Source organism: Halarchaeum rubridurum, assembly GCF_014647115.1.
GTDB lineage: Archaea > Halobacteriota > Halobacteria > Halobacteriales > Halobacteriaceae > Halarchaeum > Halarchaeum rubridurum.
In genome coordinates, this window is the sequence record NZ_BMOO01000004.1 from 221,114 (window position 1) to 278,784 (window position 57,671).

46 protein-coding genes, 2 tRNA genes and 1 pseudogene (1 of these 49 cut by a window edge) are annotated in these 57,671 nt (G+C 67.3%); 12 read left to right on the forward strand and 37 right to left on the reverse strand.

Annotated elements, in window-relative coordinates:
• Positions 1-221: 221 nt before the first annotated feature.
• From IEX84_RS09970 to IEX84_RS09980, 3 genes are all read right to left on the reverse strand, one after another.
• Positions 222-617: a Cdc6/Cdc18 family protein gene (locus tag IEX84_RS09970; protein WP_188872423.1), complete on the reverse strand. Its 396-nt coding sequence runs from the start codon at positions 615-617 to the stop codon at positions 222-224.
• A 180-nt stretch (positions 618-797) separates the two neighbouring features.
• Positions 798-1,769: an ROK family protein gene (locus IEX84_RS09975; RefSeq protein WP_188872425.1), complete on the reverse strand. Its 972-nt coding sequence runs from the start codon at positions 1,767-1,769 to the stop codon at positions 798-800.
• 137 nt (positions 1,770-1,906) lie between these two features.
• Positions 1,907-2,356, reverse strand: coding sequence for a universal stress protein (locus IEX84_RS09980; RefSeq protein WP_188872427.1), 450 nt, complete (start codon positions 2,354-2,356; stop codon positions 1,907-1,909).
• Between the two features lie 60 nt (positions 2,357-2,416).
• Between IEX84_RS09980 and IEX84_RS09985 the strand changes: the two genes are divergently transcribed.
• The 5 genes from IEX84_RS09985 (at position 2,417) to IEX84_RS10005 (ending at position 9,444) form a co-directional block, all read left to right on the forward strand.
• Entirely contained in the window at positions 2,417-3,157 is a 741-nt protein-coding gene (locus IEX84_RS09985; RefSeq protein ID WP_188872429.1) for an SDR family NAD(P)-dependent oxidoreductase, read from the forward strand.
• 207 nt (positions 3,158-3,364) lie between these two features.
• Complete coding sequence (gene uvrA / locus IEX84_RS09990) at positions 3,365-6,319, forward strand: excinuclease ABC subunit UvrA (protein WP_188872430.1); 2,955 nt, start codon at positions 3,365-3,367, stop codon at positions 6,317-6,319.
• 251 nt (positions 6,320-6,570) lie between these two features.
• Positions 6,571-7,257: an HNH endonuclease gene (locus IEX84_RS09995; protein ID WP_188872431.1), complete on the forward strand. Its 687-nt coding sequence runs from the start codon at positions 6,571-6,573 to the stop codon at positions 7,255-7,257.
• 140 nt (positions 7,258-7,397) lie between these two features.
• Complete coding sequence (locus IEX84_RS10000) at positions 7,398-8,057, forward strand: lactate utilization protein (protein WP_188872432.1); 660 nt, start codon at positions 7,398-7,400, stop codon at positions 8,055-8,057.
• 289 nt (positions 8,058-8,346) lie between these two features.
• Entirely contained in the window at positions 8,347-9,444 is a 1,098-nt protein-coding gene (locus tag IEX84_RS10005; RefSeq protein WP_188872433.1) for a geranylgeranyl reductase family protein, read from the forward strand.
• 34 nt (positions 9,445-9,478) lie between these two features.
• Here the strand turns inward: IEX84_RS10005 and ygfZ are convergent, their stop codons facing one another.
• A complete protein-coding gene (ygfZ, locus tag IEX84_RS10010) occupies positions 9,479-10,582 on the reverse strand; it encodes a CAF17-like 4Fe-4S cluster assembly/insertion protein YgfZ (RefSeq protein ID WP_188872434.1) in 1,104 nt (367 codons plus the stop codon).
• Positions 10,583-10,628: 46 nt separating this feature from the next.
• Positions 10,629-10,931: a DUF6432 family protein gene (locus IEX84_RS10015; RefSeq protein WP_188872435.1), complete on the reverse strand. Its 303-nt coding sequence runs from the start codon at positions 10,929-10,931 to the stop codon at positions 10,629-10,631.
• An 81-nt stretch (positions 10,932-11,012) separates the two neighbouring features.
• Between IEX84_RS10015 and IEX84_RS10020 the strand changes: the two genes are divergently transcribed.
• Positions 11,013-12,005, forward strand: coding sequence for a DUF7093 family protein (locus IEX84_RS10020; protein WP_188872436.1), 993 nt, complete (start codon positions 11,013-11,015; stop codon positions 12,003-12,005).
• 40 nt (positions 12,006-12,045) lie between these two features.
• Entirely contained in the window at positions 12,046-12,444 is a 399-nt protein-coding gene (locus tag IEX84_RS10025; protein ID WP_188872437.1) for a DUF5611 family protein, read from the forward strand.
• Positions 12,445-12,498: 54 nt separating this feature from the next.
• On the opposite strand, the gene IEX84_RS10030 is transcribed toward IEX84_RS10025, so the two are convergent.
• Positions 12,499-12,852, reverse strand: a complete 354-nt coding sequence (locus tag IEX84_RS10030; RefSeq protein ID WP_188872438.1) for a cell division protein SepF — start codon at positions 12,850-12,852, stop codon at positions 12,499-12,501.
• A 92-nt stretch (positions 12,853-12,944) separates the two neighbouring features.
• Here IEX84_RS10030 and IEX84_RS10035 point away from each other — a divergent pair, with 92 nt between their 5' ends.
• On the forward strand, positions 12,945-13,628 hold the full coding sequence (locus IEX84_RS10035; RefSeq protein ID WP_188872439.1) for a DUF1028 domain-containing protein: 684 nt from the start codon (positions 12,945-12,947) through the stop codon (positions 13,626-13,628).
• A 93-nt stretch (positions 13,629-13,721) separates the two neighbouring features.
• Here the strand turns inward: IEX84_RS10035 and IEX84_RS10040 are convergent, their stop codons facing one another.
• A complete protein-coding gene (locus tag IEX84_RS10040) occupies positions 13,722-14,201 on the reverse strand; it encodes an RNA-binding protein (protein ID WP_188872440.1) in 480 nt (159 codons plus the stop codon).
• Positions 14,202-14,294: 93 nt separating this feature from the next.
• Here IEX84_RS10040 and IEX84_RS10045 point away from each other — a divergent pair, with 93 nt between their 5' ends.
• The gene (locus IEX84_RS10045) at positions 14,295-15,590 is read left to right on the forward strand and encodes an RNB domain-containing ribonuclease (RefSeq protein WP_188872441.1); all 1,296 of its coding nucleotides are present in this window, start codon (positions 14,295-14,297) and stop codon (positions 15,588-15,590) included.
• Positions 15,591-15,623: 33 nt separating this feature from the next.
• Here the strand turns inward: IEX84_RS10045 and IEX84_RS10050 are convergent, their stop codons facing one another.
• The 7 genes from IEX84_RS10050 to IEX84_RS10080 form a co-directional block, all read right to left on the reverse strand.
• Positions 15,624-15,854, reverse strand: coding sequence for a DUF7385 family protein (locus IEX84_RS10050; protein ID WP_188872442.1), 231 nt, complete (start codon positions 15,852-15,854; stop codon positions 15,624-15,626).
• Positions 15,855-15,964: 110 nt separating this feature from the next.
• A tRNA-Ala gene (locus tag IEX84_RS10055) sits at positions 15,965-16,036 on the reverse strand.
• A gap of 224 nt (positions 16,037-16,260) precedes the next feature.
• Positions 16,261-16,569 (reverse strand): 30S ribosomal protein S10, encoded by a 309-nt coding sequence (gene rpsJ / locus IEX84_RS10060; protein ID WP_123074339.1) that lies wholly within the window; start codon positions 16,567-16,569, stop codon positions 16,261-16,263.
• 3 nt (positions 16,570-16,572) lie between these two features.
• Positions 16,573-17,838: a translation elongation factor EF-1 subunit alpha gene (tuf, locus tag IEX84_RS10065; RefSeq protein ID WP_188872443.1), complete on the reverse strand. Its 1,266-nt coding sequence runs from the start codon at positions 17,836-17,838 to the stop codon at positions 16,573-16,575.
• Positions 17,839-17,982: 144 nt separating this feature from the next.
• Positions 17,983-18,933: a homoserine dehydrogenase gene (locus tag IEX84_RS10070; protein WP_188872444.1), complete on the reverse strand. Its 951-nt coding sequence runs from the start codon at positions 18,931-18,933 to the stop codon at positions 17,983-17,985.
• Entirely contained in the window at positions 18,930-19,484 is a 555-nt protein-coding gene (locus IEX84_RS10075; protein ID WP_407647605.1) for an amino acid-binding protein, read from the reverse strand. Before IEX84_RS10075 ends, IEX84_RS10070 begins: the two co-directional genes overlap by 4 nt.
• A gap of 260 nt (positions 19,485-19,744) precedes the next feature.
• Entirely contained in the window at positions 19,745-21,931 is a 2,187-nt protein-coding gene (locus tag IEX84_RS10080; protein WP_188872446.1) for an elongation factor EF-2, read from the reverse strand.
• A gap of 166 nt (positions 21,932-22,097) precedes the next feature.
• Between IEX84_RS10080 and IEX84_RS10085 the strand changes: the two genes are divergently transcribed.
• Positions 22,098-22,868, forward strand: a complete 771-nt coding sequence (locus IEX84_RS10085; protein ID WP_188872447.1) for a DUF5781 family protein — start codon at positions 22,098-22,100, stop codon at positions 22,866-22,868.
• Between the two features lie 78 nt (positions 22,869-22,946).
• Here IEX84_RS10085 and IEX84_RS10090 read toward each other — a convergent pair whose 3' ends face one another.
• The 9 genes from IEX84_RS10090 to IEX84_RS10130 all read right to left on the reverse strand — a co-directional run bounded on the left by IEX84_RS10090 (position 22,947) and on the right by IEX84_RS10130 (position 33,184).
• On the reverse strand, positions 22,947-23,558 hold the full coding sequence (locus IEX84_RS10090) for a 30S ribosomal protein S7 (protein ID WP_188872448.1): 612 nt from the start codon (positions 23,556-23,558) through the stop codon (positions 22,947-22,949).
• A complete protein-coding gene (locus tag IEX84_RS10095; RefSeq protein ID WP_188872449.1) occupies positions 23,558-23,986 on the reverse strand; it encodes a 30S ribosomal protein S12 in 429 nt (142 codons plus the stop codon). The genes IEX84_RS10090 and IEX84_RS10095 overlap by 1 nt, the downstream gene beginning before the upstream one ends.
• Before the next feature lie 57 nt (positions 23,987-24,043).
• Positions 24,044-24,928, reverse strand: coding sequence for a mechanosensitive ion channel family protein (locus IEX84_RS10100; protein WP_188872450.1), 885 nt, complete (start codon positions 24,926-24,928; stop codon positions 24,044-24,046).
• 82 nt (positions 24,929-25,010) lie between these two features.
• On the reverse strand, positions 25,011-25,436 hold the full coding sequence (locus IEX84_RS10105) for a NusA-like transcription termination signal-binding factor (protein WP_188872451.1): 426 nt from the start codon (positions 25,434-25,436) through the stop codon (positions 25,011-25,013).
• 3 nt (positions 25,437-25,439) lie between these two features.
• Positions 25,440-26,624, reverse strand: a complete 1,185-nt coding sequence (gene rpoA2, locus IEX84_RS10110) for a DNA-directed RNA polymerase subunit A'' (RefSeq protein ID WP_188872452.1) — start codon at positions 26,622-26,624, stop codon at positions 25,440-25,442.
• On the reverse strand, positions 26,625-29,558 hold the full coding sequence (locus IEX84_RS10115; RefSeq protein ID WP_188872453.1) for a DNA-directed RNA polymerase subunit A': 2,934 nt from the start codon (positions 29,556-29,558) through the stop codon (positions 26,625-26,627). It abuts the gene before it with no gap.
• Positions 29,559-29,561: 3 nt separating this feature from the next.
• Positions 29,562-31,388, reverse strand: a complete 1,827-nt coding sequence (gene rpoB / locus IEX84_RS10120; protein ID WP_188872454.1) for a DNA-directed RNA polymerase subunit B — start codon at positions 31,386-31,388, stop codon at positions 29,562-29,564.
• A gap of 3 nt (positions 31,389-31,391) precedes the next feature.
• A complete protein-coding gene (locus IEX84_RS10125) occupies positions 31,392-32,957 on the reverse strand; it encodes a DNA-directed RNA polymerase subunit B'' (RefSeq protein WP_188872455.1) in 1,566 nt (521 codons plus the stop codon).
• Positions 32,957-33,184, reverse strand: coding sequence for a DNA-directed RNA polymerase subunit H (locus IEX84_RS10130; protein WP_188872456.1), 228 nt, complete (start codon positions 33,182-33,184; stop codon positions 32,957-32,959). The genes IEX84_RS10125 and IEX84_RS10130 overlap by 1 nt, the downstream gene beginning before the upstream one ends.
• A gap of 212 nt (positions 33,185-33,396) precedes the next feature.
• On the opposite strand from IEX84_RS10130, the gene IEX84_RS10135 reads away from it, so the two are divergent.
• A tRNA-Asp gene (locus IEX84_RS10135) sits at positions 33,397-33,469 on the forward strand.
• 248 nt (positions 33,470-33,717) lie between these two features.
• Here IEX84_RS10135 and artA read toward each other — a convergent pair.
• The 13 genes and pseudogenes from artA to IEX84_RS10200 form a co-directional block, all read right to left on the reverse strand.
• On the reverse strand, positions 33,718-34,620 hold the full coding sequence (artA, locus tag IEX84_RS10140; protein WP_188872457.1) for an archaeosortase A: 903 nt from the start codon (positions 34,618-34,620) through the stop codon (positions 33,718-33,720).
• A 102-nt stretch (positions 34,621-34,722) separates the two neighbouring features.
• The gene (locus IEX84_RS10145; RefSeq protein ID WP_188872458.1) at positions 34,723-36,408 is read right to left on the reverse strand and encodes a COG1361 S-layer family protein; all 1,686 of its coding nucleotides are present in this window, start codon (positions 36,406-36,408) and stop codon (positions 34,723-34,725) included.
• A gap of 24 nt (positions 36,409-36,432) precedes the next feature.
• On the reverse strand, positions 36,433-37,977 hold the full coding sequence (locus IEX84_RS10150) for an MDR family MFS transporter (protein ID WP_188872459.1): 1,545 nt from the start codon (positions 37,975-37,977) through the stop codon (positions 36,433-36,435).
• A 180-nt stretch (positions 37,978-38,157) separates the two neighbouring features.
• On the reverse strand, positions 38,158-39,363 hold the full coding sequence (locus IEX84_RS10155) for a DUF7094 domain-containing protein (protein ID WP_425342207.1): 1,206 nt from the start codon (positions 39,361-39,363) through the stop codon (positions 38,158-38,160).
• Positions 39,364-39,515: 152 nt separating this feature from the next.
• Positions 39,516-42,380 (reverse strand): HVO_2072 family ArtA-dependent S-layer glycoprotein, encoded by a 2,865-nt coding sequence (gene csg, locus IEX84_RS10160; protein ID WP_188872578.1) that lies wholly within the window; start codon positions 42,378-42,380, stop codon positions 39,516-39,518.
• Between the two features lie 6 nt (positions 42,381-42,386).
• On the reverse strand, positions 42,387-46,103 hold the full coding sequence (locus IEX84_RS10165) for a beta strand repeat-containing protein (RefSeq protein WP_209590374.1): 3,717 nt from the start codon (positions 46,101-46,103) through the stop codon (positions 42,387-42,389).
• Between the two features lie 564 nt (positions 46,104-46,667).
• A complete protein-coding gene (gene csg / locus IEX84_RS10170; RefSeq protein ID WP_188872584.1) occupies positions 46,668-49,232 on the reverse strand; it encodes an HVO_2072 family ArtA-dependent S-layer glycoprotein in 2,565 nt (854 codons plus the stop codon).
• Positions 49,233-49,586: 354 nt separating this feature from the next.
• A pseudogene (locus tag IEX84_RS14890) lies at positions 49,587-49,679 on the reverse strand (surface glycoprotein); the annotation flags it as partial.
• 227 nt (positions 49,680-49,906) lie between these two features.
• A complete protein-coding gene (locus tag IEX84_RS10180; RefSeq protein ID WP_188872462.1) occupies positions 49,907-52,165 on the reverse strand; it encodes an efflux RND transporter permease subunit in 2,259 nt (752 codons plus the stop codon).
• Between the two features lie 27 nt (positions 52,166-52,192).
• Complete coding sequence (locus tag IEX84_RS10185; protein WP_188872463.1) at positions 52,193-53,812, reverse strand: COG1361 S-layer family protein; 1,620 nt, start codon at positions 53,810-53,812, stop codon at positions 52,193-52,195.
• A gap of 143 nt (positions 53,813-53,955) precedes the next feature.
• Positions 53,956-55,158 carry a CARDB domain-containing protein gene (locus tag IEX84_RS10190; protein ID WP_188872464.1) on the reverse strand — a complete coding sequence of 401 codons (1,203 nt, stop codon included), beginning with the start codon at positions 55,156-55,158 and terminating at the stop codon, positions 53,956-53,958.
• Positions 55,159-55,342: 184 nt separating this feature from the next.
• The gene (locus IEX84_RS10195) at positions 55,343-56,533 is read right to left on the reverse strand and encodes a CARDB domain-containing protein (RefSeq protein WP_188872465.1); all 1,191 of its coding nucleotides are present in this window, start codon (positions 56,531-56,533) and stop codon (positions 55,343-55,345) included.
• Between the two features lie 114 nt (positions 56,534-56,647).
• Positions 56,648-56,824: a hypothetical protein gene (locus IEX84_RS10200; RefSeq protein WP_188872466.1), complete on the reverse strand. Its 177-nt coding sequence runs from the start codon at positions 56,822-56,824 to the stop codon at positions 56,648-56,650.
• Between the two features lie 75 nt (positions 56,825-56,899).
• Here IEX84_RS10200 and IEX84_RS10205 point away from each other — a divergent pair, with 75 nt between their 5' ends.
• Entirely contained in the window at positions 56,900-57,349 is a 450-nt protein-coding gene (locus tag IEX84_RS10205) for a DUF7382 domain-containing protein (protein ID WP_229732356.1), read from the forward strand.
• On the opposite strand, the gene IEX84_RS10210 is transcribed toward IEX84_RS10205, so the two are convergent.
• Positions 57,346-57,671 carry the 3' portion of a protein-L-isoaspartate O-methyltransferase family protein gene (locus IEX84_RS10210; protein WP_188872468.1) on the reverse strand. 406 nt of this gene lie beyond the right edge of the window, so the window shows 326 of its 732 coding nt (coding positions 407-732); the start codon falls outside the window, past its right edge; the stop codon is at positions 57,346-57,348. The genes IEX84_RS10205 and IEX84_RS10210 overlap by 4 nt on opposite strands.

A 57,671-nucleotide genomic window follows, 5' to 3' on the forward strand; every position in this document is an offset into this window, starting at 1 on the left:
GCGGACCTACCCACACCTCGCGTCGTCTGTTCTCGGCGCGAGAGCGGCGTAGGTGAGGCAGGGGTGAGGCGAGGGTGGGGCGAGGGTGAGGCGAGGGTGAGGTGAGGGTGAGGCAGGGGTGAGCGGCGTGGGCGAGACGCGAGAAAGGAGGACGAGGCGCAAGAAAGGCGCGAGGGAAGGGAATGAGGCGTGGACGACGGGCCCGAGGGGTCGCCCTCGACTCAGTGAGACGTCGACGGCGGGAGGTCGAGGTCCGCGTCGGACGTGAGGATGTCGACGACGGGGTCGGCGGCGACGGTCGCCCGGTACTCGTTGTACCGGCCGCCCTGTCGGCCCTCGTTGGCCTGCGTCTTCGAGGCGAAGCCGAGCATGGCGAGTTCGTCGAGCTGATCGCGGAAGCGGTCGAGCGAGAGCGAATCCGATCCGTTGTGGGAGACGACACGCTCGTACGTCCGATAGACGTCCTTCGTTCGGACCGCGGCTTCGGTGCGCTCGGTGAGGCGAACGAGCGCGAGGAGGCTGTACTGGGCGTGGACGGTCTGGTCGCGGATGCGGTCCTCGATCCGGCCGCGTTCGAGTTCGTCCAGACGACGCGAGGTGTGTCTCGCGTTGCACACCGGCTCGCGTGCTCCGCCTCGGCACCCGCACCGTCGGGACCGGAGAACAGACGACGTGAGGTGTGGGGGTGTTGACGACGCGGGTAACGCGGCGCGCCCCGACCGGCCCGTCCGTCCCGCATCCACCACTCTCCCGCACCGGAACAGACGACGCGAGGTGTGTGGGGGAAGCGAGCCGTCCTAGTGGGCCTGCGAGCGGTCGCCGGTACCGCCGGTAATCGCGGAGGCAATCGCGCCGTCGAGGACGACGTCGTCGCCGAGGTTCGTGAGGCGGAGGTCCGGGACGTTGTTGAACACCGTCTCGTCGAGGCGCTCGCGGACGGGGTCGAGGACGAGGTCGGGGTTGTTGAGCGCGACGGCGCCGCCGACGTAGACGACGAGGGGCGCGTACGCCTGCGCGAGGTTCGTGATACCGAGCGTGTTCCAGTCGGCGATTCGGCCGACGACGTGAGAAGCGAACTCGTCGGTCGCGGCGTGCTCGAAGACGTCCTTCGCGGAGAACGAGTCGGAATCGACCGGCATCGCGGTGTCGGCGTCGCGTTCGTCGGCGAGTTGTTTCGCGTAGCGCGGGATGTTGTTCCCGGAGCAGTAGGCCTCCCAGTGGCCGTCACGTCCGCAGCCGCAGGTGCGGCGTCCGTCGGGGTCGACGGCCATGTGACCGACCTCGCCGGCGTTGCCGTCCCAGCCGGTGAGGACGTTGCCGTCGACGGCGACGCCCGCGCCGATTCCAGAGGAAATCGTGAGGTAGACCATGTCGTCGGGGTTGCGGTCGCTGTGGAAGCGCTCGCCGATGACGCCGGCGATGGTGTCGTTGTGGAGGTAGACGCGCTCGGAGCTGACGAGCTCGCGGACGGGACCGACGAGCGGGATGCGGCCGATTCCCTCGGGGAGGTTCGCCGGGTTGTCGATTGCGCCGTCGGCGAGGTCGAGCGGCCCGATGCTCCCGATTCCGGCCGCGGCCACCTCTGTCGGGTCGACGCCGGCGTTCGCGCACGCGGTCCGGACCGCGGCGAGGACGGCCTCGGTGACGGCGATGCCGGACGGGCCGCGCGGGGTCCCGCGGCGGTCGGTGCCGAGCACGACTGCCTCCTCGTCCGCGACCGCGGCGCGGAGGTTCGTCGCGCCGAGATCGACGCCCACGTAGTACGCCATCTGCCCGGTAGTGGCCGCCCCGGCGACTTAACTGCACAGATTTCACTACGGAGCGACGAACGATTTCGACGCGTCGCGCGAAAGGCGGGAGTATCGGGCCGGCGAGCGCGCTCGCCGTTCGGGGCGGATTCGCGTCGTTACTCGCCGCGGACGAACGTCACGGGGCAGGGCGCGGAGAGCATGACCTCCTGCGCCGTCGACCCGAAGACGGCCTTCCCGGTCGGCGAGCGCTTCCGACCGCCGACGATGACGAGGTCCGCGTCCTCGCTCTCGGCAAGGTCGACGATGCGCTGGCCGTGGTTCCCGATTTCGCCGCGGACGGTGTAGTCTATCTCCGCCTCGTCGAGGGCGGACGAGAGCTGGCGGATCGTCGCGTGACGCCGCGAGACCTCGTCGGCGGAGACATCGCCGCCGGCCTCGACGCCGAGGTTGTCGAGCGTCGACTCGTACTCCTCCTCGGTGAAGACGTGCGCCAGCACGACCTCGGCGTCGGTCGGGACGGCGATGTCAGTGAGCGTTTCGGCGAGGGCCTCGACCCGGTCGGCGTCACCGGGTCCGACCGCGAGCAGAATCTTCTCGATGGCCATGTCCGGCACAAGTCACGGCGAGCCCTTAAATATATACTCGCGGGAGGCGACCCACGGCGTATGTCGGCACTCGATCTGAGCGGGCGGACCGCGCTCGTCACGGGGAGCGCGGCGGGCGTCGGTCGCGGAATCGCGCTCTCGCTCGCCGAGGCGGGCGCGGCCGTCGCCGTCCACTACCACAGCAGCGAGGCGGAGGCGACGGCGACCGCGGCGGAAGCGACGGAGCGCGGCGCGCCCGAGGCGACGACCGTGCAGGCGGACGTCACCGACCCCGACGACGTCGACGCGGCCTTCGACGCCGTCGAGGCCGACCTCGGGACGGTCGACGTCCTCGTGAACAACGTGGGCGACTTCGAGCCGACCCACTGGGCGGAGCAGTCGGTCGCGGACTGGCGGCGCGTTCACGAGACGAACCTCGTCGGGACGATGGCGTGCGCGCGCCGCGCGCTCTCCGGGATGCGCGCGAACGAGTGGGGCCGCATCGTCAACGTCGGCTACTCGTCGTCAGAGAAGGGGCTCGTCGCCGCGAAGAACTTCCCCTATTTCGCCGCGAAGGCGGGCGTCCTGATGTTCACGCGGATGCTCGCCGCCGAGACGCAGGACGACGGCGTCACGGTGAACGCCGTCTCGCCCTACGTCGTCGAGACCTCCGACGAGTTCCCCGACGATGCCCCGCGCGGCCGGTGGGCGACCGTCGATGACCTCGCCAACGTCGTCCGGTTCTTCTGTGCCGAGGAGAGCGAGTACGTCTCCGGGGAGAACGTCGAAGTGGACGGCGGGTGGCTCCCCGAGGACGTCTGAGTGGCTCCTTCGCGGACCGAGCGGACGGGGAAGGGCGCACGGGCACGGCGGGGGAGTACATCGGACCCCCGGCCGGCACGAGAGAGGCTGAGTCGGGCGTTCCTCGGAGGGAGTGATTCGGTTAAGTGCGTTCGGCGCTAGGGTCCTCGCAACGAATGACGGCGAGTCACCACGCGGAACGCGGCGACGAGACGGCGGGTGAGCGCGATGAGTGAGGACTACATCACGGTCCGGGGCGCGGAGGAACACAACCTGAAGGACCTCGACGTCGAGATTCCGCGCGAGGAGTTCACGGTCGTCACGGGGCTCTCGGGGTCCGGGAAGTCCTCGCTCGCGTTCGAGACGATTTACGCCGAGGGGCAGCGACGATACATCGAGTCGCTCTCCGCGTACGCCCGGAACTTCCTCGGGCAGATGGACAAACCGCAGGTCGAGTCCGTCGAGGGGCTCTCGCCCGCCATCAGCATCGACCAGAAGAACGCGGCGAACAACCCGCGCTCGACGGTCGGGACGGTCACGGAACTCCACGACTACCTCCGCCTGCTCTACGCGCGCGTCGGGACGCCGCACTGTCCCGAGTGCGGGCGCGAGGTCGGCGAGCAGTCCGCCCAGCAGATGGTGCGCCGGATCATGGAGCTCCCCGAGGGGACGCGGGCGAAGATCGCCGCGCCCGTCGTGCGCGACCAGAAGGGGGCCTTCGAGGAGCGATTCGACGAGCTGCTCTCCGAGGGGTACGCCCGCGTCGAGGTCGACGGCGAGGCGTACGACCTGGCGACGGAACAGCCCGAGTTGGACGAGAACTTCGATCACACCATCGACGTCGTCGTCGACCGCGTGAAAGTGAGCGAGGACGCGCGCTCGCGCATCACGGACTCCGTCGAGACCGCCCTGGAGGAGGCCGACGGCGTGCTGAAGGTCGTCGTCCCGAACCCCGACGAGGGCGTCGAACTCGGCGGCGCGACGGCGCGTTCGACCGGTGACCTCGCGGACGACGCCGAGGACGACCGCCTCGTCGTCGAGTTCTCCGAGGAGCTCGCGTGTACGCACTGCGGAATCGACATCTCGGAGATCGAGACGCGGAGCTTCTCGTTCAACAGCCCGCACGGCGCGTGCCCGGAGTGTGAGGGCATCGGCGAGACGAAGGAGGTCTCGGCGGACCTCGTCGTGCAGGACCCCTCGAAACCCATCAAGCACGTCTTCGAGCCGTGGAGCTACAACCGCTCGTACTACCGGAACATGCTCGACAACGTCGCCGAGCACTTCGGCCTCGACGTCGAGACGCCGTTCGAGGAACTCGACGACGAGGTGCAAGAGGCCTTCGTCTGGGGGACCGAGGAGGAGGTCGTCTTCGAGAAGCAGACGAAGAACGGCGTGCGGCGAAAAACCGAGCAGTTCGAGGGCGTGGTGCCGAACCTCGAACGGCGGTACGTCGAGACGGACTCGGACCGCGTGCGCGAGCACATCGAGGACTTCATGAGCGTCACGGCGTGCCCGGCCTGCGAGGGCACGCGCCTGAAGCCCTCCTCGCGGGCCGTGCTGGTCGATGGCACCTCGATCACCGAGGTGAACCGCATGAGCATCGCCGACGCCCTCGCGCACTTCGAGGACGTCGAGGGGAGCTTCTCGGAGCGCGAGCGGAAGATCGCCGAGGAAATCCTGAAGGAAATCCGCGCGCGCCTCGGCTTCATGACCGAGGTCGGCCTCGATTACCTGACGCTCGACCGCGAGGCCTCGACGCTCTCGGGCGGCGAGTCCCAGCGGATTCGCCTCGCGACGCAGATCGGGTCGGGGCTCGTCGGCGTCCTCTACGTGCTCGACGAGCCGAGCATCGGCCTGCACCAGCGCGACAACGACCGACTCCTGAACACCTTAGAGGAACTGCGCGACCTCGGGAACACCCTGCTCGTCGTCGAGCACGACGAGGAGACGATGCGCCGCGCGGACGAGATCGTCGACATGGGCCCCGGTCCCGGTCGCCACGGCGGCGAAGTCGTCGCGCAGGGCCCCTACGAGGAAATCCTCCAGAGCGAGGAGTCCATCACCGCGGACTACCTCGCGGGGCGCAAGCGGATTCCGGTGCCGGAGGAGCGCCGCGACTGGGACGCGTCGCTGACGGTTCGGGGCGCGCGCCAACACAACCTCAAGGACCTCGACGTCGACATCCCCGTGGGCGCGTTCACGGCGATTACGGGCGTCTCGGGCTCCGGGAAGTCCACGCTGATGCACGACGTCCTCTACGAGGGGCTCGCGCGGGCGATGAACGACAACAGCTCGGTGAACCCCGGCGAGCACGACGGCATCGAGGGCACCGAGCACGTCGAGACCGTCCGGCTCATCGACCAGTCGCCCATCGGGCGCACGCCCAGGAGCAACCCCGCGACGTACACGGGCGTCTTCGACTACGTCCGCGAGAAGTTCGCGGAGACGAAGCTCGCCACGCAGCGCGGCTACGACAAGGGCCGCTTCAGCTTCAACGTGAAGGGCGGGCGCTGCGAGGAGTGCGGCGGGCAGGGCACCGTCAAAATCGAGATGAACTTCCTCTCGGACGTTCACGTCCCCTGCGAGGAGTGCGGCGGGGCGCGCTACAACGACGAGACGCTCGACGTGACGTACAAGGGCGCGACCATCGCGGACGTCCTCGACATGAGCGTCGAGGAGGCCCTCGACTTCTTCGAGGCGGACAGCCGCCTCGCGCGTCGCCTCCAGCTGCTGAGCGACGTCGGCCTCGACTACATGCGACTCGGGCAGCCCTCGACGACGCTCTCGGGGGGTGAGGCCCAGCGCGTGAAGCTCGCCGAGGAGCTCGGGAAGAAGGCGACCGGCGACACGCTCTACCTCCTCGACGAACCCACCACAGGCCTCCACTCGGAGGACGAGCGCAAGCTCGTGGACGTCCTCCAGCGGCTCACGGAGAGGGGAAACTCGGTGGTCGTCATCGAGCACGAACTCGACCTCGTGAAGAACGCGGACCACGTCATCGACCTCGGGCCGGAGGGCGGCGAGGCGGGCGGCGACATCGTCGCCACCGGGACCCCCGAGGAGCTCGCCGAGGTCGAGGCGAGCTACACCGGACGGTACCTCCGCGACAAGCTCCCGGCCGTCGACGTCGAGGGCCCGCGGAGCGACCGCGAGAAACCGGACGCGCCGACGACGGACGACTAACGTCGTTCCGCAGGAACGACGAGAACGCGAGCGGGGAGGAACGACCCGCGAGCGGCGTCGCGCGGTCGAACACGCGAACGGGGAGCGCGGCGACCCGTGAGCAGACGTCGTTCCGCAGGAACGACGAGAACGCGAACGGGGAGGAACGACCCGCGAGCGGCGTCGCGCGGTCGAACACGCGAGCGGGGGCGCGACGCCGAACGGTGCGGCCGGTCGAAACGTTTTGATCCGGGGGTCGCGTACCCCGCGGCATGTCACGGTGGCGGCGCGTCGTCCGGCGCGAGCTCGCGCGGTACCGAGCGCAGGCGGAAACGGACGTGCTGACGCTCGATGCCTTCCTCGACACGTCGCGTGCGGTGTTCGCGCGCGAGTTCCCCGAGAACGACCACGTCGACGCGAAAGTCCGGCAGGTCCTCCAGCAGCTCCGCGAGCGGGGCGAGGTCGTCTTCGTCGACGAACAGGGGACGTATCGCGTCGTCGGGCCGGAGTCGAGCGAGACCGCCGGGGACGCGGACGGTATCGAGGGCGACACGACACCGCGGTACACGGCGGGGGAGTACGTGACGACGGCGACCGGCCGGTCGATACCGGCGGCGTTCCGGGACGGCGTTCTGAACCGCTACGACCACCGATGTCCCGTCTCGGGCGTCGACCACGACGCCCTGCTCGACGTCGCGCACGTCCTCCCGTGGAGCGACTATCCCGACCACAGAACCGACCCGACGAACGTCCTCCCGCTGAGTCGGACGCATCACGCCGCCTTCGACGCCGGGTTGTTCACCCTCGACGCCGACCGTCGACTCCGCCTCGACCCCGACTTCGAGACGGAGAGCGACATCCTCCGGCGGACGCTCCACGAGCGCGCCGGCGAGCGCGTGGACGTCGACGTCGAGCCGTCGTATCTCACGCGGCACAACGGGACGCTGGGCTGGTGGTGAGCCGACGTCGTATGGCGACGAGCCGCCGCGGCCGCGCGATGCGCGTGGGTCACGCTCGCCCACTGACACGCGTGTTACCCGCTCGGGCACGCACCGCCGCTGTCCCCACGTTCTTTGTGCAGGCGCGCCACTCCACACCTATGTCCGACCAACGGAAGGCCGACTACATCGACGACGTGGACGTCGACGAGGAGTGGGACGCACACCCGAGCGACGCCGAACTCGACGAGGCCGTCGAGAACCTAGAGGCGAGCGGCTTCGACGTCGAGGTCGTCGCGGACGCCGAGGAGGCCCTCGCCTACGTCACGGACGCGATTCCCGAGGGAGCGTCGGTGATGAACGGCCACTCGACGACCCTGGAGGAGATCGGCTTCATGGCGCACCTGAGCGAGGGCGACCACGGCTGGGAGAACCGCTACGGCGAGGTCTTCTCCATCGACGACGACGAGGCCCGCGCGGCGGCGCGCCGCGAGGCGCAGGCGGCCGACTACTTCCTCGGGAGCGCGAACGCCATCGGGCGCGACGGCACGCTCGTCGCCGCGGACCTCTCCGGGAGCCGGATGGGCGCGTACCCGTTCGCCGCGAAGCACCTGCTCGTCGTCGCCGGCGTCAACAAAATCGTCGCGGACGAGGAGGCGGCGCGCGAGCGCCTCCACGAGTACGCCTACGCCTTCGAGAACGAGCGCGCACAGGAGGCCTACGGCGTCGAGAGCTACCCCTCGAAGGAGCTCGTCTACCGACAGGAGGGGACCGAGGGGCGCACGACGGTCGTCCTCGTCGAGGAGACGCTCGGCTACTGAGGAGGCGCGTCTCGACCGGCGAGCGCACTCGGGCGTCGAACGCGACGGGAGACGGAGAAGAGCGGGTCCGAACGACGCACTTTTCGACTACGTGAGCGGTTCGCCGCAGGCCGGACAGGAGCCCCCATCCCCCTGCTCGTCGAGGTCGGTTCTCGTCCCGGTCCACCCGCAGACGGCGCACTGCTCGTACCGCGTCACACGGGGTGGTGGACGGCGGAGGTTCAAAAAGGCCGTGCCGCGAGGGGGGAGTGACCGGGAAGCCTATACCCGACTGTGCGATAGGGCGGGTATGTACGACTTCGCGGTCGTCGGCGTCGGGCCGCCGGGCGCGCGCTTCGCCCGTCGGGCGGCCGAGCGCGGCCACGACGTCGTCGCGTTCGAGCGCGGCGAAATCGGCAAGCCGCTCGCGTGTTCCGGCCACGTCTCCCTCGACGTCTGGGCGTACGTCCCCGAGGCGGCGCGCGAGCGCCTCCACGAGAACGACGTCTACGGCGCGCGCTTCCACACGGATGGCCCCGGGAGCGACGCACACGAGTTCTACTACACGGACCGGCCGGTGTCGAACGCCATCGACCGCGTCGAGCTCGACAAGACGCTCGCCCGCGCGGCGGCGGACGCGGGCGCGGACGTCCGCGACGGCCACACCGTCACCGCGGTCCGCGAAGGGGCGGAGAGCGTCGAACTCGACGTGCGGAGCGCGGACGGCGACGAGACGGTCACGGCACGGATGGTCGCGGGGTGCGACGGGCCGCGCTCGCGCGTCCGCGACCAGTTGGCCCTCCCGGAGCCGGAGGAGTTCCTCCACGGCGTCCTCGCCTTCGACCCCGAACCCGACCACGACGACTACGTGGACGTCCACCTCACCGTCCCGGGGTTCTTCGCGTGGCGCATCCCGCGGGGCGAGGCGGGCGTCGAGTACGGCCTCGCGGCCACGCCGACGGAGTCCGGCGACGTCGCGGCGCGCTTCGACGACTTCGTCGCCGATTACGGCGTCGCCGAGCGCATCGAGCGGCGCTGCTCGGGGCTCATCCCCATCGGTCCGCCGGAGCGCGTGACGGCGACGCGCGGCTTCCTCCTCGGGGACGCCGCCGGGATGACGAAGCCGTTCACGGGCGGGGGCATCCTCTACGGGATGACGGCCGCCGACGTCGCCGCCGAGACGGTCGACCCGACCGACCCGGCGACCCTCGACGCCTTCGAGGACGCGTGGCGCGACGAGCTCGGGCGCGACATCGCGCTCGGCAAGCTCGTGCGCAAGGGGTACGACGCACCCGAACTCGTTCAGAAGACGGGCATGAAGCTCTTCGCGGGCGAGATCGGCGTCCACATGGACCGCCCGAGCACGCTCTTCTCGCGCGAGCAGCTGAGCGCGCTGTTCCGGCGCTGACGGCGCCGAGGGCGAGTTCCGAGGCCGGGAGTCGCTACTCGTATCTGGGGGCCCGCGCCGAGCGGTCGCTCCCGACGACGAACGGGAGGTCGACGACGTCGGCGTCGCGCTCGCCCGCGTCGGTGACGAGCGTCGCGCTCGCGGCGTCGCTGTCGTAGGGGACGAGCGCGAGGGCGACCGGAGCGTCGACCGCGCCGCCCCACGCGGCGCGGGTCGCCTCGCCGACGTCGTCGCCGTCGACGCGGACGTCGAGCGGGTCGTCGATTGCGGGGACGTCCTCGGCGTCGCCGTCGAGGCGGAGGCCGACGAGGCGCTTCGAGGGCCGCCCGCGGTTCTCGACCTTCGAGACGATCTCCTGACCGACGTAACACCCCTTCTCGAAGTCGAGGGCGTTGCGCAGCCCGAGGACGTTCGGGATACGTCCGGCCATGTCGTGCGGGTAGAGCGGCGTCCCGGCCTCAAGGGTGAGCGCTTCCCAGACTTGCGTACCGAACGGCGGGGCGTTCAGCCCGCGCGTGATGAGCGTTTCGAGGACGTCGCTCGCGCCGTCCGCGCCGACGACGACCTCGTAGCCCTCCTCGCCGACCGTGGCGTCCGTCCGGATGACGGTGACGCCGTGGTCGTATATCTCGCCGCGAGTGAAGGAGAGCGGGGCGTCGGGCGCGCCGGCGCCGTGGAGGACGGACGCGACCTTCTCGGTCGCCTCGGGGCCGTGGACGCCGAAGACCGCGAAGTCGTCCGTCGCCTCGGCGATTTCGACGTCCGCGAGGAAGATGCTGTCGCGCCACTCCTCGGCGATCTCGCCGACGGTCTCGGGCGGGAGGAAACAGAGGAGACGGTCACCGGCCGCGTAGACGTACATGTCGGTGCGGATGCCGCCCTCCGGTTCGAGGAGGAGGGCGTAGACGCCCTCGCCGTCCGTCTCGGGGACGGCGTTCGTGACGACGTTGTCGACGAAGCCGTGGCGGTCCTCGCCCGTGACGACCAGGACGCCGTACGCGTGTTCGGTGACGCCGACGGCGTTCCGGACGGCGCGCTGGGTACGCGCGGGCCGGCCGAAGTGTCGCGGGAGCGCGCGCTCGCCGCGTTCCTCGAAGACGGCACCGTAGTCCTCGTGGAGGTCCCTGACGACGGTCATACCCGTTTTCCGTGTGGCGTGCGGTTAAAGCGTCCGCTCCCGGACGTCAGAGCCCGACGCGCTCGCGGAGCCACGCGAGGAAGGACTGCTCGTCCTCGGCGGCGGCGGTCTCCGGGTCGGGGACGACGCGGTCGGCGGGCTTGATGAGCGTGCGGTCCTGGCGCGACTCGGCGTCGATGAGCCCGTCGCGCTTCAGGTCGGCGAGGGCCGCCTCCAACCCGTCGATGTCGGTGTCGACGCGCGAGCGGAGCTCGAAGACGGTCATCCCCTCGTCGCGCCGGTCGACCAGCGCGTCCAACACCGCGACCTCGGTGTCGTCCCGCGAGCGGAACTCGCGCTTCGCCTGCATGCACGGCCGTACGGACCGCTGTCGTATAGCGATGTCCCCGAGCGGTACGCTTTTCCCGGTGGGTGGGGTATCACGCGTCTAATGGGTCTAACGTGCTCCCTGCTCGGTCACGAGTACGGCGAGCCCGAGACGGAACGCGAGCGGGAGGAGCGCGGCGACGAGGTCGTCGAGTACGTCCGCACGGTCGAGTACTGCGAGCGCTGCGGGCGCGAGCGCATCGTCAGCGAGAGCACCGAAGTCCGCTCGGTCCGTCAAGCGCCACCGTCCGTCGCCGGCGACGCCGACGACGCGGCGGGCGAGCGCGGCAGCGAGAACCGGAGCCGGGACGAGGACGGGGGGCTCGCCGCCGCCTTCGAGCGCGTCGAGAACGAGGCCACGACGAACAGCGAACCCGCGCGGGTGTCCGAGCCCGCGGAGTTCGTCGACGCCGCCGCGAACGCGGTCGCCGGGACGTCCACGGCCGACGAGACCGGGAGTACCGGGGGCGACGAGCGCGACGCCGGGGCGGACGAATACGACGCGCCAGCGGACGACGACGCCGAACTCATCACCGACGACGGCGACAGCGACGAGTCGGCCGGAGCGGCGACGGCCGCCGAGACGGAGACGGGTGAGGGCGATGACACGGCGGCGAGCGCGACGCCCGACGAAACGGCGGAGGACGCCGGAGCGTGGCCGACGACGGACGACGACGACGCGACGGACGAGGTGGACGAACCGCCGACCGACGACGCCGTGATACTCACCGACGACGGCACCGAGCAGGAACGCGAGCGCGAACGGGAGCGCGGCGCGTGGCCGTCCAGCGACGACACGCGCGAGACGGAGCGGACCACGAAAGCGGCCGCCACGGCCGCAGCCGAGGGCGAAAGCGACGACGCCGAACACGCCGCCCGCGCGGGCATCGCGAGCGCGGGCCCGATCGAGGCCACGCCCGACCGGGAGGGCGGCGGCGAACTCGTCTGCCCGGAGTGTGGGAAGCGAACGAGCACGACCGGGTCGTCGCTGCGCGCGGGCGACATCTGCCCGGACTGCCACCGGGGCTACCTCGCGGAGTCGCCGGAGAGCGCGTGACGCGAAGGGGTTATACGAGTTCACCCCATTCCCGTGGCGTATGAAGGAGTACAAGATGCGTCGCGGGGAGTACCTCGAAGAGCGAATCCCGGACATGGAAGCGACCGTCGAGGAGTACTTCGGCGACATCTCCGGCACCGAGGAGTACAAGGGGAGCGACCTCTACGTCGTCGCGGACCCCGAGAACCCGGTCTTCGAGCGCATCGTCGCCGGCGCGGTCTCCTACTCGGGCAAGAAGGACAAACTTGCCGTCGAGTTCGAGGAGCGCCCCGCCGCGGAGGTCATCGCCGACGGGCACGCCGACGCCGCCGAGGACGCCGTCTCCGCGAAGAACGACTTCCTCCTCGAAGCCACGGGTCGGGACGCGAAGTCCCGCCGTGACTCCCTCAAGCGGACGGTCGAGGACGACGCCGAGACGCCGGACGGCGTCTCCGAGTAACGCACTTTCGACGCCGCTTTTGCCGCGCCGCTCGGCGAGTCGCGGGCGGGCGACCTACCGGTTGAGCTTCTGTCGGCTGATGGCGATACCGGAGGGCGTGAGGATGAGCTGGTCGTCACCCTTCTGGATGATGTCGCCGTCGACCTCGCGGGCGACCTGCCGGAGTTCCTCCGTGAAGTGCTCCGTCATCGAGTCCTCGGTGCGCAGACGCGTGATGTCCGCGACGACGATGTCGCCGTCGTAGACGGCGTCCTTGATTGCGATGACGTCCTCCTGATTGTCTATCTCCGCGATGTGGACGGTGGTGCGAGCGTCACCGGCGCTGGTGTCGAAGTCGCCGAGGTCGAGTTCGACGTAGTCCTCGGTGCTGTTGCCGGAGCCACCGAGAATCTTCTGCATGAATCCCATGGAGGAATAGAGTCACCGGCGACCGCATAGTTCTTGCGTCCACGGACGCGCTACCCGGACGTTTAGGGGAGGTGGGCACCTCGACGGGGACGATGACGTTCAGCATCTGCGTCCACGAGACGTACGCGGACGCGGCGGGCGAGCGCACCGAGCGCTTCGGCGTGGCGGTGACGACGCGGCTCCCCGCGGTCGGGTCGCTCTGCCCCTACGTCTCCGAGCACGGCGCGATTGCGACGCAGTCGATGGTCAACGAACGCCTCGGGGAGAAGGGACTCGACTACGTCGCGGACGGCGTCGCGGTCGGCGACGCCCTGGAGGCGCTGTTGAACGCGGACGACGGGAGACCCGAGCGCCAAGTCCACGGCGTCGACGCCGAGGGGACGTTCGCCTTCTCCGGGGCGGAGTGTCACGGCTGGTACGGCGCGCGCGAGGGCGAGAACTACACGGTCGCGGGGAACCTGCTCGCGGGCGCGTCCGTCGTCGACGCCGTCGCGGACGCCTACGCGTCGAGCGACCACACGGAGGCGCTCGCGCCGCGACTGATCGACGCGCTCGCGGCCGGCCAAGCGGAGGGCGGCGACAAACGCGACGCGCTGACGGTGCAGTCGGCGGCCCTCCGGGTCGTGACGACGGCGGACGACGAGGAAGCCGGCGGGTACGGGAACGACCTGCGGGTGGACGCGAGCGAGTCGCCGGTCCGTGACCTCCGCGAGACGTACCGGAGCGCGACGGTAGAGTTCGCGCGGGCGGCCGAGGCGTACGAGCGCGAAGAGTGAGCGCTAAGTGACGAGTAGGAAGAGTAAGCGGCCAACGATGAGTAGTGAGCGGCCAGCGGGAAACGACGAACGACCGCCGCGCGTGACGGGCGCTCAGGCGACGAACTCGAAGAGCTCGTCCCCGACGTGGTGGAGCGACTCGACGACCTTCCCCGAGTCGCCGGCCATCTCCGACCCGTCGACGAGCGCGCGCCCGACCGCGAGCGCCTTCCCGTGCGTCTCCTCGACGATGACGACGAGGTCGCCGGCCGAGATCGAGTCGTCGGCCTCGGTGATGCCGGGACGCATCACGTCCGCGCCGTCGCTGACGAAGGAAATCGCGCCCGCGTCGACCGTGACGACGCCGCGCTCCGGCGGGTGCTCGTTCGCGCCCTTGACCGTGAGGAACGGCTCGTCGTCGAAGTACGCGGCGAGCGGTTCGCCGTCGACGAGGACGACGTCCCGGTCCGCGTCCTTGAACTCGACGAGCTCGTAGCTGTCGGCGTCGAGCGTGACGCCGAGGAGGTCGTCGAGCGCGTCGTTCAGCTCGCTGACGTCGTCGCTGCGGAGGTGGTGGCGGGACGAGACTTCCATGCACCCAACACGGGGCGTTCGGCGCTTAAATCGTCCGCTCGGCACTCGGCCCACGGCGACACGACTAACTGGCGGACCCACCTATCCCGTCGCATGTCGAACACCGCAGACGCGGCGAGCGCCGACGGGGAACCCGAGGGGCCGATCCGCGTCCCCGCCGACCTCGCGCGCCAACTGGAGAACAAGCGCGAGGACCTCTTCGAGAAGTTCGAGATTCGCGACGCGTTCCCGAGCGAAGTGATGGCCGAAGCCGAGGAGCGCGTCGAGGACGTCCAGGCCGAAATCGAAGCCGAGGTCGGTGAGAGAGAAGACCTCCGCGACCTCACCACGTGGACGACCGACCCCGCGGACGCCCAGGACTTCGACGACGCCATCAGCATCGAGGAGCGCGCTGAGGAGTACGTCCTCTGGGTCCACATCGCCGACGTCTCCCACTACGTCCACCCCGAATCCGCGATGTGGGAGGAGGCCATCGAGCGCGGGAACACCGTCTATCTCCCTGGGTACACCGTCCACATGCTCCCGCCGGTGCTCGCCGAGACCGTCTGCTCGCTCGTCCCCAACGAGGACCGCCTCGCGCACACCGTCGAGATGCACCTCGATAAGGAGACGCTGGGCTACGAGACCATCGACATCTACAAGTCCGTCATCGAGTCCGACGAGCGTTTGACCTACAAGCAGGCCGAAGAACGCCTCGACGACCCCGACGCACCCCTCCACGAGGAGTGCAACCTCGTCTTCGACGTCGCCGACCGCATGCACGAACAGCGCAAAGAGGAGGGCTCGCTGGTGCTCAACCCGAGCCGCGACCGCGCACACACCATCATCGAGGAGTGCATGCTGAAGGCGAACAAGGCCGTCACGCACGAGCTCATGTGGTCCCGCGGCGTCGAGGCCGTCTACCGCGTCCACCCCCAGCCGTCCCCGGACGAGTGGGACGACGCGCTCCGCGAGATTCAGGAACTCGACGGCGTCTCCATCCCCGGCGACTCGTGGGACGACCCCCGGAAGGCCGTCAACGCCACGCTCGAAGAGGCCCCGGGTCGTCAACTCGGGAAGATTCAGTGGGCCGTGATGAAGGTGATGCCCCGCGCGAAGTACATGAACGACCCCTTCGGGGGCCACCACGCGCTCAACTTCGAGATTTACGGCCACTTCACGAGCCCGATTCGACGGATGAGCGACCTCGTCAACCACTGGATCGTCTATCAGAACGACGTCCCCGAGAACCTCGTGGAACTCTGCGACCACGCGAGCGACAGACAGAAGGCCGGCGAGAACGCCGAGCGAGAGTATTCGGACTTCTTAGAGGAGGTCGGCCTCGACTCCGACGCCGTGAAGAACCGGGGCATCGAGGTCGACGACGACCTCGAAGAGATACAGTACTGAACCGCCGGCGGCGCGCGTCGCGCCCGCCAGCCGTTACTGGTGCGTGAACAGCAGGACGTCGTCGTCGTGCGTCGTCACGCAGAGGTCGAGCACCTTCGAGAGTTCGAGGCTGTTGAGGTCGTCGCGGCAGACGACGAGGTCGTCGAACGGCTGCTCACACGCCGGACACGCGAGGCTGACCGTGTTCGTGTACGTCTTCACACCGCCGGCTTCTTCGTACGGCGTCAGCGACGAGACGAGTTCGTTGTACGCGGCGTCGTCCATACCGGTGCGTGGAACTACACCGCCAAAGCTTTCGGGGTCGGAGAGACGTGGACGGCGTCACGACTCGGCCGTCGTGACGGATGAGACGCGGGAGGAAAGGGGAGGAGAAGTGGACTCGCTGGGATTTGAACCCAGGGCCTCTTCCTTGCGAAGGAAGCGATCTACCACTGATCTACGAGCCCGCGTTCGCATCCACACGTAGCGGGGGGACGTATTTGAGGGTTCTGCTTCGCGCCGAGCGGGGGCGCGACGACCCCGGGGCGGGTGCGTCGTGTGGGAACCACGGGGGAGACTCCGCGGTCGCGGGGGACGAGACGCTGCTCGTCGTCAGTTCGTCGGCGACGCGCGCGACGGCGGCACCGCTGTGGGACGCGAAAAACGGGAGAATCGGATGTCGGAAACCGCCTCAGTCTTCGAGGACGATCTCGATGCTGACGTCGTTCGGGACCTGAATACGCATGAGCTGGCGGAGCGCGCGTTCGTCGGCGTCGATGTCGATGAGACGCTTGTGGACGCGCATCTCCCAGTGCTCCCACGTCGCCGTCCCCTCACCGTCGGGGGACTTGCGCGCGGGGACCTCGAGGGTCTTGGTGGGCAGCGGGACCGGCCCGCTCAGGCTGACGCCCGTCTTGTCCGCGATTTCCCGGACGTCGTCGCAGATGTCGTCGAGGTCGGACGGACTGACGCCCGCGAGCCGAACACGTGCCTGCTGCATTCGTTAGGCCTCGTTGACGTCGAGGACCTTGCCGGCCGCGATGGTCTGACCCATGTCGCGGACAGCGAAGGAGCCGAGCTCCGGAATCTCGGAGGACGGCTCGATGCTGAGGGGCTTCTGCGGGCGGACGGTGACGACCGCGGCGTCGCCGGACTGGATGAAGTCCGGGTTCTCCTCGGCGACCTCGCCCGAGGACGGGTCCATCTTCTTGTCGATGGACTCGATGGTACACGCGACCTGCGCCGTGTGGGCGTGGAAGACCGGCGTGTAACCCGCCGTGATGACGGACGGGTGCTGCATCACGACGACCTGCGCCGTGAACGTCTCGGCGACGCTCGGCGGCTCGTCGGCGGGGCCACAGACGTCACCGCGGCGGATGTCGTCCTTGCCGATGCCGCGAACGTTGAACCCGACGTTGTCACCGGGCTCGGCGCTCGGGACTTCCTCGTGGTGCATCTCGATGGTCTTGACCTCGCCACCGACGTCGCTCGGCTGGAAGGAGACGTTGTCGCCCGTGTTCATCGTCCCGGTCTCGATACGTCCGACGGGGACGGTACCGATGCCGGAGATGGTGTAGACGTCCTGAATCGGGAGGCGCAGCGGCGCGTCCGTCGGCGGCTGCGGCTCCGGCAGGTCGTTGAGGGACTCCAGGAGGGTCTGCCCGTCGTACCAGGGCGTGTTCTCCGACGGCTCGGAGACGTTGTCGCCCTCGAAGGCGGACGTCGGGATGAAGGAAGCGTCGTCCGTGTCGAACTGGACCTGCTTGAGGAGGTCCGTGACGTCGGAGACGACCTGCTTGTAGGTGGACTCCTCGTAGTCGACGACGTCCATCTTGTTGACGGCGACGATGAGCTCGTCGATGCCCAGCGTGCGGGCGAGGAAGACGTGCTCACGCGTCTGGGGCGCGACACCGTCGTCGGCGGCGACGACGAGGACGGCGTTGTCGGCCTGGGACGCGCCCGTGATCATGTTCTTCACGAAGTCACGGTGGCCCGGACAGTCGACGATGGTGAAGTAGTACTCGTCGGTGTCGAACTCCTGGTGGGCGATGTCGATGGTGACACCACGCTCACGCTCCTCGGCGAGGTTGTCCATGACGTAGGCGAACTCGAAGCCGCCCTTGCCCTTCTCCTCGGCTTCCTCGCGGTGCTGCTCGATGACGTGCTCGGGCACACTCCCAGTCTCGAAGAGGAGCCGCCCGACCATCGTACTCTTTCCGTGGTCGACGTGGCCGATGACGGCCAGGTTCTGGTGCGGTTTGTCGCTCATGGTCAGGGGTCGCGCTGAACGCGCGCTCTGTGCAACGTATTCGCCAGTTACGTGTAAAACGGTTTCGAAAGGCGAGCGCCCTTGTCGCGCCGTGACGCGCCCGAATACTGGCACCTCGTCCCGTGGGAAGAAGTGGCTAGACGCTCAGCGCTCGGGGAGTCGACCGACGTCGGCGAGGACCGCGCTCGCCGTCTCGGGGCCCCCGGCACCCCGACCGCTGATGTTCAGCCGCCCCGCGTTCGTCGTCTCCAGCTGGACGATGTTCTGCGTGCCCGTGACCGCGAGCGTGTCGTGCTCCGTGACCAGCCGCGGGCCGACGCGGACGTCGCCGTCCGCCGTCACCTCGCCGATCAGCCGGACCGTCCGGCCGTCCTCGGCGGCGAGTTCGAGCGCGCTCGATGGGACGTCCCTGATTCCCTGGACGTCAACGTCGTCGAGCGAGTAGCCCCCGCCGTGGAGGACGTTCGCCAGAATCGCGCACTTCAGCGCCGCGTCCGTGCCGTCGACGTCGAACGTCGGGTCCGCCTCCGCGACGCCGAGGTCCTGGGCCTCCGCGAGGACGTGCTCGTAGCCGAGCCCCTCCGCGGCCATCCGCGAGAGGACGAAGTTCGCCGTCCCGTTCAGCACGCCGCGCGCCGCAGTGACGTGCGAGGGGTCCATCCCCTCGATGGTCGCGATGACCGGGATGGCACCGCCGACGGTCGCCTCGAAGCGCACCTCGCCCGCGCCCGCGTCCGCGAGCGCCATCACGTCGTCGTAGCGCTCCGCGACCGGGCCCTTGTTGGCGAGGACGACGTGCCGGTCGCGTTCGAGCGCCGCCTCGACGTGCTCGAAGCCGGGGTGGGCGTCGCCGAGCGTCGTCGGCGTCGCCTCGACGAGACAGTCGTAGTCGGCCCCGAGCGCCGCTGCGGCGTCCGCCTCCCCGACGGACCCCACGCGCTCCTTGTGTTCGAGCGCCGCCTCGGCGTCGATTCCGTCGGCGTCCACGGCCGCGCCCGTCGAGTCCGCGAAGGCCGTCACGTCGTGGCCGTACTCGTCGGCGAGTTCGACGACGCTCCGACCGACCGCGCCCGCTCCCATCACGGCGAGCTTCATGCCTCGCCCTCCACGAGCGGCTCGACGACGTGCAACTCCTTCTCGTCGGCGACGTCCCGAACGCAGTCGAGGGCGGCGTTCACCGACCCCTCCGTGGCGGCGAGGCGCAAGCGCGCGCTCGACACCCCGTCCGCGCCCTGTTCGTCCGTCAGCGAGAAGTCCACGACGGAGGCCGACGTGCACTCCTCGATGCGCGAGAGCGTGTCGGAGAGGTCCGTCCCGACGAGCGCCCCCGCGAGCAGGACCGTCACCTCCTCGCCGTAGCGCTCCGTCCCCGCCTGGATGACGTTGACGCCGGCCTCCCGGAGCGCCTCGACGACCGTCTCGAACTGCCGGGGCGTACATTCGAGGTCGACCTCGACCGGGATGCGCCCGCGCGGGGTGAGCGACCCGCGCTCGTGAAAGACGCTCAGGAGGTTGCCGCCGTTCTCCGCAATCGGGCGCAGGGCGTTCAGCAGCTCGCCGGGTTCGTCGACGAGTTCGAGCCGGACGGTGTGCGCCTGGCGCTCGTCGGCGTCACCTTCCGGGGGACTCTCGCTCACCGGGACCACCCCACGACGCCCTTGAGCGCTGTCGTCCGAGCGACACGTACGGGTGGTTGCGCGTCGCTCCGACCGTTCGCGGGCGTGTCCGCGTGCATACGTGGTCGAACGCCCCCGCCGCGTTAGAAACCTTCGGCACGGCGTGACGGGAGCTATCGCTCGGCGAAGCGAGTGGCGACTCGAACGAAGACGGGCCGAGAACCGAAACGAAACCACGGCGGACGGGCCGACGCCGCCGCGACGGCGCGTCGAAACGGCGGAGAGCCGGTTTAGAAGTAGTCGACCGCTTCGGGGAGCTCCGTCTTCATCCCCTTGCGCTCGCGAATCTCCGTGATTATCTCGCGCTGCATGTTGTCGGAGAGGACGCGGAAGCCGGCGTTCTCCGTGTTCCACGACGCACGCCCCTCGGTCGCGGAGCGGATGTCACTGGAGAAGCCGATCATCTCGTCGACGGGCGCGATGCCCTCGACGACCATGAGGTCACCCTCCTGGTACATGTCGTCGACGCGGCCACGGCGACCCTGAATCTCGCCGGACGCCGCGCCCATGTGTTCGGTCGGGACGTCGATGCGGACGTCCTGAATCGGCTCTAGGAGCTTGATCTCCGCGTCGATGAGCGCGTTGTGGACGGCCTGGCGGACCGCGGGAATGACCTGCGCGGGACCGCGGTGGATGGCGTCCTCGTGGAGACGGGCGTCGTGCAGACGAATCAGCGCGCCCTGCACGGGCTCGGCCGCGAGCGGACCGTCGTCGAGGGCCTCCTGGAGCCCCTCGTTGACGAGCTCCATCGTCTCGTTGAGGTGCTGGATACCCTTCGTGTCGTCGATGAAGACGTTCGTGTTGTGAATCTCCTCGACGTTCTGCGAGGTGTCCTTGTCCATCCCGGCCTCCTGGAGCGCCTCGCGGCGCTCCTGCTCGGGCATGTCCATCGAGACGTCGCCGAGCTTGATCTTCTCGACGATGTCCTCGCCGAGGGGTTCGACCGTGATGTAGAAGCGGTTGTGGTTGTTCGGCGAGCGACCCTCGACCTCGCGGGACTCCTGCGTCGGCGCCTCCCGATAGACGACGATGGGTTCACCGGTGTTGACCGGGATACCCTGGTTGCGCTCGATGCGCTGGGTGATGACTTCGAGGTGGAGTTCGCCCTGCCCGCTGATGAGGTGTTCGCCCGTGTCCTCGTTGATCTCGATGCGGATCGTCGGGTCCTCCTTGGCGACCTGCTGGAGCGTCTCGATGAGCTTCGGCAGGTCGTCCATGTTCTTCGCCTCGACGGACTTCGTGATGACCGGCTCGGAGATGTGTTCGATGGACTCGAACGGCGTCATCTCCGTGGAGGAAACGGTGGAGCCCGCGATGGCGTCCTTCAGGCCCGTGACGGCGGCGATGTTCCCGGCGGGGACGTGTTCGACCTCCTCGCGCTCGCCGCCCATGTAGATACCGACGGACTGGACGCGATTCGTGCCCGCGGTCCCGGAGACGTAGAGGTCCTGACCCTTCTCCAGCGTGCCGGAGAAGACGCGACCCGCGGCGATTTCGCCGGCGTGCGGGTCGACACCGATGTCCGTCACCATGAGGACGACCTCGCCGTCCTCGTCGACGAGGCGCATCGACTCCGCGATGTCGGACTCGTCGTCGCCGCGCCAGATGCGCGGGATACGACGGGGCTGGGCCTCGATGGGGTCCGGGAAGTGCTCACAGACCATGTCGAGGACGACGTCCGAGAGCGGCGTGCGCTCGTGGAGCTCCTGGCGCTCGTCGTTGCGTTCGAGCTCCATGATGTCGCCGAAGTCCATGCCCGTACGCTGCATGGACGGCATGGAGACGCCCCACTTGTAGAGCGCGGAGCCGAAGCCGACCGTCCCGTCCTCGACGGAGACGGTCCAGTCGTCGATGTCGTCCATCTCGTCGGTCATCCCGCGGATGAGCTCGTTGACCTCGTTGATGACGCCGAGGAGGCGCTTTTGCATCTCCTCGGGGCCCTCTTGGAGCTCGCTGATGAGTCGGTCGACTTTGTTGATGAACAGCGCCGGCTTGACGCCCTCGCGGAGCGCCTGCCGGACGACCGTCTCCGTCTGGGGCATCGCGCCCTCGACGGCGTCCACGACGACGAGCGCGCCGTCGACGGCGCGCATCGCGCGCGTCACGTCGCCACCGAAGTCGACGTGGCCCGGCGTGTCGATGAGGTTGACGAGATGGTTCGTCCCGTCGTACTCGTGGGTCATGGAGACGTTCGCGGCGTCGATGGTGATACCGCGCTCCTGCTCGTCCTCCTCGGTGTCCATCGCGAGCTGTTCGCCCGCGGTCTCGTCCGAGATCATGCCCGCGCCGGCGAGCAGGTTGTCGGTGAGCGTCGTCTTCCCGTGGTCGACGTGGGCGGCGATGGCGATGTTCCGGATATTCTCCGGCTCGTCCATCAGCCGCTCACACTGTTCGACGATCTTCTTGCGTCGGCCCATTATGCTCGTGTGTACCGCCAGCGGGTTGAAAAGGGTAGTGTTTCCGTCTCCGCCCGTGTGCCGACGACACACGGCCCGTTCGTCGTCCGGTGAGACGGGTGGGGGCGAGGCACCCCTCGCCGTGGGCGCAAGAGTCAACCCCCTCCGGGGCGTGCCATAGACACACATGGATGTACGGGTCCACGGTTCCGTCCCCGCCGGGCCGTTCCTCGGCGCGCGGGACCTCTTCGAACACCAGTACGACGTCGAGAAGCCGGTGCACGTCCGCGTCCGCGAGGACCCCGACGAGCGGACGTGGGCCGGTCACTACGACGACCGACACGTCCTCAACATCTCGCGGCGCGCCGCGACCTCCGTGATGGCGCGCGAACTCGCGCTCCACGAGTACGCCCACATGGCCCGCTACGAGGGCGACCACGTCTCGCACACCATGGGGCTCTCCGAGGTCCTCTTCCTCGCGCTCCCCGGCCGGCGCGTCGAACGCCGCGTCCTCCAACAGTGCGAACAGCTCGCCAACCACGCGAAGGACATCTACGCCGACGACATCACGCTGGACGTCGCGCCGACGGACAAGCTCCTCACCTTCCTCGAATCACAGCTCGCCGCCGCCGTCGCCGAGCGTCCGCCCGCCGACACCGAACCCGCGGGCGGCTACCGGCTCACCGCCGCCGCCGACCCCGAGCTCACCGCGGTCAACGCCGCGTTCGCGCTCGCGCTCCTCGAGCGGCACGACGCCGTCCCGGCCGACCACCGCATCTACGAGTTCGCCGACCTCGCCGACGCCGACGCGCCCGGCGTCGACGTCGCGTGGTTCAAAGAGCGCTTCCGCACGCTCGCGGACGACCCGGACGAGTCCGCCCACCGCCACGCGCTCGTCGACCTCGTGCGTGCCTACGTGGACGCCCACGAGACCACGACCGGGCCGGCGGCCGACTGAGCGACGGGCGCGTCACGCGGCGGGTCGGATGGCCATCGCTATCCGGCGTGAGAAGACAGAAAGAAGCGAGAAGCCGCGTTAGCGGGCCGCGGCGGCGACGCGTTCCTTCTCCTCCTTCTGGGAGATGGCGTACGTCTGGAGGTCGTAGTCGGCGGCACCGATGAGCTGGTTCGCCAGCGCCTCGGACGCCGACGTCGGCGTCTTGAACGAGTCGGAGTGCGCGCCGTCGGCGAGGAACTTCAGCGCCTGATCGACGCGGCGCTGGGGCGCGACGTCGACCGCCTTCGGGACGGAGATGCCGCCGTACTTCAGGCGGACGGTCTCCTCGCGGGGCGCGGCGTTCTCGACCGCGGTCACGAGCACCTGCACCGGGTTCTCCTCGGTGCGCTCGTTGACCTCCTCGAAGGCCTCGCGGACGATCTTGAGCGCCTGCTGCTTCTTGCCAGCGTTCCGGCCGGTCTTCATCAGGCGGTTGGTGAGCCGCTCGACGATGGATATCTGGCTCTTCTGGAACTGCTTGGACGCGTGACGACCCATCGTGTGCGCGATGGGGGTCACGGTGATGTAGCGCTTCGTCGACGGGTCGGCGTAGCTGATCTCCGAGACGTCCCAGACGCCGAAGAGGTCGGCCTCGCTGGACTCCTCGGTGCCGGCGGGCGTCTCGGGTTCGGGGGCTTCTTCCGTGGACATTATCGGACGGGCTTCTCCGCGTTACCGCGAACGAGTTCGATGAGCGAGACGCCGTTGACCTTCTCGACCTTGTAGTTCACACCCGAGAGGTCACCCATGGCGCGACCCTTCGCGCCACCGATCCCGGCAATCGTGACCTCGTCGTGCTCGTCGATGAAGGAGATGGCACCGTCACCGGGGCAGAACGCGGTCACCTGCTTGCCGTTCTTGATGAGCTGGACCCGGACGCACTTCCGGATGGCGGAGTTGGGCTGCTTGGCCTCGATACCGACCTTCTCCAGCACGATACCACGTCCCTGGGGCGCACCCTCGAGGGGGTCGGACTTCTCCGAAAGCCCCCGCTCCCGACGCGCGTAGTCGGAGTCGGACCACCGGTGGTTCTGGCGGTCCTTCTTGAGTTTGCGCGCGGCGTACTTGCCGTTCGGCATACGCGATATTTCCCAGTGCAACTACTTAAGCCCGGTCTTTCGCGGATGTCCGTGTCGCTACGGCACACGCCGGTCGTCCCCTCCCCCTCCGGAGGACGCGTCCGCGAGCGCGAGCGACCCCGAGAGCTCCGTTCGACTCGGCGGGTTCGCCTCGATGTCGTGCGCCTCGAAGGCGTCCGCGACGCGCCGGAGGTACGCCGAGCGGACGTCCGCAATCGGCGTCTCCGTCGGCGCGCCGACCCAGTAGCGCGCGACGACGTCGAGCGAGTTCGCGCCGAATCCCCGGACCTGAACCGTCGGCTCCGGGTCGGCGACGATTCGGTCGTCCGCCTCGGCGGCCTCCCGGGCGAGGCGGAGCGCCGTCCCGACGTCCGCGTCGTGGCGGACGCCGAACGTCTCCGATACCCGGTAGGTCTCGCCCGCGTACGGCGAAACCAACGCGTTCGTCGTCAGCTGCGAATTCGGTACCGTGACGGTCTCGCCCGCCGCCGTCCGCACCCGCGTCACCCGGAAGTCCACCTTCTCGACCGTCCCCTCCTGGTCGGTCCACCGGATGTAGTCACCGACGTGAAAGTCCGGGTCGGCCACGAGGAAGACGCCGCTCACGAGGTTGCCGATGACGTCCTGGCCGGCCACGCCGAGCGCGAGCGTCGCCGCCGCGACCACGAGCGCCGACCCCTGAAACGCCCTGCCGAACCCCGCGGCCGCCGTCGCCAACACGAGCGCGACCGCCGCGACGGCGACCCGCGCGTAGAGGTCGGTCGCGTCCACGAGCGTCTGGTTCTCCGGGTTGCGAACGCGGACGAGCCGCACGAGCGGCGGCACGAGGAGGAATCGGCCGGCGACGTAGACGGCGAACGCGACGACGAGGAAGACCCCGAACTGCACGAGGAGGTCGTGATAGGACGCGGCCGCCGCGACGAGCCGGTCGAGGACGCTCACGCTGGCACCTCGGTCATACAGCGGCGTGCGGCGGCGCGCTACAAGAACGTAGGGGGCGGAGAAAAGCGAGGGGCGCGTCGGGCTACGTCAACTGGATGTCGTCGACGTCGAAGTGGCGCTTCGCCAGCTCCTTCGCCATCTCGATGTTCCGCCCCGACTCGCCGATGGCGACGCCGCGGTCCTCGTGGGCGACCTCGGCGTAGGCGACCGTGTCGTCGTTCTCGCTGATCGTGACGTTGTACACCGCGGCCGGGCTCAACGCGTGCGCGACGAACCCCTCCGCGTTCGGGGCGTCCTCGACGAGCTCGACGTCGCGGCCGAGGTCCTCCTCGAGCCCCTGAACGCGCTCGCCGCCGCGGCCAATCGCTTGGGGCATCTCGCCGGCCTTCACGACGAAGACGACGCGGTCGCGTTCGTCGTCGACGATGCAGTCGACGGCGGTCGCGTCCGTCGCGTCCTCGAAGGCGGCGATGAGGCGACGCGCCTCGTCGGAGAGCGTGACCGTCACGGATCAGTCGCTCGTCGTGCCCATGCGGAGATCGACGTCGCCGGTCCCGAGGCGAACGGGCTTCCCGACGATGACGTTCTCGATGACGCCGTCGAGGTCGTCGGCCTCGCCGTAGATGGCGGCGTCGAGGAGGTGGTTGACGGTCACCTCGAACGCGGCGCGCGCGAGCACCGAGTCCTTGTTGCCGGAGATACCGTGCCGGCCGATGGACTGGATGGTGCCGTCGTTCGTCATGATGTCCGCGACCAACATCAGGTGGCGGATGTTCACGTCGTCGAGGCCCTGCTCTTCGAGCGTCGTCATCGTCTCGTCGATGATGGCCTCGCGGGCCGCCTCGATGCCGAGCGTCTTGTGGACCTCGTGGATGTTGTTACACGTCGTCCGGGAGGCATCGACGCCCTCTATCTTGAGGGTCTTCTTGAACGCCGAGCCCTCCGTGTAGAGGACGAACTCCTCGCCCTCTTCCGTCTCCTCCTTGCGGATGACGACGCGCGAGATGTCCTCGATACCCTTGAACGTGATCTCGCGGAGCTGCTCGACGAGCTGGAGGAGCTCGCGGTAGCTCGGCTCCTCGGGACCGAACTCGATGACGGTCCCGTTCTGCGTGACCTGCACGCCGAGGTTGTCCTGGACGGTGTCGGCTATCTCGCCGGCGATCTCCGTCGTGCTCTCGACGGTCGGCCACCGCTCGGCGAGGGTGTCCTCGTTCAGGTCGATGGAGACGATCATGTCGGCGACGTTCGTCGAGATGTCCCCGAGCGCGAGGATTTTCGTCGCCTCGATGTTCCAGACGACCTCGTGGGCGCGCTCGCGGTTCGTCGCGTACTCGTCCTCGAGGTGGACCGTCATCATCGGCGTGTCCGGGTTCTTCCGGGCGTCCACGAGCTCGATGAGTCGCGGGAGGCCCTGCGTGACGTCGATCTCCGCGACGCCCGCGTAGTGGAAGGTGTTCATCGTCATCTGCGTCCCGGGCTCCCCGATGGACTGCGCGCTCACCGTCCCGACCGGGTCGAGCGGGTCGACGCGCGAGCCCTTGTACTGGGCCTCGACGGCCTTGGCGATGTAGTTCGCGTTCTCGGTATCGACGCCCTCGCGGGCCTCGATGGTGTCGTACACGTCCTCCTTGAGACGTCGCGGGAGGTCGGTGTCCTCCACGACGGCCTCGATGTCGTCGGTTATCTCGGTCATTCAGTCGTCACCCTCCGCGGGCGCGGATTCCTCGAGCGTCCACGACTCGCCGTGCTCGGAGAGGTTCGTCGGCGGTTCGCGTTCCCCGATGAACTCCTCGAGCTCGGCCTCGCTCTCGAACTCGGATTCGAGGACGCGGTCGGCGATGCTGTCGACGTCGATGTCGGCCTCCTCGTCGGAGGCGACGCGGATCGGGCTGGTGCCGTCCTCCCCGAACTCGAACTGAACGATGGTGTCCGAGGTGTCCCGGACCGTGCCGTCGTACTGCGTTTCGAGTTCGCTGAGGGCGTTGATCAGCCGCCGCTGGAGGTAGCCGGACTTGGAGGTCCGGACCGCCGTGTCGACGAGGCCCTCACGGCCGCCCATCGCGTGGAAGAAGAACTCCTTCGGGTTCAGCCCCGAGGTGTAGGAGGACTCCACGAAGCCGTGGGCCTCCGCGGAGAGGTCGTTCGGCTTGTAGTGGCTGAGCGTGCGGTCCTCGTAGCCGCGGTTGATACGCTCGCCGCGCACGGCCTGCTGGCCGACGCAGCCCGCCATCTGCGTGAGGTTCAGCATCGAGCCACGCGCCCCGGACTCGGCCATGACGACCGCGGGGTTCGTGTCCTCGAAGTGGTCGCCCGCGATGTCGCCGGCGGAGTCGCGGGCCTTCCCGAGCGTCTGCATGATCTTCATCTCGAGGGTCTCGTCGACCGTCCGGCCGGGCAGGCTCTCCAGGTCGCCGGCCTCGTAGGAGTCGATGAGCTCCTCGACGCGCTCGTAGGCGTTGTCGATGGCGTCGTCGATGCGCTCCTGGGCCTCCGCCGAGATGGACTCGTCGTCGATCCCGATGGAGAAACCGAAGTGCATGATGGCGCGCATCGCCAGCGCCGCGACCTCGTTGATGAAGATGCGGGCGCGCGTCGCGCCGTACACCTTCATGATGGTGTCGACGATGTCGCTGCCGAACTCGCCGACGCCGTCCTCGTCGATGGTCCCCTCGATGAGCTGGCCGTCCTCGATGACGACGTCCTCGCCCGTGCTCGACTTGAACTCGAGGTTGAGGTCGTCGGGGAGGAGCTCACTGAACAGCGTGTAGCCGGTCCAGTACTCCGCGCCGTCGTCGTCGACGCCGTCCGCGGGCGGGAGTTCGTCGATCCGGGTCTGACGCAGCAGGTCGAGCGCCTGTGTCTCGTTGAACCGCGGGTTGTCGTGCGTCAGGAGGTACATCCCGGAGATGTGGTCCTGAATCGCGCCGATGATGTTCTCACCGAAGCGCGGGCTCAGAATCTGCTCCTGCACGCGCATCAGGACGCGGGCTTCCGCGCGGGCCTCCTCGTTCTGGAGGGCGTGCATGTTCATCTCGTCGCCGTCGAAGTCGGCGTTGTACGGCGGACAGACGACGGTGTTCAGCCGGAAGGTCTTGTACGGCATCACGACGACCTCGTGGGCCATGATGGACATCCGGTGGAGCGACGGCTGGCGGTTGAAGATCACGATGTCGCCGTCGATGAGGTGGCGCTGGACCTCCCAGCCCGTCTCGATGCGCTCGGCGAGCTCTTCACAGACCTTCTCGGTGACGCGCACGCGACGCCCGTCCGGTCGCTTCACGTAGTTCGCGCCGGGGTGGCCCTCGGGGCCGTTGCGGACGTACTGGCGCGCGCGCTCGATGTTCTGCTCGTTGACGACCATCGTCTGCGTCATCTCGCGCGCGACGCGCTCGGGGACGCCGACCTCGTTCAGGGAGAGGGTCGGGTCCGGGCTGATGACGGTCCGGGCGGAGAAGTTCACGCGCTTCCCGGAGAGCGACCCGCGGAAGCGACCCTCCTTGCCCTTCAGACGCTGGGAGAGTGTCTTCAGGGGCCGGCCGGAGCGGTGGCGCGCCGGCGGCGTCCCCGAAATCTCGTTGTCCATGAACGTCGTGACGTGGTACTGGAGGAGCTCCCAGAGGTCCTCGATGATCAGCTGTGGCGCACCCGCCTCGCGGTTCTCCATGAACCGCTGGTTGATGCGGATGATGTCCACGAGCTTGTGCGTGAGGTCGTCCTCGCTGCGCTGACCGTTGTCCAGCGTGATGGAGGGACGCGCCGTGACGGGCGGCACCGGGAGGACGGTGAGAATCATCCACTCGGGGCGAGACTTCTCCGAGTCGACGCCGAGCACTTCGAGGTCGTCGCCCGGGATGTCCTCGAACCAGTCCCGGATGTCGCTCGGCATCAGCTTGTTCATGTCCTCCGTCGTCAGCTCCGCGCCGATGGCCTTCTCGATGGCCTTGCGGTCGTCCTCGCGCGGGCGGAACTCGCCGCTGAGTATCTCGTTGATGCGCGAGATGTCGATGTCCGTCTCCTCGGCGAGCGCCTGCGGGCTGATGCCCGCGTCGTCCTCGTCGGGGTCCGGCTGCATCGCGCTCGCGATGCGCTCCGAGTAGTCCGAGGCGAGGACCTGCTGGACCTCGTAGTACGTCGTCGGCTTCTCGTGTTTGACGTCGTACTGGGCCTCCCCGCAGTAGGGGCAGTTCGACTTCTTGCGCGCCTCCCGGATGGCGGCCTTCGTGACGTCGGAGACGTCCTGGCGCAGCCCGCGCGTCCGTTCGAGGTCGTCGCTGTACTCCTCCATCACCTCCTCGGTGAGGAGCAGCCGGGAGCAGCTCCGGCAGGTACCTCGCAGGAGCCGTCGAATGAGCTTCGAGAAGCCGACGTGGATGACGGGCGCGGCGAGCTCGATGTGGCCGAAGTGGCCGTTACAGGAGCCCGAGCGGTTCCCGCAGGTCTTACACTCCAACCCGGGGTCGATGACGCCCAGACGCGGGTCCATCAGCCCCATGTCGATGGGGAACCCGTCGTCGTCGTAGGTGTCGGCCGTGATGACCTTCGTCGCGCTCATCTCGCGGTACTCCTCCGGGTCCATCAGCCCGAAGCTGATCTCCCCGATCTCCTTCGGTGATTGTCCTGATGACATGTGTTAGACGGCGTCCTCGAGTTCGAGGCGCGGCGCGATGCCGAGCGCCTTCATCTCGTCGAGTAGGAGCTTGAACGCGTAGCTCATCTCGATGTTGTGCACGTCGGTCTCCTCCCCGCAGTTCGGGCAGTAGACGCGACGCTGTTCTCTGTTCTCCACGGCGGTCATCCCGCAGTTCCCGCAGATGTGGACGTACTCCTGGTCGGAGGATTCGAGCAGGCGCTCTTTGAGCACCATCGCGGCGCCGTGCCCGATGACGGTGTCACGCTCCATCTCCCCGAGGCGGAGACCACCCTCGCGGGCGCGCCCCTCGGTCGGCTGGCGCGTCAGCACCTGGACCGGCCCCTTGGAGCGGGCGTGCACCTTGTTCGAGACCATGTGGTAGAGCTTGTGGTAGAAGATGTTCCCCACGAAAATCTGGGCCTCGATCTTCTCGCCGGAGACGCCCGAGTAGAGCTGTTCCTTCCCGGAGGAGTCGAAGCCGTGGGCCTCGAGCGTCCCCCGAATCTCCTCCTCGTCCTCGCCGGTGAAGGCGGTCCCGTCGACGGTCCGCCCGTCGAGCGCGCCCGCCTTCCCGCCGAGCATCTCCAGCACGTGGCCGACCGTCATGCGCGACGGCAGGGCGTGCGGGTTCACGATCAGGTCGGGCACGACGCCCTCCTCCGTGAACGGCATGTCCTCGTGCGGCGCGAGGTGGCCGATGACGCCCTTCTGACCGTGCCGGGACGCGAACTTGTCGCCGAGTTCCGGGACGCGCTCGTCACGGACGCTCACCTTGGCGAGTTTGCTCCCGTCCTCGCCCTCCATGAGCGTGACCGTGTCGACGACGCCGTCCTCGCCCGAGCGCATCGTGACGGACGTCTCGCGGCGCTTCTGCGGGCTCAGCCCCGCCATGTCGTCCGGCTCTTCGAGGAACCGTGGGGGGGAGGTTTTCCCGAGCAGGACGGAGTTCTCGTCCACCTGCGTCTCGGGGTTGACCATCCCGTCGTCGTCGAGGTGCGTGTACGCGTCCTCGCCGCGCGACCCCCGAACGTCCTCGCCGGGGACCTCGAAGCGGTCCTCCTGGCCACCGGGATAGCGGCGTTCCTCGCCCTCGTAGGTGCGGAAGAAGTGCGAGCGGCCGAGCGCGCGCTCGACGGAGCCCTTGTTCATCACGAGGGCGTCCTCGATGTTGAACCCCTCGTAGGACATGACGGCGACCGTGAAGTTCTGCCCCGCGGGGCGGTCGTCGTAGCCGATCTGCTCGGTGGTCTGGGTGTTGACCATCGCCGCCTGGGGGTAGTGCATGATGTGCTGGCGGGTGTCCGGGCGGATGCGGTAGTTCGCCGCCGGCAGCCCCAGGCTCTGTTTCATCATCCCCGCGCCCATCGTGATACGCGGCGAGGCGTTGTGCTCGGGGTAGGGGACCATCCCCGCACCGATCCCGAAGATGAGCTGCGGGTCGATCTCCAAGTGGGTGTGGTCCTCCGTGAGGTCGTCCTCCTCGACGGCGACGAGGATGTCCTCCTCCTCCTCGGCGTCGATGAACTCGACCTTGCCCTCGTCGACGAGGTCCTCGAAGTCGCGTTCGCCGTTCTGCACGGCCTCGACGTCGGACTCGTCGGCAATCGTCTCGCCGTCCTCGACGACGAGCAGCGGGCGCCGGGCGCGACCGGCGTCCGCGTTCACGATGACCTCGCGGGTCCGGTCTTTCACCGAGACGTTCACCATCTCGGAGACGTCGCCGCGGCGGCGGGCTTCACGTATCTGCTCGGCGAGCTCGTAGGGGTCCGGGTGGGTCCCGACGAGGCTCCCGTTGACGTAGACTTTCGCGTCTCGTGCCTGACTCATGTGTTAATCGTCCGCGGGCGCGTCGGTCTCGTGTTGCAGGCCGGGCACTCCCTCCACGCCCATCGAGGAGAGTTCGGCTTTCAGGTCCTGTTCGTCGTCCACGTTCTGTGAGAGCTCCATCGCCTGCGCGAAGTTCTTCACGAGCCCACAGTTCGGCCCCTCCGGGGTCTCGGAGGGACAGATGCGACCCCACTGGGTCGCGTGCAGGTCGCGCGCCTCGAAGTGGGGCTGCGACCGCGAGAGCGGGCTTCGGAGCCGCCGGAGGTGCGAGAGGACCCCCATGTGGTCGGTCCGGTCGACGAGCTGGGAGACGCCGGAGCGCCCACCGACCCAGTTGCCCGTGGCAATCGGGTGCTCCAGGCGCTCGGTCAGCACGTCCGAGCGGACCACCGTGTTGACGGTGAGCTGTCGGTTACGCATGTTCGCGCGTTCGAGCTGGTACTTCACGTCGCGCGAGAGCTTGTTGAGCGCCGTCCGGAAGAGGTCCTTCATCAGGTCGCCGCTGACCTTCAGACGCTTGTTGGCGTAGTGGTCCTTGTCGTCGGCCTCGCGGCGGTCGAGCGCGAGCTCGAAGCACGCCTCGGCCATCCGACAGAGGTAGTAGGCCTTGTTGATGCGCGTCTCCTCGTCCTCGACGCCCTCCTCGTGCAGGTGCGGGAGGAGGTAGCGGTCGATGACGTAGTTCGCGCGCTTGAGCTGGTAGTCCTTGCCCTGCCCGGAGGCGACGCGCTTCCCGAGCGTCTCGATGGCCTCGGCCTCCGTCTGGACGTCGGCCTCCTCTAAGTTCTCCAGCATGAACTTCACGATCTCCGGGTCGTCGGAGACGCGGTGGACGATCTCCTCGTCGGATTCGAGACCGAGCGCCCGCACGAGCGTCACGAAGTTGATCGACCCCGAGACGGAGGGGAACGAGACTTCGAGGATACCCGAGCGGTTGCGCTCGCAGAGCACGAGGGCGCGATAGCCCCGGCGCTGGCTGAAGGTCTTGGCGACCTGAATCTCGTCGCCGTACTTCGTGTCGTACTCGGCGAGAATCTTGTTCGGCGCGAGGTCCTCCGAGGTCATCAGCACGCGCTCGGAGCCGTTGACGATGAAGTAGCCGCCGGGGTCGGCGGGGTCCTCGCCGATGTCGACGAGCTCCTCATCACTGAAGTCCGCGATGTTGCACTTCGAGGAGCCGACCATGATCGGCATCCGGCCGACCTTCGTCTCGGTCGTGTCGAGGACCGTCTCCTCTTCTTCCTCGCCGCCGCGCACGATGCTCATCTCCATGAACACGGGCGCGGAGTAGGTGATGTTGCGCAGACGGGCCTCCTGCGGGTAGAGGAGCTCCTCGGAGCCGTCGGCCTCGCGGACGCGCGGCGTCGTCACGCGGACGTCGCCGAGCTCCACGAAGACCGGCTCCTGGTCCTCCTTGTCACCGATGTCCGTCTCGATGCGGCCCTTCTCGGTGACGACGTCCTGCATCCCCCGTTCGAGGAAGGAGTTGAACGAGCGGTAGTGGTGTTCTGCGAGCCGTTCCTTCGAGAAGTACTCTCTCGACAGCTTGCGTCGGTCTTCCTGTTGCATTATTCGATGACCAGTCGGTACACGATGGCTTCGTCCGTGGTTCGGGAGTCGCGCACGACCTTCACGACGTCGCCGATTTCGGCGTCGTCTGGCAGCGCGGGGTCGCGGCGTTTGATCTTCGGAAGCGACGTCCGCTCGACGTCGTACTCCTCAAGGACGTCCTCTACCTCGTCCTCCGGCAGGACGGTATGGTCGGGCACGAGTTCGTGTTGGCTTTCATCTACCATGGGTGCACCTGGGTGGGGGCAGAAGCGGCTCTCACGAGATACTACAGTACCTTTGACGCCCGCAGACGTTAAGTCTTGTCAACTCCGTCCGCGCGTGCGGAGTCGTCGCAAGAGACGACCCGACGAAATCGTTGGCTGTCAACAGCTACCGCGGAGGGGGTCGGAAAGAAAGTCTTAATTAGTTCACCCGGCTACGAAGAGATGCGTTCGAAGCCCGGATGGTGTAGTGGCCCATCATACGACCCTGTCACGGTCGTGACGCGGGTTCAAATCCCGCTCCGGGCGCTTTCTCGACGGAACTCACCCCGTACGTGACCGCTGTGTGTCACACCCACCGTTCTTCCCGACCATCACCCGCGAGCGACAGCCTCGCGTGCCGTCGCCCGAACGCAGTCGCCAAGCGACGGCCCCGCGGCTCGTCGTCGCGCATCGCGGCGTCGGCGGTGTCACCGCGCCCGGTCTCAGTCTATGCGGCTCGAAGCGGAGGGGCGGCGCGCTCTATCGACGACGAGAAGAGGTGAGCGAGCGAGCAATCAGTCGCGCTGGGTGACGTCGTACTCCTTCCCGGTGGCGAGATAGAGGAGGTCGCGCACGACCGTCCCGAGCTCGGGGAGGAGTCGGAGCAGGACGAAGGTCAGCGCGACGAGTGCGACGACGGAGAGCGACTGGGCGATGACGCGGTCGGCCATGTAGTAGGAGGTGATACCGGTCTGAGTGGGGCTGAAGACGAGTTCGACGAAGCGACGCGAGAGCGCGCCCTCGAACCACTGGTTGCCGTGCGCGATGGCGATGAAGGAGACGCGGACGACGTTCAGCCCGTAGATGACGGGGACGGCGATGCCGAGCGCGAGCAGCCGGCGGCGAATCGGGGCGCGGAGCGCGATGATGACGCCGGCGACGAGCGAGATGCTCCCGATGCCGGTGCACGCGAGGAGGACTTCGAGCAGGTAGCGATGACCGTCGACGACGTAGAGGAACGCGTGCGGGAAGCCGGTGTGTGAGGACTCGACGGTCGGGCCGGTGAGGACCTGCGGGTGGTAGCCGAGGGCACGCTGGAGCCACGCACCGTGGCGCGCCGTCATGGCTATCAGCGCCCGCTGGACGCTGTCGACCGTGAGCACGGGGAGGTAGATGAGCCCCATGACGGCGACGGCGCGCGAGAGTATCATGAGCGACGGCCGGGTGGCGGAGACGAGGTACGCGACGTAGAGCGATCCGGGGACCGCGGCGGCGATGAGCACCGTCTCGATGACGCTCTTCTGTTCGAACCAGAAGTGCGGGACGAGGAGCGCCCAGAAGAGCGCGAACAACACCCACGAGACGCCGGCGACGCGGCGCGCGGCGGTGTGGTAGTCGTCGCGGGTGGCGAGGAGGGCGCTCGCGGCGAACAGCCCGACGACGATCCACGCGAGGGTGTCGGTGGTTTCGAGCGCCATACGCAGCGGGTTGGGCGTTCGAGAGTATATGGATGACGGTCGAACGAGCGACGGGCGAAGGGAGAAGCGACGACGACTGCGAGGAACGCGTTACTGCCGGGCCTAGGCCTCGCCGTCCTCGTCCTCGTCGGGCGAGCGGCGCTTCCAGATGAATGCGCCGAGGAGAATGCCGATGAGGATGATCGCGCCGCCGCCGATGGGGAGGAGCGGCAGCGAGGAGCTCGGCGAGATGCTGACCGGAACGGTGTACGACGTGGTCGTCCGCGTCACGCCGTTCGGCCGGTCGTAGTTGACGACAACGTCGAGCGGGTAGGTCGTGCCGCCGGCGACGCCGGCCGCGCTCACGGCGTACGTCACATTCGTCGACTCGCCGGGTTCGAGCGTCCCGATCACGCTCGTCCGGTAGTTGCTCTCGATCGGCCGCTCGAAGTATTGGCTGTCGAAGACGATACTCGGCTTGATGTTGTGGAGCGTCGTGTCGCCGTTGTTCGTCACCTGGAAGGTGAGCTCACTCCAGTCGGAGTCCTTCGGCGTGTCACCGCGGGTGCCGGCGGGGATTTTGTTCACCGCCGTGATGTCGAAGATCGACTTGTAGGGACCGACGGCTGCGTGGACCTCGTGGACGTCGCTCGTGTAGGTGTCGTCCTGCTCGTTGTCATAGTGGACGGCGAGTTCGACGGGAAGTGAGCTCAGGTTCGCGGTCTTCGGGACCGTGCCGCCGTCGAAGGAGAAGAATCCGCTCTCGCCGGCGTCGAGGTCGGGGAGCGAGACGGCACGCTGATCGAAGGAGAATGCCGAGTCGTTGTTCGCGACGACGAGCGTGGCGTCGTGGATCGGCTCGGGCCCAGTGTTCGTCACGGTCCCGGTGAGCGTCCCGTCGCCGCGGCCGATCCGCAGCGTGCTCTCGATGTCGTCGACGGTGAAGGTTTGCTCGGGCCGGGGGCGGAACGTCGTGAGGAGCCGATTGGACTGCCGGGTGACACCGTCCGCGTCCGCGAACGTGATGTCCACGGGAACGGAGTAGTTGTGGACGTCCGCGATATCGTCGACGGCGGTGTCGTAGGTGAGCGTCTTCGTCTCACCGGGCTCCCAGCGATCGACGGAAGCGCTCGCCGAGCGCCCGGACGACCCGAACGTGACGGCCTGCGTCTGCGAGGAAACCTTCACGTCCGCATTGGTGGCGACCTCGGAGCCGACGTTTTTGATCGAGACGCTGTACGTCCCGCGCTGATTGATGCGGGCGTCCGTCGAGTGATTCACGACCTGGAACTGCGCGCGGTCGCGGACGACGACCGGCACGTCGAACGTCACGTCGCGCGTGTAGTCAGTGTACCGCGGCTGGGAAGGGCCATAGCGGACCTCCGCGGTGTAGGTGTACGACGCGTGGACGGTGAGGTGGTACGTTCCGGGCTCTGCGTCCTCGGGGACGGTGATGTCTATCCCGTACGGACCGTTGACCCCGTCACCGATGTCCCCGGCGGGGTACTGCTTCGTGTGGACGGTGATCGGACTGTCACCCCCGGAGACCGAGAGCCTCGTCGCGCGGGCGGTCTTCACCCGCTCCTGGTAGTTCGCGTTCCCACCCTGCGTGATGACGCCGTCGTTCTGTACGTAGAGGTCCAGCGTCGCCTCCGTCCCCGTCGTGAACTCGTTGTCCACCACCGAGGCGTGGAGGTCCGGGTGTCCCGCAACCGTGTTGTTGGTCTGCAGGGCCGAGGCGGTCAGCGGTGCAGCGCTCAACAGAAGGAGCGCGATGACTGCACTCGTGATGTATCGTTCGTGCTGCATGTGTGGTGTGTGTCCGTGGTATCGTCAGTCGCTGGTCGGTTGTGCGTCGGTGCCGTCGCCGCCCTCCATCTCCTCAACGTTCGACTGCTGGGAGAGCGAGCGCTCCGGAAGGAGCAGCGCGATGACGAACGCAACCGCCATCACGGGAATGAGATAGAAGAACATCCGATCCATGCTCAGCGAGACGGCGCGGACGATGTCGTCGCGGAGGGCGCGCCCATACTGCGGCGTGTGGAGCAACACGGGATCGAGCGCGCCCCGGGACTGCGCCCGGCCGGCGATGCGGACCATCATCTCGCTGAAGGAGTTGCTGTAAAGGGTCCCATAGACGGAGACGCCGATCCCGCCCGCGAGCGTGCGGAGATAGGTGATAATTGTCGTCACCACACCGAGGTACTCGGGGCGGACGGCGTTCTGCGAGGCCGTCGTGAGCACCGGCATGATGAGCCCGAAGCCCGCCCCCGTGATGAAGAGGTAGACGGCGAGGGTGAAGAACGCCGTCCCGCCGTGGATCGTCGAGAGCAAGAAGAACCCGACGGCACCGAAGACCGCCCCCATCACGGGGAACGGCTTGTACCGGCCCGTGCGGGTCATGAGGTTCCCCACGACGAAGGAGAAGCCGACCATCCCGATGATCATCGGCGCGATCAGCGCGCCGGCGAGCGTCGAGGAGACCCCCTGCGTGTACTGGAGGAACGTCGGAATGTAGTTGATGACGAGGAGCCGGCCGATACCCGCGCAGAAGCTGAGGCCGATAGCGGACGCGACGACCGGATTCTTGAACAGCTCGAGCGGGAGGATCGGCTCCCGTGAGTTGTGCTCCTGGAAGAGGAAGAGCGCGATGCCGACGACCGCGGTCACGATCAGGAGGCCGATCCGCCACGACCCCCAGCCCCAATCGCTGCCCTTCTCCGAGACGAGGATGACGGCGACCGTCGTCACGAAGAGGAACAGGACGCCGAGATAGTCGATCGTGTGGTCCTCGTCGGGGACCGGGAGGTCGAGCGTCGGCTCGATCACCGCGAGTGCAAGCAGCCCGATCGGGAGGTTGATCACGAAGATCAGCCGCCACGTGTAGTGGTCGGTGAGCCACCCGCCGAGGAGCGGCCCGAGGATCGTGGCGATGCCTATCAGGATGAACATCCCGCTGATGTACTGCCCGCGTTCGCGGGGGCTGAAGATGTCGCCGATAATCGTCAGCGCCAGCGAAATCAGCCCGCCGCCACCGATACCCTGGATCGCCCGGAAGAGCGTGAGCTGCGTCGCGTTCTGCGCGACGCCGCAGAGCCCGGAGGCCACCCAGAAGATGATTATCGCGCCCAGGAAGAGGGGCTTGCGCCCGTACATGTCGCTCAGGCGGCCGTAGAGCGGCGTCGAGGCCGCCTGCATGATGAGGTACGCGGTGATTATCCACGTGATCTTGTCCTGGCTCGCGCCGAGGTCGCTGAGGATGTCGGGGAGCGCGGCGGCGACGATGGTCTGGTCCATCGCGGCCATCAGCACGGCGAGCATGAGGCCGGCGAGGATGACCAGTCGCTCCCGCCCGATTCCCTCGACTGCCTGACTCATGGCGTCGAGCGCGGCGGCGCGACTGTGCGGTCGGGCGAACGACGCGGGGACGGGGACGATTCGACGAACATTCGGTAGCTAACCAACTGTTTGGTTAGTCCATCGGGCCAAAAACGCTTCGGAAGCGTCTCCGATGCGGTGCGGGGGGCGGCGAAACGGCGGCGAACCTACCGGCGGGCGTCAGGCGGCCGGCAGGGACGCGGTCCGAACGCGGAGCGTCTCACCACCCGTCGTCGTGGCGCTGACCGTGAACGAACCGGTCGGCGAGGGCGTCCACAGGTGGCCGTCGGTTCCGGTTCCCCCGACCGTCTCGTTCGCAATCGAGACCGTCGCGGCCGTCGGCGAGCCATCCGCCGTCACGACCACGCGCATCGGCCCACCGGGATACGCACGGCTGACCGATAGCTGCGCCTCGCCGCTCGTCGTCGAGGCGTCCGGCGACGCCGCGAGCCCGTCGACAGCCAGGGTCTCCGTCTCCTGGTAGACCTCACCGGAGCTCATGTCGACGTAGGACTGGACGGTCCCGTTCGCGTACGTGAGCGTCAGCCGATACGCGTACTTCGCCGAACTCGACTGGATCGGGATGGGGACGAAGCTGACGCCAGTGCTCTGGTTCATCACCCACGGATAGAGCGACTCGACGTGGTCGATGATCGCGCTTCCGGACGGGACCCCGGCCGGGTCGGCGTCGTAGTTCGTCGGGCGCGACGCCGTGCGGACGTACGACCCGTCGTCGACCGCGGCGAGCGCGGTCCCGTTCGGGCCGGCCTCGACGTAGAGGCGATCAAGTTGTGCCTCACCGTCGACCGCCGCCGCGACGCGGTCGCGAAGCGAGTCGCTGTACGCGAGGAGGCGTGCGCGGAACTGCGCCGCGCGCGTCTTCGCCGACGCGCTGGCCGCGGGACGGCCCTCGATGAACTGCGCGAGCGAGACGAGTGACTCCGCACGCGCGTCGATGGACGCGAGCGTCGTGCTGTAGTTCGTCGCCGACAGCGAACCGCGGCGGAACCGTTCACGGGCATCGGTCGCGTCCGCGACCAGCGCGTCCGTACGCGTTTCGAGGACGTCCGTCGCGTTCGAAACGAGGCGTCGGCGCTCGGTGTCGGTGTCGGCCTCGTCGAGTCGCTGCTGGAGCGTCGCGCGGGTCAGTCGCTGGTCGAGTGTCGCCCGCGACATGGCGAGCGAGTCCGTGACGCTCACGTCGGCCGACGCGAAGCCGCTACGCTCGGCGGTGACCGGGAGGTATCCCGGCGTCGTCACGGCCGCGGACGTCGACGGTCCGGCTACCGTCGCGGCGGACGACCCGGCGGCGGGGACGAACGCGGTGGCTCCCGAAGCGCACAGGAGGAAGCCACAAAGGAGGGCGATCACGCGGGAGGAACTCATGGCTACGTGGAGGGACTATCCGCAACGACGGCGCGGATCGACTTAAGCGGGCGGGTGTCGATACGCGATGCCGCCGCGACGTGGGTAGCGCCCGAAGAAAGAACCGCGAACCGAAGCGTGGTGACCGGATTCCGCCGGTCAGTCGCGTTGCGTTAGTTCTCGCGGCGGAGCGCCAGCAGGGCCGCACCCGCCAGCGCAATCAGCGCGAGGCCCACGCCGAAGCCCGGCGACGAACCGCTCGACGTCTCCTCGCCGGAGGACGTCGTGGTCGTCGTCGTGCTCGTCGTGGTCGTCGTACTCGTGCTCGTCGTCGTGCTCGTCGTGCTCGTGGATGTCGAGGTGCTCGTCGTGGTCGACGGCAGCTCGCTGGCGTTCACGACCTGGACGTCGACGGTGTCGGTGTTCTCACCGTCGTCGGCCTCCAGCGTGTAGTTGCCAAGCGCCACGTCGTCACCGACGGGCATCTCGATGGACCACGAACCGTCCCAGCTCCAGTCCTCGGTGGACGTGAGCGCGACGGTGTCGCCGTCCTGGTTCACGAGTTCGAGCGTGATGGTGTTGTCCTCCGGCTGGAGGTTCGTCTGACCCATCACCATCGCGGTCTCACCGGCCGCAATCGGGTTGATGCCCGAGGCCTCGTGGCCCTCGGTGTAGACCGTGTTGACGCGCGTCGATGCATCGGCGAGACGGAACGTCGTCGAGACGACGTTGTCGTCGGAGGCCGTGTCCTCGACCGTCTCGGCCTCGAACGCGTTCCAGACCTGCGTACCGTCACGCGAGCCCTGGTCGTCCAGCCAGTCCGTCAGACCGGACAGGTCGCCGTCCGTAGCAACGTAGTCGCTGGGGAGTTCACCGTCACCGACGACGTCGTCCTGACCGATGTGGTAGGCGAACGCGTGAATCTCGCCCTCGGCGAGGTCGCTGATGCCGATGTCGTCCTCGTCGAAGGTGTAGTCGTCGGAGTCGACGGACGTCGTCGTCGTGACGACGCTACCGCGACGGCCGATGAAGCCGATGAGGACCTGGTCCGCACCGGGCGCAGTGCCGTTCACGTCAATCGTGCCGGTCTCCTGCGCGATCTGGCCGTTCACCGTCCAGAACTTTGCGTCCAGACTCGTCTGCGTCACGCGCAGCGAGACCTGTCCGCTCGTCCCCGAGTTGAACTCGGACGTGGTGAGCGTCTCGTTGAGGTCGTTCGCGCCACCGGCGTCCTGTGCGTCGATGACACCGAGACGGTACGTCCCGGTGATGCTGAAGATGTCGCTCGCCTCGGACAGCGTGACGTCCTCCTGGGACCACGTGCCGTCGCTGTCGACGCTGACCGTGTCACCGCTACTGAACGACTCGTCCTCGTTCAGGTCGAGCAGTTCGTAGTCACCCTGGTCGCGGGCGTACAGCGCGACTCGGTCCAGCCCGGACGGGGCGCTACCGTTCACTTCGACTTCGGACCCGACGACGTACGTGCCGCGCGGGTTCCCGATGGAGACCTCACCCTCGGTGATGTCGAGGGTCTGCGAGTCCGCCTCGGTCACGATGCCGTCGGCGATGTCGCTCGCGGTCGCGTCGGCGCCGTAGACGTCGACGTCGACGGAGGTATCGTCGAGGTACTGCGTGTCGATGGAACCGACGCCGACACCGGTGTCGTCGTCGATCTCGACCTCAGCGTAGAGGTAGTCGACCGTCGCGCCCGACGGGACGTTCCCCGGGGCGTAGACGGCGCCGTCCTCGGTGATGACACCGCGATCCTCGACGTCACCGACGTTGCGGAAGACGCGCGCGGCGTCGTCGTTCGAGGTGCTGTCGCGGAGGTCGTTCGCGTCAATCGTGACGTTGTGCGTGTCGCCCGCGATTGCGCCGCGAATCGTGTACTGCACGTTCTCGCCCTGCGTCACGGAGGAGCTGTCGAGGTCGATCTCGACGTCGTCCTGCGTGTTCAGGTTGAGCGTGGTCGTCTGCGTGGCCGCACCGAAGTCGAGGTCTTCCGTCCCCTCGACCGTAATCGTGTACTCGCCGGCGTCCTGATTGCTCAGGTCGAGGTTCCACGTCGCGCTCCCGTTGGAACGGTCAGCGGAGTCGTCGACGACGTCGTCAGTAACCTCTAGACCACTGGAGTCCTCGACGGTGAGTTCGAGGTCCTCCGCCTGCGCGAAGTTCCAGTCAGCGCTGATCTCGAGGTCGCGCGCGGCGGACTCGGAGACCGAGCCACCGGAGATGTCGGCGTCGTTCCGGTTGAGGATGTCGAGTTCGGTGACGCGCGGCGTGTTGACCGTCACACCGTAGCCATCGGGCTCACCGTTCGTCGTATAACGCCCCTCGTTCTGTTCCTGCGGGACCGGCGGGCTGAGGATCGTCCCCTCTGCGTTCCCGGAGACGCCCGTCAGCGTGTTACCCTCGATGTTTCCGGCGAAGGTGAGGTCCTCTTCACCTTTGTAGACGGTCGCGCCGTCGAAGATGAAGACCTCGGCCGTCCCGTTCGTCGAGGCGTTCGTGTTCCCGTTCTCGTCACCGGCGCGGCTGTACTCGGTGTACGTGTACGACTTGTCAGCGTCCGACGAGACGGTGATCGTGTCGTCGCCAGTGATCGAGACCGTGTTGTCGCTGATCGCTTCACCGGAGATCGTGTAGTCGTCGGTCTCCTCCATCGTCACCTGGTACGTGACGGTAATCGTCGTGGTACCGGTGGGGATGTCCGTGTCGTTGATCGCGACGGAGATTCCCGTCTCGTCGGACTCGTTGATCGCCGGGTTGGAGACCGTCGATCCTCCAGCCTCGATGCTCGTGACTTGCGCCGAGGAGACGTTCGTCAAGAAGTCCTCGTTGAGCGCGAAGTCGTGGCTACTGTTCACCTGAACCTCGTCGGTGACCGTCACCGCCTCGCCGGGCGCGACCGACGTCGAGCCGATGGTACGGTCCGCCGACGTGACGGCCGCGGACGCGGGCGTCGCAACGGCCATCACCGACAGCACCATCAGTGCTGCCAGCAGTACCGCACGGAGTCGTGTTGTTGTCTCTGTCATCTGTTGTTAGCTCGCGAATGCCTTCGCAGCGGACTGGAGCTGGCCCATGTCGAGCGAGCCGCCACGGAAGTCCGTCGCGGCCGACTTCAGCTCGGTGCTGCTGATCGTTCCGTCGTTGTCATCGTCGTACGACGCAACCGGGCTGTTCGAGTCGTAGGTCGTGGTCGTCGGGATCGTGCCGAAGGATGCGCTGTCGGAGTTCGCGTTACCGGTGACCTGCTCGGTCGCGGTGACCGTCACCTGGTAGCCCGAAGTGTTGGCCTTCAGCGTCAGCGTCGCAACACCATCGGCGTTGGTCCGCCCGAAGCCCTTGAGACGCGTGATGTTCGCGTTGGACTTGTTGCTGATCTTGCGCGTGATCTGGACGTCGGACTCGTTGACGTCGTTACCGTTCGAGTCGACGAGCTGCGCCGTCGCCTTGATCACGGCCTGGTTGTCCGCGACGAGCTTCGTGCGGTTGAGCGTGACGTCAACGCCGGCGACGCTCGTAGTCGGGCCGTCGTTCGTCGTGTTCGTCACGGTGAAGCCGTCACCGACCGCGACACTGGAGTTCTCGTTGTCCTGCGTGTCGCTCGCGGACGCGCTGATCGTGTAGTTCCCTTCCGGGAGGTCCGCGGTGACGTTCACGTACTCGGTTGGCTCGTTACTCTCGTTGAGCGTCGAGGCGTCGGTCAATTCGACGACGGTCTCGTTGTCGGTGGCGTTCCCGTTCTCGACGAGCGAGTACGTCGTTTCGGTGTCGTCGTTCGTGACGTTGACGGCGATCGTACTCTCGTTGACAGCGCTGTCAGCGTCGGTCACCGAGACGTTGATCGTCGCGTTCCCGTCCGTCACGTTGTTCGTCGACTCGGCGAACGTCGGCGGCACGTCATCGGTGCTACCGCCCGACTGCTCGGACGTCACCGTATAGTTGCCGGAGAAGGTCGCGAAGGACGTCCCCTCGGACGACGTCTCCAGATCGAGCGACGTGTTGTAGGTGTCCGGGGTTTCCGGGAGCGTCACGTTGTGGATCGTCACCGTGACGTTGTCGTCGTCGGTGACCGTCTGCGAGTTCGACACCGTGATGCTCAGATTGTTGTCGTTCTCGAGCTTGACCGTGGAGAAGTCGCCGTGATACGGCGTGTTCTGGATCGAGAGGTTGACGTCATCTTCCAAGACCCCACCCAGGTCGGCACCCGTGGCGTTGAACGTCATGTACTGCATGTCGTTGTCGCTCGTGAGGTTGACCTGACCGGAGATAGTGACGTTCGTCGTCGCACCGGCCGTGGTGTTCGCGAAGTCGAACACGGTGTTCTCCGCTTCCGACGACGCGACAGGGACCGTATCGAAGGTCGCGTTGGCCCAGTGCTTCGTGCCGGTCGAGTTCTCGGACGCGTTGATCGAGACCGTCGCATCCGGCGTGTTCGCCGTCAGGTTCAGCGTCGCAGCACCGGTCTCGTTCGTCGTCCCGAAGGTGTCGAGCACGGTCACGTTCGCCGCTGTGTCCGAGACGTTCCCGATTGTCTCGTTGATCGGGACGCCCGACTCACTGACCGCGTCGCCGCTCTCGTCGGTCAGCTGCGCGGTCGCCTGCAGCTCCGAGGCGTTGTTCGCGGTGAGCTCGTCCGTGCTCAGCGTGAGGTTCAGGCCGCCAATAGTGTCGTTAGTGACGGTATACGTCGCGTTCGCGTCCGGCGAGATACCGTAGTTCAGATCGTAGTCGCTGTTCTGGTCAGCATCGCCGTCCTCACCGACCGCGAGGATGTCGACAGACGAGAGGTCCGCGACATTATACTGACTGAGGTTGACACTCACGTTGACGGTATTATCGTTCGATCCGGCTAAGTCACCGTCACCATTATCCGTAACAGTGTCGACTATTTCGGACTCGTTGATGTAGCCGTCATTGTTCTCGTCGACTGCGAAAGCAGTGTCCTTTCCGGTGGTGCTAATCGTCGCGGAGGCCGTAATGTTCGCGTCCGCGGATCCGGATGTCGGATCGACCTCAAGAGTATCGACGTTTCCGGCGTTCGTTGAGCCACTATCGGATCCAGTGGATGTGTCGCCGACGGTGAAGCCGTCGCCGACCGCCTCAGACGAACTCTGGTTCCCATCGGGGTCGCTCGCAGACGCGCCGATCTTGTACGTGCCGTTAGTCAGCTTGATACTGACATTCACGGTCTCGGTCTTATCGTCACTGCTACTGTTGAACGTCGACTCGGGAGACTCCGTCCCGTTCACGAGCTCGCCGTTCCGCACGAGAATCGTCGTGTTCCCGTTCGATGTGTTCGTCACGTTCACGTCGATCGTGCTCTGATCAACGAGGGTGTCGTCTGTTACCGAGACGTTGACTGTCGCGTTACCAGACGTTACGTTCTCCGTCGACTCCGCGAACGTCGGAGATTCGGAGTCATCGGACGAACCAACAGTGACCGTGTCGACCGTCACGTTGGAGAGTTCGACCGACCCACTCGCATTAGTGTCGGCGGTGACAGTAATCGGGTAGTCACCGGTAGTGCTGGGCGCTTCGGCCTGATCAACTCGGAAGGAAACCTCAAGCGTGTCGTTGATAGTACCACCTTCGTCATCCCAGGTGACGTTAACGAAGGGTGCACCGCCCGAGTTATTCCCGTAGTTCTGGTTGTCGCTAGACGTGTTTGAATTGCCACTCAGAGTGGACTCGACAGAGCGATCCGTAATGGATGCGGAGCTCAGATCGAAGCCAGCGAACGAGAAGTTCGCGTACGCGTCGACAGTATCATCCGCAGTGTCGACGTTCTCGAGTGTCGCCGTCACCACGTAGCTGTTCGCCACGGAGGTGTTTGTCTCGTTCGGCACGACCGATCCCGAGGCCAGGGACACTGGACCAGACGTTGGCGTCGACTCCGTAGCAACCGTGAAGTTGTCGCCGAGCGTGGTCTCGTTGATCCGGTTGTCGCTCGTGTCGTTCGCCGCGACGGAGAGGTTGTACGTCCCGTCGGGGAGGTCGACGCTCACGTTGATCGTCTCGGTCGCGTCGTCGGAGCTATCGAGCGTCGAGGACTTGTTCACACCCGTGGAGATGTCGCCGTTCTCGACGATGACCGTCTCGTCACCGGACTGATTGACCGCCGAGATGTTGATCGTGCTCTCGTCAACCGCGACGTCGTCGGTCAGCGAGACGTTGATCGTCGCGTTATCGTTCGTCACGTCGTTCGTCGACTGGGAGGCGTCCGGTTCCTCCTCGTCAGTGACGTTGAACGCGACATTCTGGGTGTCGACGACGGTCGAAGTTGTCGAGTTGTTGTACTGTTCTATGTTGTAGACGTAGTCCCCAGTCGTCGTCGGGGAACTGTTAAAGTGAGCGGTGAGATCAAACGAGATGCTACCATCGCTGTCGTCGGATGTGTCGGTAGCGTTCCCGACAATCAGACCACTATCACTATTGGAAGCGTTGAATACAACGCCTTTAACACCTGACGGCGTTTGACTAGCGGAAACGCTAGAGATAGCGACTCCTGTTTGGGTCAGGTTAGAGGCGTTGATTACGAAGTAATCAGTCGAGTTGAGATCAACAGTAGTCGCGTTAATCGAGATCGTCTGAGTAGTATCGCCAACCACAACGTCTGAGGCGTTCGTACCGCTGCCGTCAGGCTGAATCGTCGCCGCGGCCCCACCCGTGAAGGCGATGGTCGCGCCGAAGACGGAGCCGACCATGAGCAGCGCGAGGACGACGGCGCGTGCGCGGTCCGTCGAGCTACTCATCGGTCACCTCCGTGGTTGTATACGGTGCCTCGCGCGTCGCTGCGCGGTCGAATCGGGGTACAGTGTCGTGTGTCATGGATTCTGGAAACAGCCTCCGCCGCACTGACATGACGATTGAAACACTCTGTCCACAAATAGCTTGCCGTGTGATACGGCCGCAAACGGGCGTTCGAGCGTGTTTTCTCCACGTACCGGCCCGTTACCGTGTGGTTGTCCGACACGTGCGCGTGTCACGATGAACGGAGCCCGAGCGCGGCTGGGGGCACCACGCCGCGGTGGCTTCTGTCGCGGGAGACGGGGAGCGCCCGTCGTCGCGACGGGACGAGAATACGTTCCGTGGCGGGTCGTCGGTCGCCGACCCACGACGTGCCGAGGGCCGTCGTCGCACTCGACGTCCACGTCGGCGTTCCGACGATGACGAAGAAAGTGAGGTGAGCGCACCGACCGCGGTGCGGTGCTGATGCGGGCGACACGCGACGGAGTAGCGCCGCCGCTACGCGGGGTAGCGCCCAAAGAAAGAACCGCGAACCGAAGTGACCGGTTACGCCGGTCAGCCGTGTTGCGTTAGTTCTCGCGGCGCAGCGCCAGCAGGGCCGCACCCGCCAGCGCAATCAGCGCGAGGCCCACACCGAAGCCCGGCGACGAGCCACTGGACGTCTCCTCGCTGGAGGACGTCGTGGTCGTCGTCGTGGTCGTCGTCGTGGACGTCGTGGACGTCTCCTCGGTGGAGGTCGTCGTGCTCGTCGTGGACGTCTCCTCGGTGGAGGTCGTCGTCGTCTCGAGCTCGCTCACGACCTGGACGTCGACGGTGTCGGTGTTCTCACCGTCGTCGACTTCCAGCGTGTAGTTGCCCGGGGCGACGTCGTCGCCGACGGGCATCTCAACGGACCACGAACCGCTCCAGCTCCAGTCCTCGGTGGACGTAAGCGCGACGGTGTCGCCGTCCTGGTTCATGAGCTCGACGGTGATGGTGTTGTCCTCCGGCTGGAGGTTCGTCTGACCCATCACCATCGCGGTCTCACCGACCGCAATCGGGTTGAGGCCGGAGGCCTCGTTACCCTCGGTGTAGACCGTGTTGATGCGCGTCGAGGCGTCGGCCAGACGGAACGTCGTGTCGACGACGTTGTCGTCGGAGGCCGTGTCCTCGACAGTCTCAGCGCTGAACGCGTTCCAGACCTGCGTGCCGTCACGCGAGCCCTGGCCGCTCTCGAGCCAGTTCTGGAGGCCCGAGATGCTGTTGGCGCTCGTAGCGCTGTCGCCATCAGAGTCCTTGTGGTTCGGGACTTCGCCGTCGCCGACGTTGTCGTCCTGACCGATGTGGTAGGCGAACGCGTGGACGTTACCCTCGGCGAGGTCGCCGACGGAGATGTCGTCCTCGTCGAAGGTGTAGTCGTCGGAGTCGACGGACGTCGTCGTCGTGATGACGTCACCACGGCGGCCGATGAAGCCGATGAGGACCTGGTCCGCACCGGGCGCAGTACCGTTCACGTCAATCGTGCCGGTCTCCTGCGCGATCTGGCCGTTCACCGTGTGGAACGTCGCGTCCAGGCTCGTCGTGGTCACACGAAGCGAGGTCTGGCCGCTCGTCCCCGAGTTGAACTCGGACGTGGTGAGCGTATCGGAGAGGTTGCCCTCGTCGTTACGGGCGTCCTGTGCGTCGATGACACCGAGACGGTACGTCCCGGTGATGCGGAAGATGTCGCTCTGCGCGGACAGCACGACGTCCTCCTCGGACCACGTGCCGTCGCTGTCGACACTGATCGTGCCGAGGTCGCCGAGCAGTTCGTAGTCACCCTGGTCGCGGGCGTACAGCGCGACGCTGTCGAGCCCGGACGGGGCCGTACCGTTCACTTCGACTTCGGACCCGACGACGTACGTGCCGCTCGGGCTGTCGATGGTGACTTCACCTTCGGTGACGTCGAGGGACGCCGAGTCCTCCTCGGAGTTCCCATCGACACCGCTCACGCCGGTGTCGTGACCGTAGACGTCGACGTCGACGGAGGTGTCGTCGAGGTACTGCGTGTCGATGGAACCGACGCCGACACCGGTGTCGTCGTCGATCTCGACGCTAGCGTACAGGTAGTCAGCCTCAACGTCCGCGAGGCTGTCGTTGTTCGGACCGTAGGCCGCATCGTCCGCGATGATACCGCGCTCCTCGACGTCGCCGACGTTACGGAAGACCTGCGTCGCCTGCTGGTTCGAGGTGCTGTCGCGGAGGTCGTTCGCGTCGATTGCAACGATGTGCGTGTCGCCCGCGACACCGCCGCGAATCGTGTACTGCACGTTCTGACCCTGCGTCGCGGACGAGCTACCGAGGTCGACACTGATGTCGTCGTCCGTGTTCAGGTTGAGCGTGGTCGTCTGGGAGGCAGCACCGAAGTCGAGGTCCTCCGTCCCCTCGACGTTGATGGTGTACTCGCCAGCGTCCTGGTTGCTCAGGTCGATGGCCCAGGAGGCCTCACCGTTCTCGTTCTTGATGTTGTCGCTGTAGTCGTCCTTGAGGACGTCACCGGTGATCTCCAGACCGCTGGAGTCCTCAACGGTGAGCTCGAGGTCCTCGGCCTGCTGGAAGTTCCAGCTGGCGTTGACGTAGAGGGTCTCGGCGCTGGCCTCGGAGACCGAGCCACCGGAGATGTCCGCGCCGTTGTCGTTGTCGACGTCGAGCTCGGTGACACGCGGCGTGTTGACCGTCACGCCGAGCGCGTCAGTCGTACCATTGTTCGTGTAGCGACCCTCGTTCTGGTTCTGGGGGACCGGCGGGCTGAGGATCGTCCCCTCAGCGTTGCCGGAGACACCCGTCAGGGAGCTGTCGAGGCCACCCGTGAAGTTGAGGTCCTCCTCGCCCTTGAAGACGGTCGCGCCGGGGTAGATGTTCACCGTCGACGTCCCGTCAGTCGGGGCCGGATCGCTGCCGTTCTCTGCAGCACGGTGGTCAGGGCCACCGTCGTTGGTGGTGCTGCCGGTGTCGCCGGTACTAGTCGGAGTGTTGATCGTGAACGTGTTACCAGCACTGAGCTGCTGAGTCGCGCTGTTATCGTTGAAGATTTCAGACGTGCTGTTGTTCACGAGGCCCACCGTCGGGGTGGCGGAGAGCGTATGCCCGTCCGTCGCACCGTCAGTGGTCGTCACAGCGACGTAGTATCGCTCGGTCTGAGGAGTGTCACCGTTGTTATTGCGGAAGTCACTGGTGTCGATGGTGACCGAGGAGAGATCCGAAGGCGAGGAGCTCCCCAGCTGGTTCTCGGACGTGGTGAAAGCCGTGTTCCCATCGGTGTCCGCGTAAACGGATACCGACGAGATGTCGGATGCGGTGGCGTTCCCACCGAAGGAGACCGAGACGTTGTTCAGATAGATGTCCTGACTGTTACCAGTCGAGGAGTCATCTAGCGTGAAAGCGTAAACCGCGTCTGTGCTACCGTTGTCGATGGAACCTCCGTCCCAGCTCACGCTGGAAGCAGAGGCATTAGTCTGCGCCGCAGCAGCGCCGCCTGTGAGCGCGACGGTGGCTCCGAAGACGGAGAGCACCATCAGCGCCGACAGGAACACTGCGCGGAGCTTGGAATTGTTGTCTGACATTGGTTGTGTTGTCTGGTTCGACTGTCGTGCCGTTCGAACCCGCCGGCGCGGCGGTACTAGACAGTTCAGTCCGGTAGGAGTACACCCCAACCAAGAGCGCTCTTCGGTAAATACTTTGTGTACGTCGACCCGGCGAGACGGTCTGAGAGGGCGTCACACACCCGTCTGACGGGGTCGGCCGTGTGACGAACTGACGGAAAAAGGCGCGGCGGGGCTGTCCCGGAGACTCAGGCGGGCTGGCCGCGCGAGGCGCGGTAGTCGGCGACGCGCTCCGCGACGCCGTCGAGGAGGACGAGCGTCGGCGGGAGGGTGGCGAGCGAGGCGATGAGCGTGAGGAAGATGACGCCGACGGTGAGGAAGCCGAAGCCGCTGAGGATGGGGAACGGCGAGAGGATCAGCGCGGAGAAACCGAAGACGGTCGTCATCCCCGAGACGCTGATGGCCTTCCCGACGCGCGCGGAGGCGATCTGCACGGCGTCGAGTCTGCTCACGCCCTCGCGGGCCTTCTCCTCGTAGTAGCGCTCCATCACGATGATGGTGTACTCGGCACCGATACCGACGGTCATCGCGCCGAGGCTCGCGCCGAGCGGCGACACCGAGATTCCGAGCTCGTACATGTAGATGTTCTGCCAGCCGAGGACGAACACCATCGGCACGAGCGGCGCGACGGCCTTCACGGGGTCGCGGTAGTACGCCAGCAACAACAGGAGGACGAACAGCACGCCCAGCGCCGTCGTGACGTTCCGCGAGTTGATCTGCGAGACGATGGAGGGCGTGGATATCGCGGCCGTCCCCGTCACCTCGGCGGTGACGCCGGGCGGCGGGTTGCTGTACGCGATGGCGTCCTCGGCGTTCCCGAGGAAGGAGATGACCTGCCCGGTGGTCATGTCCTGTGCGGTCGCTATCGTCACGTGCGCGCGCCCGTCATTATAGTATTGTTCGAGCGTCTTCTCGGGGACGTCGGCGAGGACGCGGTTCACCCCGGCTTCGGTCTCGGGAATCTCGCCGCCGTTGTACTGCTTCACGAGCGTGGCGGGCGAGTCGACGCCCGTGATGAGCGGGGCCTCGGTCGCCACGTCCTCGAACTGCACCATCCAGCGCAACACTTCGGGGTCGCGCAGGTCCGTCCCGGTGACGAGCACGCTGTAGCTCGTGCTCGACCCGCCGCCGGTGACGGACTGGAACTGCTGGAGGTCGACGTACGCGGGGAGGTCCTGCGGGATGAACTCGTTCGTGTCCGTCATCGTGTCGAGCGACGAGCTCACCTGGAAGCCGGCCCCGGCGAGCACGAGCGCGAGCACGAGCACGGTCTTCGGGTGGCTGGCGAACACCCGCGAGGAGCGCCCGAGGAGCAGACCGACGGTGCCGACGCTGGCGAGGCGGTCCTCGGTGCTCTCCGCGTCGTCCCCGTCCCCGTCCGCGTCCGCCTCGTGGTCGAACTCGCCATCGAAACGCCAGCGGACGTAGATGGTGAGCACGGAGAGGAGGACGAGGATGCCCGCGGCGTACGTGAGCATGACGCCGAGGATGGACGTCTGGGCGAACCAGATGGTCGCGGGCGACGTCGTGGACACCCACGTCGCGGCGAAGCCGAGCGCGGCCGCGAGCATGGCGATGAGCACCGGCGGCCCGATGCCCCCGAGGGCGATGGGGAGCGCGGTCCGCGGGGGATTGCGCTCCAGTTCCTCCTCGTAGCGCTCGTGGAACTGCACGGAGTAGTCGATACCGAGCCCGATGAGGATGGGGAACACCGCGCTCGTCAGCGTCGAGTTCGGGATGCCGGCGTAGCCGATGGCACCGAACGTGTAGATGACGCCGACGAAGACGGCGACGATGGGGAGGAGGCGCAACCGGACGCCGCGGAAGAGGAAGAACAGCGCCACGACCATCAACCCGACCGCGAGGCCGAGCAGTTGGGAGGTGCTCTGTTGGATGACCGCGGACATCTGCGCGCTGAACGCGGCGCTCCCGGTGACGGTCACGGAGACGCCGGCGGGGAAGTTCGCCCACTGTTTGACGTCGACGGCGCGGTCGTATATCGGCCGCTCTTCTTGCTGGGAGAGCCCGGTGTCGGTGGTGACGCCGACGATGGCGTAGTCGGGTGAGCCGAGCACGGCCTCTATCTTCCGCTCGGAGTCGGGTATCCGTCCGTACTCGGCTCTGACGCGGTCGGCCGGGCTCGTGACGCTGTAGACGTTCTGCGTCTCGCTCATCCGCCGGTCGAGTCGGTCGATGGCGCGAATCGTCGCGGGTTCGGTGACGTCACCGCGGACGAGGACGGCGACGTTCCCGTGGTCGAAGGACTCCGAGTAGGCCTCGTACGTCGGGTTCTCGGCGACGAACGCCGCGTTCCCGGTGACGCTCGTTATCTGTGCCGCGCCGCCGACGGACACGAGTATCAGGAGGACGGCGAGCGCGAGCGTCGCCACCGGTCGTTCCTGGACGCGGTCGCCGACGGACGCGAAGACGCCCCGAAGCTTAGCCATGTGTGGTCCCTCCGTGGCTGGCGTCGCTCATCGGCGACGGTAGAGGACGTAGGCCCCACCCGCGACGACGAGCACGACGACGACGATGACCGGGAGCGGAACGGGGAGCCCGCCGCTCGACGGCGTGACGGGGACGCCGATGGGGAGGCCGTCGGTGTACTTCGTGTCGCCGTCCGCGTCGTCGTAGCGCACCTCAACGGAGGCGGCGTACTCCTTGGTGAGCGCACCCGAGCCGGCGCTGACGGTGAACGTCGCGTTCTTCGTCTCGCCGGACGTCATCGTCCCGAGGTACGCGCCGTCGTCGGACGTCGAAATCGGGTCGCTGACGAACAGTTTCGCGTTCGTCGCCGACACCGGCTCGTCGCCGTTGTACTGGACGCGGACCGTCACCGAGTCGCTCCCGCCGGGCGAGACGCCCGTCGAGACGTTCGTGACGGTGAAGGGGTCGCGCTCGGCGCCGATGGTGATGGACTTGCGAAGCGGCGCGTCGGTCTCGCGCACGTCACCGTCCGCGTTCTCGTACTGCACGCTGAACGGGAAGGTGTTCGTGCCGGGTTCGGCGCTCGCGGGAATCGTCACGGTGAACGAGACGGGCGCGGACTCACCGACGGCGAGGTCACCGACGGCGGATTCGCCGTTCGTCGGCGTCACGGTCGCCGTCTGCCCCAGCACGACCGCGACGTTTTGCGCGTCGCCGGGACCGGTGTTGACGACCGTCGCGTTGATTCGGGCCTCGTTCTCGTCGACGCGGAAGTTCTCCGTCGAGACGTCACGCAGCTCGAAGGAGCGTTCGGGGCGCACCTGCACGCCGGTCGTCAGCGTGTCGGAGCGTTCGGTGACGCCGTTCTGGTTCTCGTAGGAGACGACCGCGTTCACGGGGTACTCGCCCGCGGCGGTCTCGGGACCGGCACCGACCTGCGCGGAGACGGTCGTGCGCTCGCCGGGTTCGAGGCTTGGGACGTAGAGCCCCGTCTCGGCCTGCGCGTTCGACGGCGAGCCGAAGTAGAGCGCGCCGGACTGCGTCGAGAGGTGGACGGACGCCGCGTGGGCGGTCCGCGTGCCCGTATTCTCCAGCGTGAAGGAGAGGTTGCCGGTGTCGCCGGCGAAGACGGCGTTCTCCCCCTCGGAGACGACGTCGAACTGCGGGCGGTCCTCGACGGTTATCGTGACGTACTTGCGCTCGTCGATGGTGCTCCACGTGTACTCGGGTTGTTCGGTGTCGCTGTAGACGACCGCACGCACGTGACGGTACTGGACGCGGACGGGGATGCGGTACGTCCCGGGGGCCGCGTTCCCGATCTCGACGTCGAAGTCGAACGTCGCCGTGCTCGACCCGGGGATCGACCCCCGCACGACCGTGCCCGTCTTCACGTCGATGGGCGCGTCGATCTGGTCTTCGAGTACCGTCATCCGGACGTTCTGTGCGGTCTTTATCTTCTCCTCGTACTGGGCGGGGCCGCCCTGGTCTATGTCGCCGTCGTTCGACGCCACCACCGACAGTGTGGCGGCCTCGCTCGCGTGGAAGGTGTTGTCCGATACGGAGACCGAGACCTCCGGATTCCCGTAGACAGAGCTATCCGCCAAGACTGGTGTGGCCGGCACGACGAGTGCCAGCGCGAGGACGAGTAAAACGATTTCGCGGCGCATCGCGGGGGAATACAGGCGAATCGGGGATAAAAACGATGGAACCCCACGTAGGTTGCTCGGGGTTTAACTGAGCGCGCGCGGAGCGCGAACCGCCGAGTCGCATCGATGCCGCGCCGCGGCGTCCCGCGAGGCCGCCGGGTCGGTTAGCGGCGGAGTCGCGTGCCGGCGATGCCGCCGACGACGACGCCGCCGAAGAGCAGCGCGATGCTGCCGAGCGAGATGCCACCGACGCCGCCGCTCAGGAAGGCGTTCTGCCCGGTGGCGTTCGTGACGTCGCTGTCAGTCGACTCCAAACCGGTCGCTCCGATGGTCTCGGTGGTGCTGCTGGTGTCGCCACCGACCGTGTAGGAGACGTCGAGCGTCGCGCTCGCCGGTGCGGAGCCGACGGGGACGGTGAGCGTCTCCGAGGCGGAGGCGTTGACGCGCTCGACGGACGCGCTCGGGAGCGAGCCGTCCGGCGAGTCGGCCGTCACGAGGACGTCCTCGATGGGCGCGTTACCCGCGTTGGCGACGTGGTACTGCAGTAGCGTCGTGTCGTTCTCGCGGACGGTCGTCGCGTCGACGCGCACGTCGTCTTCGAGCGCGTCGACGGTGGTGGACGTCAGCCCGGTGACGCTCTCGTCCTCGGCGGTGAGCGTCGCCTTCAGGTTGACGTCACCGGCCTCGTCGGGGGTGACGGTGAACGTGAACGTCGTCATGTTCTCCGCGGGGATGGTGGGACGCATTCGGGTCTGCGCGTCGATGGTGTCACCGAAGTCGTCGAGGCGGAGGGTGACGTCGGAGAGGGTGTCCTCGCCGCCGTTCGAGACCGTCACGGTGACCGTCGATTCGGCACCGGCGACCATCGAGTCGGCGTCGATGTGGACGCGGGGCGCGGGTTCGGGGTCGCTCGACGACGGCGCGTCGACGTCGATGTAGACCGGGTACGAGACCTTCGAGACGGTCTGCGTGTGGCCGGTCGAGTTCACCGTGATGCCGCGGACGTGGAGCGTCAGGTGCTTGTCGCCCGCGGAGTCGAAGGACGCCCGTAGCGGGACGTCCAGCGTCTCCGAGCCACCAATCGTCCCGAGGTCGTCCGCCTCGGCGATGCGTTCACCGTTCGAGTCCGTCAGCGTTACCTCGTTGATGTGGAACCCGTAGTCGCCCGAGTCGGAGTGCCGAATCGTCGGCGTGATCGTCACCAGATCGCCCGTCGTCGGGTTGTCGTCGGAGACCGCGACGTCCGAGACCGTCACGTACGTCACGCCGCTCGCCGCGCCGGCACCGGCGAGCAGCGAGCAACAGAGCAAGAGGGTGACCGTCGTGACGAGTAGCCGACCGAGTCGGGATCGCTTCGTTCGTGGCATACAGTTTTAGGCTAGCCTAAAAAGATATAAGCGCTTTGTTTTAGGTCGGCCAAAACAGCGGGTGGATAGACCTGTGGCTGGTCGGACCAAAAACGACACGGAACCGTTCGACCGGACGACCGACGAGCGGCGAAAAGGAGCGCGAAATCGACGTCCGGGGTCGCTCGGAAACGGGTTCGAGACGTTACTTGCGGAGGCGCGTGCCCGCGACGCCGCCGACGACGACGCCACCGAAGAGCAGCGCGATGGCACCGAGCGAGACGCCGCCCATGCCGCCACCGAGGAAGGCCTCCTGCCCGGTGGAGCCGCTCGCGCTCAGCGTGTTCGTCTGCAGGCTCTCGCCGCTCACCGTGGTGGTGGCGCTGCTGGACTCGCCGGCGACCGTGTAGGAGACGTCAATCGTCGCCTCGGACGGCACGTTGCCGATGGGGACGGCGACCGTCTCGGAGGACGAGGCCGCGACGCGCTCGACGGACGCGCTCGGCAGCGAGACGTCCGGCGAGTCGGCCGTCACGAGGACGTCCTCGATGGGTGCGTTACCCGCGTTGGCGACGTGGTACTGCAGCAGCGTCGTGTTGTCGTTCTCGACGACCGTCGCGTCGATGCGCACGTCGTCATCGACCGCCGAAACCGGGACGGAGGACGTCGTGGACGTGCTCACGTCGGAGGAGGAGAGGGAGGCCGTGAGGTCCGCGCTCCCGGTCTCGCTCGGGGTGACGCTGAACGTGAACGTCTGCATGCTCTCCGCGGAGATGGTGGGCTGCATCTGGGTCTTCGTGGCGATACCGTCACCCGAAAGCTGCAGCGTGACGTCGGAGAGGCTGTCCTCGCCGCCGTTCGAAACCGTCACGTCGACCGTGGAGTCGTCACCGGCGACCATCGGTGCGGCGTCGATGTGGACGCGCGGTTCGGGTTCGTCCGCAGCCGGGCCGTCGACGTCGATGTAGACCGGGTACGTGACCTCGGAGGCCAGTTGGTAGTCACCGCTGTTGTTCACGGTGACGCCGCGAACGTGAAGCGTCAGATGCTTGTCGCCCGCGGAGTCGAAGGACACCCGCAGCGGGACGTCCAGCGTCTCAGAGCCACCGATCGTCCCGAGGTCGTTGGCTTCCGCGATGCGCTCACCGTTCGAGTTCGTCAGCGTTACCTCGTTGATCTGGAAGCCGGCATCGCCAGCGCTGGAGTGTCGAATCGTCGGCGTGATCGTCACCAGGTCGCCCGTCGTCGGGTTGTCGTCGGAGACCGCGACATCCGAGACCGTCACGTACGTCACGCCGCTCGCCGCGCCGACACCGGCGAACATCGAACAAGCAACGGTCAATGCGAGGACGGCAGCCATGAGGCCGCCGAATTGGGATCGCGTGATTAGTGGCATACAATCATTATCATTATCATTGTCCGTAATAGGTCCTCCGGTAGAGGTAAACTTGCCGCAACGTGCGCTCCGTTTACTACGGAGCCAGTCAGCGCTCGGCGTCGTGAGCGGCGGTCAGCGGAGGATAGCGGCGTAGGTCGCAGCGAAGACGATGACCGTCGCCGCCGCGACGGTCCCGAGCGAGAACGAGACGTAGTCGAGGAGCGACGCACCGTAGACGGCTATCGCGGCGTAGATCGCCGACAGCACGGCCGCGAGCGGATACACGACACGAGGGTCCCCATCGACCATACGCGTATCTGCGCGCCGGCCGGTATCAAACCCCCGGACGCGCCCTCAAGTACGATGGCGGCCCCACGGGGTCGTGTGACCCTCGAACCCATCCACCTCGCCGACGACCGCGGTGTCGCCGGCCTCCCGGTCCGCCTCGTCGTCGCGTTCGTCGTCGGCACCGCCGTCCTCGGCGTGATGCTCAACATGGTCAGCGGCGTCGGCGCGCTCACGACGACGGAACTCGACGCCCACCCGACGCCGGACGTCGTCCATCCCGGGAACGGAACCATCACCGTCGCGGCGGTCGACCCGGACGGCCACGCCCTCCCGGACGTCACGGTCGTTCTGAGCGCCGACACGGCCGGGCTCGCCGGCGGGCGGCCGGTCGTCGCGCGCACGAACGCGAGTGGCGTGGCGACCCTGCACGCGACGCCGACGCTCCCGCCGACGGCCGACCAAGGAACGCTGACGCTCACGGTCAAACCCCCGAGCGGGAAGTACGCCGACCGGCGCGCGAACACGGACGTCCTCGTCGTCCGCTAGTCCCAGTCGATCCAGTCGAGTTCCCATCCGCGGCGGCGTTCGGCGTGTTTCCGGGCGTGCTCCCGGTCCTCCCGGGCGGTCCGGTTTCGAGCCGGGACGCCGCCCTGTTCGCCCTCGACGAGCAGCGGGGCGAAGGCGACCGGCTCACCCTCGCGGACCTCGTCGCCAGCGTCGAGGGTGGCGAGACGCTGTTCGCCCGCGCCGAGCGGCATCACGAGCCGGCCGTCCGAGGCGAGTTGCTCGCGGAGCGCCGCGGGGACGTCGAGCGCCGCGGCCTCGACGAGGATGCGGTCGAACGGCGCGTACGCCGGGAGGCCGCGGG

Bases quoted from the DNA above. Each gene is read 5' to 3' on its own strand.
- csg (WP_188872578.1), bottom strand. From the start codon at position 42,380: ATGACAGAGACAACAACACGACTCCGTGCGGTACTGCTGGCAGCACTG.
- IEX84_RS09975 (WP_188872425.1), bottom strand. From the start codon at position 1,769: ATGGCGTACTACGTGGGCGTCGATCTCGGCGCGACGAACCTCCGCGCC.
- IEX84_RS10020 (WP_188872436.1), top strand. From the start codon at position 11,013: ATGGGTCTAACGTGCTCCCTGCTCGGTCACGAGTACGGCGAGCCCGAG.
- IEX84_RS10015 (WP_188872435.1), bottom strand. From the start codon at position 10,931: ATGCAGGCGAAGCGCGAGTTCCGCTCGCGGGACGACACCGAGGTCGCG.
- IEX84_RS09980 (WP_188872427.1), bottom strand. From the start codon at position 2,356: ATGGCCATCGAGAAGATTCTGCTCGCGGTCGGACCCGGTGACGCCGAC.
- IEX84_RS10130 (WP_188872456.1), bottom strand. From the start codon at position 33,184: ATGGTAGATGAAAGCCAACACGAACTCGTGCCCGACCATACCGTCCTG.
- uvrA (WP_188872430.1), top strand. From the start codon at position 3,365: ATGAGTGAGGACTACATCACGGTCCGGGGCGCGGAGGAACACAACCTG.
- rpoA2 (WP_188872452.1), bottom strand. From the start codon at position 26,624: ATGACCGAGATAACCGACGACATCGAGGCCGTCGTGGAGGACACCGAC.
- IEX84_RS10005 (WP_188872433.1), top strand. From the start codon at position 8,347: ATGTACGACTTCGCGGTCGTCGGCGTCGGGCCGCCGGGCGCGCGCTTC.
- rpoB (WP_188872454.1), bottom strand. From the start codon at position 31,388: ATGAGTCAGGCACGAGACGCGAAAGTCTACGTCAACGGGAGCCTCGTC.
- IEX84_RS10040 (WP_188872440.1), bottom strand. From the start codon at position 14,201: ATGGAAGTCTCGTCCCGCCACCACCTCCGCAGCGACGACGTCAGCGAG.
- IEX84_RS10150 (WP_188872459.1), bottom strand. From the start codon at position 37,977: ATGAGTCAGGCAGTCGAGGGAATCGGGCGGGAGCGACTGGTCATCCTC.
- IEX84_RS10095 (WP_188872449.1), bottom strand. From the start codon at position 23,986: ATGCCGAACGGCAAGTACGCCGCGCGCAAACTCAAGAAGGACCGCCAG.
- IEX84_RS10035 (WP_188872439.1), top strand. From the start codon at position 12,945: ATGACGTTCAGCATCTGCGTCCACGAGACGTACGCGGACGCGGCGGGC.
- IEX84_RS10190 (WP_188872464.1), bottom strand. From the start codon at position 55,158: ATGCCACGAACGAAGCGATCCCGACTCGGTCGGCTACTCGTCACGACG.
- IEX84_RS10145 (WP_188872458.1), bottom strand. From the start codon at position 36,408: ATGCAGCACGAACGATACATCACGAGTGCAGTCATCGCGCTCCTTCTG.
- IEX84_RS10200 (WP_188872466.1), bottom strand. From the start codon at position 56,824: ATGGTCGATGGGGACCCTCGTGTCGTGTATCCGCTCGCGGCCGTGCTG.
- rpsJ (WP_123074339.1), bottom strand. From the start codon at position 16,569: ATGCAGCAGGCACGTGTTCGGCTCGCGGGCGTCAGTCCGTCCGACCTC.
- IEX84_RS09985 (WP_188872429.1), top strand. From the start codon at position 2,417: ATGTCGGCACTCGATCTGAGCGGGCGGACCGCGCTCGTCACGGGGAGC.
- IEX84_RS10085 (WP_188872447.1), top strand. From the start codon at position 22,098: ATGGATGTACGGGTCCACGGTTCCGTCCCCGCCGGGCCGTTCCTCGGC.
- IEX84_RS10090 (WP_188872448.1), bottom strand. From the start codon at position 23,558: ATGTCCACGGAAGAAGCCCCCGAACCCGAGACGCCCGCCGGCACCGAG.
- IEX84_RS10030 (WP_188872438.1), bottom strand. From the start codon at position 12,852: ATGGGATTCATGCAGAAGATTCTCGGTGGCTCCGGCAACAGCACCGAG.
- tuf (WP_188872443.1), bottom strand. From the start codon at position 17,838: ATGAGCGACAAACCGCACCAGAACCTGGCCGTCATCGGCCACGTCGAC.
- IEX84_RS10000 (WP_188872432.1), top strand. From the start codon at position 7,398: ATGTCCGACCAACGGAAGGCCGACTACATCGACGACGTGGACGTCGAC.
- IEX84_RS10155 (WP_425342207.1), bottom strand. From the start codon at position 39,363: ATGAGTTCCTCCCGCGTGATCGCCCTCCTTTGTGGCTTCCTCCTGTGC.
- IEX84_RS10070 (WP_188872444.1), bottom strand. From the start codon at position 18,933: ATGAAGCTCGCCGTGATGGGAGCGGGCGCGGTCGGTCGGAGCGTCGTC.
- IEX84_RS10185 (WP_188872463.1), bottom strand. From the start codon at position 53,812: ATGCGCCGCGAAATCGTTTTACTCGTCCTCGCGCTGGCACTCGTCGTG.
- IEX84_RS10025 (WP_188872437.1), top strand. From the start codon at position 12,046: ATGAAGGAGTACAAGATGCGTCGCGGGGAGTACCTCGAAGAGCGAATC.
- IEX84_RS10180 (WP_188872462.1), bottom strand. From the start codon at position 52,165: ATGGCTAAGCTTCGGGGCGTCTTCGCGTCCGTCGGCGACCGCGTCCAG.
- IEX84_RS09995 (WP_188872431.1), top strand. From the start codon at position 6,571: ATGTCACGGTGGCGGCGCGTCGTCCGGCGCGAGCTCGCGCGGTACCGA.
- artA (WP_188872457.1), bottom strand. From the start codon at position 34,620: ATGGCGCTCGAAACCACCGACACCCTCGCGTGGATCGTCGTCGGGCTG.
- ygfZ (WP_188872434.1), bottom strand. From the start codon at position 10,582: ATGACCGTCGTCAGGGACCTCCACGAGGACTACGGTGCCGTCTTCGAG.
- IEX84_RS10195 (WP_188872465.1), bottom strand. From the start codon at position 56,533: ATGCCACTAATCACGCGATCCCAATTCGGCGGCCTCATGGCTGCCGTC.
- IEX84_RS10080 (WP_188872446.1), bottom strand. From the start codon at position 21,931: ATGGGCCGACGCAAGAAGATCGTCGAACAGTGTGAGCGGCTGATGGAC.
- IEX84_RS10115 (WP_188872453.1), bottom strand. From the start codon at position 29,558: ATGTCATCAGGACAATCACCGAAGGAGATCGGGGAGATCAGCTTCGGG.
- IEX84_RS10050 (WP_188872442.1), bottom strand. From the start codon at position 15,854: ATGGACGACGCCGCGTACAACGAACTCGTCTCGTCGCTGACGCCGTAC.
- IEX84_RS10165 (WP_209590374.1), bottom strand. From the start codon at position 46,103: ATGAGTAGCTCGACGGACCGCGCACGCGCCGTCGTCCTCGCGCTGCTC.
- IEX84_RS10045 (WP_188872441.1), top strand. From the start codon at position 14,295: ATGTCGAACACCGCAGACGCGGCGAGCGCCGACGGGGAACCCGAGGGG.
- IEX84_RS10125 (WP_188872455.1), bottom strand. From the start codon at position 32,957: ATGCAACAGGAAGACCGACGCAAGCTGTCGAGAGAGTACTTCTCGAAG.